The sequence below is a fragment of the Virgifigura deserti genome (assembly GCA_003576685.1).
Lineage (GTDB): Bacteria > Pseudomonadota > Alphaproteobacteria > Dongiales > Dongiaceae > Virgifigura > Virgifigura deserti.
In genome coordinates this window covers 1-54,604 of record QOZR01000002.1, presented here as the reverse complement: position 1 = coordinate 54,604, position 54,604 = coordinate 1, and the positions used below count along the sequence as shown (strand labels likewise).

Sequence of the window (54,604 nt, the reverse complement as noted above, 5' to 3'; positions counted from 1 at the left end):
CCTGCGTTGGCGCGGCCGCCGCGTGGTCGTGCTCGCGACCGGCGATCCGATGTGGTACGGCGTCGGCGTGACGCTCGCCCGCGCCGTGCCGCTGGAGGAAATGCTGATCCTGCCGGCGCCGTCCGCCTTCAGCCTCGCCTGCGCCCGCCTGGGCTGGCCGCTCGCCGAGACCGAGTGCCTGACCCTACATGGCCGACCGCTGGCGCTGCTGAACGGCGCGGTGGCGCCGGGCGCGCGGCTGCTGCTGCTGAGCCATGACGGGACGACGCCGGCAACGGTTGCCAAGGCGCTGGTCGAACTCGGCTATGGGGCGAGTCGCGTCGTCGCGCTCGAACATATGGGCGGCGCGGCAGAGCGCCATGTAGCGGCGACCGCCGAGACTTGGACGGCGGCGCAGGTCGGCGACCTCAACACCGTCGCCGTCGAATGCATGGCGGGGCCCGATGCGGTGATCCGTCCGCACACGCCCGGCCTGTCCGACGAGGCATTCCGCCATGACGGGCAGCTCACCAAGCGTGAGATCCGGGCAATGACGGTCGCGGCGCTGGCGCCGCTACCTGGCCAGCGTCTCTGGGACATCGGCGCTGGTTGCGGCTCCATCGCGATCGAGTGGCTGCGCTGCGGCCGCTCGCTCCGCGCCGTAGCCGTCGAGCGCGATGCAGAGCGGGTGTCCATGATCACCGAGAACGCCGTAACCCTCGGCGTGCCGCAGCTGCAGGTCGTCGTTGGCGCCGCGCCGGCGGCGCTTGCCGACCTGCCGTCGCCCGATGCCGTTTTCATCGGCGGCGGAGTGACCATGCCGGGGCTGGCGGAACGCTGCTGGGCGGCACTGCCGTGCGGCGGGCGACTTGTCGTGAACGTCGTGACGGTCGAAGGGGAGGGACGGCTGATTGCGTTGCGCGACGAGATTGGTGGCACGCTCACCCGGCTCGCCGTCAGCCGCGCCGAGCCGGTCGGCCCTTTCAGCGGCTGGCGACCGCTGATGCCGGTCACGCAGTTCGCGGCGGTGAAGCCATGAGCGGCACCGTTTGGGGCCTCGGCGTCGGGCCGGGCGATCCGGAGCTGTTGACGCTGAAGGCGGTGCGGCTGCTGCGCGCGGCGCCGGTGATCGCCTATCCCGCGCCGGAGGAGGGTGACAGCTTCGCCCGTGCGATCGTCTCGCCGCATCTGCCGGGCGGGCAGGAGGAGATCGCGATCCGCATGCCGATCGGCGACGGCCAGTTCCCGAAGGGGAACATCTACGACCGCGCCGCGGTCCGTATCGCCGATCACGCGGCGGCGGGGCGCGATGTCGCCGTGCTGTGCGAGGGCGATCCGTTCTTCTATGGCTCCTTCATGTATCTCTATGCGCGGCTGATCGCGCGCTGTCCGGTGCGGGTCGTGCCCGGCGTCTCGTCGCTGATGGCCTGTGCCGACGCCTCCGGCGCGCCGCTCGCCGCCCGCAACGACACGCTGACGGTGATTCCGGCACCGCTGCCTGAGGACGAGCTTCGCGCCCGGCTGGTTGCCAGCGAGGCGGCGGCGGTCATCAAGGTGGGCCGCCATCTCGGCAAGCTGCGCCGGATCCTGGACGCGCTCGGCATGGTCGAGCGCGCCCGCTATATCGAGCGGGCGACGCTGGACAGGCAGCGCATCCTGCCGCTCGCCGAGGTGACCGGCGAGGGGGCGCCCTACTTCTCCATGGTGCTGGTGCACAGCCGGGGCGACGCATGGCGATGATTGCGATTGTGGTTCTAGGGCCGAGCGGCCTCGCGACAGGTCGGCGAATTGCCGCCGCGCTGCCAGGGGCGGAGCTGCATGGCTTCGCGCCACGCGTTGCGGAAGCGGATGTCGCCTTCGACGAAACAGCCGAGCATCTGCGCGACCTGTTCCGCACCGGACAGCCGATCATCGGCGTCTGCGCCGCCGGCGTGCTGATCCGCAGCTTGGCGCCGCTGCTCGCCGACAAGCACAGCGAGCCGCCCGTCGTCGCCGTGGCGGAGGATGGCCGCGTCGCGGTGCCGCTGCTCGGCGGCCATCACGGGGCGAACGATCTCGCAGGGCGGATCGCGGAAATCCTCGATGGCGTCGCCGCCGTGACGACCGCCGGCGACCGGCGCTTCGGTCTGGCGCTCGACGCGCCGCCGCCCGGTTGGCGTGTGGCGAACGAGGGGGCGGTGAAGCCGGTGACCGCTGCGCTGCTCGCCGGTGAAGCGGTCGGTCTGTCGGTCGAGGCTGCGGAGGAGGATTGTGGCTGGTTGCGGAAGGCTCCGTTCACCGAGTCGGCCACCCCCACAGCCATCGCCCGTCAAGGAGGAGGGGGCTGTCACGTTCTCGTCACCGACCGATCCGCCGCTCCCGACCCGCAAACCCTAGTCCTCCATCCGGCGACCCTCGCCCTCGGCATCGGCTGCGAGCGCCACGCGCCGCCGGAGGAGGTAATCGGCCTAGCGCGTCGCTGCCTCGATGAGTCCGGTCTTGCGCCGCAGTCGGTGGCCTGCGTCGTCTCCATCGCCTTGAAGGCGGCGGAGCCGGCGATCCATGCCCTGGCGGCCGAACTCGGCGTCCCGGCGCGGTTCTTCGACGCCGCGACCCTGAAGGCGGAGGCGCCGCGCCTCGCCAATCCCTCCGATCTCGTGTTCCGCGAAACCGGGTGCCACGGTGTCGCCGAAGGCGCGGCGCTTGCGGCTGCCGGCGCGGCAGGGCGCCTCGTCCTGCCCAAGATCCGCAGCGCGCGCGCCACCTGCGCGATCGCGCAAAGCCCGCACATCATCGATCCGGAGGCGATCGGCCGCGCCCGTGGCCGCCTCGCCATCGTCGGCATCGGTCCGGGCGATGCCGCGGCCCGCACGCCGGAGGCGACGGCCGCGCTCAAGGCGGCGACCGACCTTGTCGGCTATCGTCTCTATCTCGACCTGCTCGGCGATCTGACGCGCGGCAAGCCCCTGCATGGTTACGATCTCGGCGAGGAGACGGCGCGGGTGCGTGTCGCGCTGGCGCTTGCGGCCGCCGGGCGCGAGGTGGCGCTGGTCTGTTCCGGCGACGCCGGCATCTATGCGATGGGCAGCCTCGTCTACGAGCAGATCGAACGGTCCGGCGATCCGGATTGGGAGCGGGTCGACATCGTCGGCATCCCGGGGATCTCGGCGATGCAAGCGGCGGCCGCACGGATCGGCGCCCCGCTCGGCCATGATTTCTGCGCGATCTCGCTCTCCGACCTGCTGACGCCTTGGGACGTGATCGAGCAGCGGCTGAAGGCGGCGGCGGCCGGCGATTTCGTCGTCGCCTTCTACAACCCGGTGTCGCAGCGCCGCCGCACCCAGCTTGCCACGGCTCGCGAGATCCTGCTCGCGGCGCGCCCGGCGGAGACGCCGGTGGTGCTGGCGCGCAATCTCGGCCGCGAGGGCGAGCGGGTTACGGTCACGACGCTGGACTCGCTCGATCCCGAGATGGTCGACATGCTGACCCTGGTGTTGATCGGCAGCAGCGCGACGCGCGCGGTGCCGCGACCCGACGGCGGTGCCTGGGTCTACACGCCGCGCGGCTATGACCGGAAGAACGGAGACTCGGCATGACTGTCCATTTCATCGGCGCCGGGCCGGGCGATCCGGAGCTGATCACCGTGCGCGGCCGCGACCTGATCGCGCGCTGCCCCGTGGTGCTCTATGCCGGCTCGCTCGTGCCGCAGCGGGTCGTCGCCTACGCACCGGCCGAGGCCAGCGTGATCGACACCGCTCCGCTGACCCTCGACGAGATCATCGGCCATATGGAGGCGGCGCATGCGGCGGGGCGGGACGTCGCCCGGGTCCATTCCGGTGACCCCTCGCTCTATGGCGCGATCGCCGAGCAGATGCGCCGGCTCGATGCGCTCGGCATTCCCTACGACATCACGCCCGGCGTCTCGGCCTATGCTGCGGCGGCGGCGGTGCTGAAGACGGAGCTGACCCTGCCCGAGGTGAGCCAGACCGTGATCCTGACGCGCACCTCCGGCAAAGCCTCGCCGATGCCGGCGGGTGAGGATCTGACGACGCTCGGCGCTTCCGGCGCGACGCTCGCAATCCATCTCTCGGTCCGCAACATTCATCTGGTGGTGAACGAGCTGACGCCGCTCTATGGCGCCGATTGCCCGGTGGTGGTTGTCTATCGCGTCGGCTGGCCGGACCAGGAGGTGATCCGCGGCACGCTTGACACCATCCGCGGCCTCGTGAAGGCGACGAAGATCACCCGCACCGCGCTGATCTTCATCGGCCGCGTCTTCGACAATCAGGATTTCACCGACAGCCGCCTCTATCACGCCGACCATCGGCACATCCTGCGGCCGAAAGCGCGCTGACTCTCAGCGGCGCAGCAAGAAGTCGGACGCGGCCCGACGCCGCTCCCAGTCGGCACGCTCCAGCGCGGGCGTGTCGTCTTCCGCCTGCGGGTAGCCCAGGCACAGATAGCCGATGAAGCGCCATTCGGTCGGAATATCCAGAATCGCGGTGATCCGCGCCGGCTCGAGGATCGAGACCCAGCCCAGGCCGATACCCTCGGCGCGGGCGGCGAGCCAGAGCGTGTGGATCGCGGTCACCGTCGAGTACTCGGCCATTTCCGGCATGGTGCGGCGGCCGAGGCCGTGGCCCTGCCTCGTTCCCCGATCGGCGAAGACGGCCAAGTGCAGCGGCGCCTCGTCGAGCCCGGCCAGCTTCAGCCTGGCGTATAGCTGGGCGCGTTCGCCCGACTGCGCTGACAGCGCCGCCGCGTTGCAGGCCTCGAAATTCTCCCGCACCGCCTTGCGCCGTGCCGGGCCGGCGACCTCGACGAACCGCCAGGGCTGGCTCAAGCCCACCGAGGGCGCGAGACAGGCCAGCTCGATCAGCCGTTCCAGCGCGCCCTCGGGCAGGGAATCGGGACGGAACCGCCGGACGTCGCGGCGCCAGACGAGGAGATCGCGCAGGCGCGCCTGGAACGCGCTGTCGAACATGGTCGAATCCGGCATGAAAGTTCCTCTCTCCCCAGTCGTCCCCAGCGGCGCGAATGGTTGTGCAGGCACCATACAGCGCGCCGTCGCGATTGATAATGCTCTGGCACCGCCAAGCCTTCACCTGCCGGCCCAGTCCGGATTCCGTTCTTGTCTCCGTTTGCGTCCTGTTGGTAAGAAGGCCGCGAACGGGCCGCGGCCTCCGACGACGCCCTGGTGCTCGAACAGCGGTGGCTCGTCCTGGCCGACACCGCCAAGGCGGTCCTCGCCGACCCGCGAATCGGCCATGTCTTCCTGGGCGGACGCCTGAAGAAGCCGGCGTAGCGGGCCTCGCGGCTGCCGGCCGCGCGCAGGTCGCACCCTGGATGTCCCGAATCGACAGATGAGGCTGGCGCGAATATCGTGCGAGCGGCCGGACACGGCACGGAGGTCCGATCCATGCGGCTCAAGACGGCCTACTTCTTCGCAATCCTGTTCAATGCCCTGGCCCTTGTTCCGGCCGGTGCGCATCTCTTCGAGTTGCCGAACAAAATCGGCCTGCCGCAGGAACAGTATTTCATCGTGCAGGGCATTTACCGCGGCTGGGCCCTGTTCGGATTCATCGTGGTTGGGGCCCTGCTCGCCAATCTTGTCCTGGCCGCCATGTTCCGGCGTCGACGCACGCCGTTTCTGTGGGCCCTTGTCGCCCTGCTCGCGATCGCCGGGACCCAGATCATCTTCTGGACCTGGACCTTTCCGGCCAACCAGGCGACGATGAATTGGACGCAGGCGCCGGGCAACTGGCGCGAACTGCGCACCCAGTGGGAATATTCGCACGCGGCGAGCGCGGCCCTGAACCTGACCGCGCTCGCCGCCGCCATTCTTTCCGCCCTGACCGCGGAGCGCTGGACCACGGAGCGGCGGACTAGAGCCTGATCCGATCACATCGGTTCGATGTGATCGGTGAATCAGCCTCTAATTACTTGAGTTAGAGGACGATTCACCGATCAGGTTTGAGTCAACTTGATCGGATCGTGCTCTAACGTATGACACCATGTTGGTTCAAATGAAGCTCGCACCAGTGGGCATAGCTGTCTTCGAGCGTCACCGTCACGGGTTCCGACGAAGCCGACCAGCCGCGCCCGACTTCGTTCTGCGTGTATTCGAAGCCGTTCGGCAACAGGATGCCAACGCGATGCTCGGCGCCGGTCACCGGGTTGCGAATCGGCTCGCCCCGGCCGGCTGCGACGCCGACGGCCTCGCAGTCGGCGGTCCGGGCGCCCATGTCCGCATCGATTCGGATCTTCGTGTAGACCGGATCGTGGATCCTGTCGCACATGGCCGAGTAGACCGCGAAGAAGGTTGCGAACTCGTCGGTTTCCTTTCCCGTCAGGATGCTGAGCAGCGCGTGCCGTTGCGCCTCGTCGGCCCTCTCGTCGATGACGGGCTGCATCGTCCCGTGCCCTTCATGAACGGGGCCGGGCCATGAGACGGCGATCGCCATGTTCAGGCCATCGAGCGGCGTATCGCCGAAATGCCCTTCGTCGATTCGGAAGAATCCGATCGCCCGGCAATGGCCGTGCGTCGGCAAGGCATTGAACTGGCACGGGCACCCATAGCTGCAATTGCAGTTGCCGAACTCCATCCCGTGGATTTCCCAAGCAGTCATGGCTTTCCCTCCCTGTTGGCTTGCGCCGGTGAGCGCAATCTTTGGAAGATCACCGACCATGATGGCAGTCAGCGGTCGCGCGTCTATGAAGGTGTTCACAGGAGCGGTATCAGCGGTGGGCGGCATCAAGTGAGCTGCGCCTCGACCCAGGCCAGTGCCTCGTCGACAGTGCCGACTTCCGTTTCCGGCCGTTCGGCGGGTGGCAGGATCGGGCGGTGGAGCAGGATCACGGGCAGGCCGAGGGCGCGGGCCGCCGCGATCTTGCCGTAGGTTGCCTCGCCGCCGCTGTGCTTCGCCACGACGACGTCGATCCGCTGTTCGTCCAGCAGGCGCAGCTCCTTCGCCGCGGAGAAGGGGCCACGGCCGAGAACGACCTCGTAATCCGCGAGCGGCAGGCGGTTCGGCGGTGCGTCGATCAAGCGGACCAGGAACCAGACCTGCGGCAGGCCGGCGAAGGGCTGCAGCTCGCCCGCGCCGACGGTGAGGAAGGCGCGCGTGCCGAACTTCGGTACCGCCGCCGCGGCATCGACAAGGGTGCTCACCTCGTGCCAGATATCGTCGGGATGGCGCGGCCATAGCGGGCGTTCCAGCCGCAGCAGCGGCACCTCCGCCGACCAGCAGGCGATCGTCGCGTTGCGGGTGATCTGCTGCGCAAAGGGGTGGGTCGCGTCGATCACGAGGTCGATCGATTCGGTGCGGAGATAGCCGAGCAGGCCCGATACGCCGCCGAACCCGCCGACCCGCACGGCGCCCGCCGGTGCGGCCGGTGCAGCCGTACGGCCGGCGAGCGAGGTGATCGGCTCGATATTGTCATGCGCAGACAGCGCGTCGGCAAGCGCCGCGGCCTCGCCGGTGCCGCCGAGGATCAGCAGGCGGCGACGGCCGGCGGCGGGGCGTGAACGAACGCGACTCTGATGGTCTCGTTCCGATAGCAGCGGCATGGATCGATCGGGAGCGGCTGTTTGCGATGGTCCATGAACCACTCGGCGGGACCTCTGGTTCCCTTTCGACGGCGCGCGCGGCATCTCAGCCGAAGCCCGCGCGGCCGACCAGTGCGCCTTGCCGGTCGAAAATCACAACCTCGATCGCGACCTTGCCGTCGACCAGTTCCTGCGCCCGGTCCTGCGCCTGCCGCGCGACATGGTCGCCGAGCGGCAGGCCCGCCGCCACGGCCGTGCCGAGGATCTCGTTCGCGGTGTTGGCGCCGCGGGCGGACTCGACTTGGGCGGACGGCGCGCCCAGTGCCGCGAGCGCGGCGGCCAGCGCCTCGCGGTCGATCTGGCTGCGCCCGGAATGGAGATCCGTGAATCCGGCCGCCAGCTTCGAGATCTTGGCGAAGCCGCCGGCGAGTGTGAGCCGCGGCAGCGGGTGCGTGCGCAGATATTTCAGCGTGCCGCCGGCAAAATCGCCCATGTCGATGAAGGCGAATGGTGGCAGGTGGTAGAGCCGCTGCACCCCGGCCTCGGAGGTCGAGCCGGTGCAGGCGGCGGCATGGGTCAGCCCGTTCGCGCGGCAGACATCGATGCCGCGATGGATCGAGGCGATCCAGGCCGAGCAGGAATAGGGGTGGACGATGCCGGTGGTGCCCAGCACCGACAGGCCGCCCAAGATGCCGAGCCGGCCGTTCCAGGTATGCTTCGCCATCTCAAGGCCGTCCGGGATCGTGATCGTGATCTCGACGTCGCCGGACCCACTGTGGGCAGCGGCCAGCCGCTCCACCGCCTCGGTCATCATTCGCCGCGGCACCGGGTTGATGGCGGGCTCGCCGACCGGCAGCGGCAGGCCCGGCTTGGTCACCGTGCCGACGCCGTCGCCCGCCTTGAATCGGATGCCGCTGCCCGGCGCGGCGCGGCGCACCGTCGCCAGGATCAGCGCGCCATGCGTCACGTCCGGATCATCGCCCGCATCCTTGATCACGCCCGCCGTCGCGCCGTCCTCCGTCAGCGCCTCGCGGGCAAGCGGAAAGCTCGGCCGCTCGCCCTTCGGCAGGGTGATCTCGACCGGATCGGGAAAGGCACCCGTCAACAGCGCCGTATAGGCGGCCGTCGTCGCGGCGGTGGCGCAGGCGCCCGTCGTCCAGCCGCGACGCAACGGTCCTTCAGGTTTTCGGCCCATGCCGCTTATCGTACAGTCCGGCGTCTCAATTTGGCTAGTCGGACGGCGCGCCCGTTCTAGAATGCGGCATGGTTGATTTTCCGCTTTCGCTTCCGTCACTGGATCCCGGCTGGGTCTGGCTGACCGGCGCCGGTCCCGGCGATCCGGGTCTGCTGACGCTGCTGGCGCTGCGTGGCCTGAGCCAGGCGGACGTCGTCGTCTATGACGCGCTGGTCGGGTCCGAGATCCTCGATCTGGCACGGCCCGGCGCGGTTCTCGAATATGCCGGCAAGCGCGGCGGCAAGCCCTCGGCGAAGCAGCCGGATATCTCCCGTCGTCTGGTCCAGCTCTCCCGCGAGGGCAAGCGAGTGCTGCGGCTGAAGGGCGGCGATCCCTTCGTCTTCGGCCGCGGTGGCGAGGAAGCCCTGTCGCTGGTCGAGGCCGGCGTGCCGTTCCGCGTCGTGCCGGGCATCAGCGCCGGCATCGGCGGCCTCGCCTATGCCGGGATTCCCGTGACGCATCGCGACGTGAACTCGGCCGTGACCTTCATCACCGGCCATGACACCAACGGCACCGTTCCCGACTCGGTGGATTGGACTGCGCTCGCCCGCGGCTCGCCGGTGCTGGTCCTCTATATGGCGCTTAAGCATATCGAGGCGATCGCGGAACGGCTGATCGCCGCCGGCCGCCGCCGCGACGAGCCCGTGGCCGTGGTCTGCCGGGCGACGCTGCCCGAGCAGCGGGTCCTGGAGACCACGCTGGGCGCCTGTGCCGCCGATGTCGTCGCGAGTGGGCTCGAGCCGCCGGCGCTCGTCGTCGTCGGCGAGGTGGTGCGTCTGCGCACCGCGCTCGACTGGCTGGGCGCGCTCGACGGCCGCGTCCTCTTTCCCGACCCGCTCGGCTCTCGCAGCCGCGGCGAGACAGGGTGAGGGAGCACGCGCGCATGACTGCATTCACGCCCGGCCTGATCATCGCCGCGCCCGCCTCGGGCAGCGGCAAGACGACGGTGACGCTGGCGCTGCTCCGCGCGCTTTGCCGGGCTGGCGTCGCGGCGGGATCATTCAAGATCGGTCCCGACTATATTGACCCGGCGTTCCATGCCGCCGCGAGCGGTCGGGCCTGTCCGAACCTCGATTCCTGGGCGATGCGGCCAGAAACGATCGCGCGTCTGCTGGGCGCGCTGCAGCAGGGCGCCGATCTCGTCCTCGGCGAGGGGGTGATGGGGCTGTTCGATGGTGCTGTGGACGGCACCGGATCGACCGCCGACGTTGCCGCGCTGACCGGCTGGCCGGTGCTTCTTGTGATCGACGTGCGCGGCCAGGCCGCCTCGGCCGCCGCCCTACTGCGCGGCTTCGCCGGGCACCGCGCCGATGTCCGAATCGCCGGCGTCCTGTTCAATCGTGTCGGCGGTCCGGCGCATGCCGATATCCTCCGCCGCGCCGTCGCGCCGCTCGGCATCCCTGTGCTGGGCTGCCTGCCGCGCATCGCTGATCTCGCTGTGCCGGAGAGGCATCTCGGCCTTGTCCAGGCGAGCGAGCGCGCCGACCTTGCGGCGTTCCTTGACCGCGCCGCCGACTGGATCGTCCGCCATGTCGATCTGGGCGCGCTGCAAGCGCTCGCTGCACCGATGCGGCTTTCATTTAATGGCAGGACGCAGACAGGCGAAGGCGCTGCGGTCCCGCCCTTGGGACAGCGGATCGCGGTCGCCGACGATGCCGCCTTCACCTTCGCCTATGCGGCGCTGCTCGAAGACTGGCGCGCGGCCGGTGCCGAGCTGTCCCTCTTCTCTCCCTTGGCGGACGAGGCGCCGACGGCCGATGCCGATGCAGTTTATCTGCCCGGCGGCTATCCGGAGCTTCATGCCGGGCGGCTGGCCGGCAACGACGCTTTCCTGGCGGGCTTGCGGCAGGCTGCGGTGCGCGGCGCGACGGTCTTCGGCGAGTGCGGCGGCTATATGACGCTGGGCGCCGGCCTCGTCGATGCTGAAGGCCGGCGCCACGCCATGGCCGGACTGCTGCCGCTCGAGGCGTCCTTCGCCGACCGGCGGCTGCATCTCGGTTATCGCCAGGCGCGGCTTGCCGGCGCCTGCGCTCTCGGAGATCCGGGGCAGGCGTTCCGCGGCCATGAATTCCATTATGCCTCGATCGTCGACGAGGGGGACGGGAAGCCGCTGTTCGAGTGCCGCGACGCGACCGGCCGGGCGCTGGGGAGTAGCGGTCGGCGTTGCGGAACCGTCTTCGGCTCTTTCGTCCATCTGATCGACCGGGTATCGGAAGCACCTGCCGGAGAAGGCCGATGACCGGTCGTCCGACGGCGCGATCCGAGGTATCAGGACCGTCTTGCCCCGGCGGTTCAACTGGGGCATTTTCAGGCTGCTGGCCGTGCGTTCAGGCCTTGCGGCGGATATTGGCGACCATGACAGCAAGAGGAGACATCATGCTGCAATCGGACCTGTCCTCGACCACTCGTTCCACTCAGGCTGCGGTCGGCCGTACCGCCGCAGTGCTGCCGGCGTTTCTGGCCGCGTTCTTGGGAGTCATGCTCATCTGGGGCGTCGGTTTCGCCGGCCCGCAGGTGATCCACAATGCCGCCCATGACGGGCGGCATGCGCACGCCTTCCCCTGCCACTGATCGGCACTCGGCCGATGTTCCGGCAGATCGTTTTCGTCGCGGCGCTCGCCGGCCTGCTCGCCGGACTCTTCGTCACGGCCGCGCAGGCCGTGCGGGTCCTGCCGCTCGTCTTCGAGGCCGAAACCTATGAGACGGCCGCACCGGTCGAGCCAGATCATGTCCATGATCATGATGCTGGGGCAGCACATGAGCACAGCCATGCCGGCTGGGCACCGCAGGACGGGCTGGAGCGCACGCTCTACACCCTCCTCGTGAACGTGCTCACCGGAATCGGCTTCGGCCTGCTGCTGGCGGCGGCCTTCGCCCTGCGCGGCGGGGCCGACTGGCAAAGCGGGCTCTATTGGGGCGCGGCGGGCTTCGTCACCTTCACGCTGGCGCCGGCACTCGGGCTGCCGCCGGAGATTCCTGGTGCCGAGGCCGCACCGCTTATGGACCGGCAGGTCTGGTGGCTGGGCGCGGTGCTGGCGACCGGCGCCGGTCTCGCGCTGATGTTTCTGGTGCGGCGGCCGGTCTGGGTAACTGCGGGCGTCGGACTTCTGCTGCTGCCGCATCTGATCGGCGCGCCGCAGCCGGAGACGCATAGCGGCCTTGCACCGGCGAGCCTCGCCCGCGACTTCGTCGTCGCGGCGCTGGTGACGAGCTTCCTCTTCTGGCTCGTTCTAGGCTCGCTGACGGGATTTCTCTACAAGCGGTTTTCTGCGACAGCAGCCTGATACCGCGCGAGGAGCACCGTCGTAAGTGGGCCGATTTCTCCGTTACCGACCACACGATCCTCGATCTGACTGAGTGGCGCGATCTCGATCAAGCTGTTCGTGAGGAAGGCCTCCTCGGCACGATCAAGGTCAGTGGCCTCGAGCGGCTTCTCCTGCACTGGACGACCCAACCCCAAGACGACGCCGCGGGCAATTCCCGGCCGCACGCCCTCGCTCGGCGGCGGCGTGCAGAGTGCGCCGTCGATCACGAGGAACAGGTTCGCATGGCTGCCGCCGGCGACGCGGCCCTGCGTGTTGAGCAGCAGGGCTTCGTCGAAGCCGCGATCCACGACCTCGTGCAGCGCCAGGATATTGTCGAGATAGGCGAGCGACTTGATCTGCGCCGTCGGCGACTGGTCGTTGCGGCGGATCGAGGCGATGCCGGCGCTGCGCGGCCGCGGGGCCGGCGGGGCATAGCGTGCGGCGGTGATCATCAGCGTCGGCGTCGGCCTCTCGGGCGGCAGAAGCCCGCGCGGCCCGGGGCCGCGAGTGAGCGTGATCCGAATCGATGCATCGGATCGGTCGAGCCGGTTGGCATCGAGTACGGCCGCCACCGCGTCACTCAGGGTCGCGTCGGACAGCGGCACGGTAATTCCGAGGCGGGCCGCGTCGGCGCGCAGCTGGGCGAGGTGATCGGGCAGGCGGAACGGCCGGCCGGCATAGGCCCGCAACGTGGCGAGTAGCCCGTCGGCGAGCAGGAACCCGCGATCGGTCGGGTCGATGCGCGCCTCAGCCGGATCCACCAGCGCCCCGTTTAGGAAAATCATGCGGCGTCGCCTTGCTGCTGCTGCGCGGTACCGATCCGCAGGAAGTTCTCGAGCAGGGCATGGCCATGCTCGGTCAGCACCGCCTCGGGATGGAACTGGACGCCGAAGATCGGGGCGCGTCGGTGCCGAAGCGCCATGATCTCGCCCTCCTCGCTGAATGCGGTCGGCGCCAGGCAGTCCGGCAGGTCCTCGGCCGCGACGACCAGCGAATGATAGCGGGTGACGCGGAACGGACTCGGCAGCCCGGCGAACACGCCGCTACCGTCATGGCGCAGTGACGTCGTCTTGCCGTGCATCGGCCGCATCGCCCGGACGACCCGGCCGCCGAAGACATGGCCGATGCACTGATGGCCGAGACAGACGCCCAGCAGCGGCACGCTCGACCCGAACTGCGCGATCACCGCATTCGAGATGCCGGCCTCCTTCGGCGTGCAGGGACCGGGCGAGACGATGATATGCGACGGCGCGAGGCGCGCGATGTCGGCAAGCGTCACCGCATCGTTGCGCGCCACCGCGCAGGGCCGGCCCAGCTCGCGGATATAGCGCGCCAGGTTGTGCGCGAAGGAGTCGTAGTTGTCGATCAGCAGGACCGTCACGATGCCTCTCCTGCGCCAAGCGCCTCCTGCAGCGCTCGCGCCTTCGTCAGGCTCTCATCATACTCGGCGACCGGGTCGGAGTCGGCGACGATTCCGCCGCCGACTTGGAAGGTCACGACACGGTCCTTGATGCTGTAGGTGCGGATCGTGATGCTTGTGTCCATCGAACCGTCGAAGCCGATATACCCGATGCTGCCGCAATAGGGGCCACGGCGCGTCGGTTCCAGCTCGGCGATGATCTCCATCGCCCGGATCTTCGGCGCGCCGGTGATCGAGCCGCCCGGAAAGGTCGCCCGCAGCAGATCGACCGGTCCCATGCCGTCGCGCAGCTCGCCCGTTACCACGGACACGAGATGGTGAACGGTGGCGTAACTTTCGAGGGCGAACAATGCCGGCACCTGTACGCTGTGGTCGCGGCAGACGCGCGACAGGTCGTTGCGCAGCAGATCGACGATCATCAGGTTCTCGGCGCGGTCCTTGGCGCTTTCGGACAGTTCGGCGGCGAGCGCCCGATCCTCGTCCGGAGTCCGCCCGCGCGGTCGGGTGCCCTTGATCGGCCGGGTTTCGACCCGGCCGTCGCGAAGCTGCAGGAAGCGCTCCGGCGAGGCGGAGGCGATGACCACCTCGCCGAAGCCGAGATAGGCGGCGAAGGGCGCCGGATTGCGGCGGCGCAGCGCGCAATAGAGGGCGAAGGGATCGGCGTCCGGCGGCAGCTCGGTCCGGAACCGCTGCGTGAGATTGGCCTGGTAGATGTCGCCGGCATAGATGTAGTCGATTGTTCGGCGGATCATCGTCAGGTAATCCTCGCACGTCATCTCCGCCGCCCCCGGCCCCAGCGTCGCCCGTGGCGGCGCGTGAGGCGGCCCGGCGAGGATCGAGCGGCACCAATCGAGCCGCGTTTCGGCGCGCTGCGCCCGGCCGTCGGCGGTCGTCTCGGGATAGCCGCTGGAGAGAATCCAGGCGCGGCGGCGGTCATGATCCAGCGCGACCGTCACGTCATAGGCGCCGAGCAGAAGGTCGGGAAAGCCCTGGTCATCGTGCCCGTGCGGCGGCACCCGTTCGAGATGCTGCGCCAGGTCATAGCCGAAATAGCCGGCGACGCCGGTCTGGAAGGGCGGCAACTCCGGCCGCGGCTCGACCGGGTACTCGGCCAGAAGGCGCTGAAGGGCGGCGAACGGGTCGCCGTTCGCGGTCGCCGCGCCATCGGTGATTCGGCCGTCCCGGCTGCGCAAGGTCCGGAACGGGTCCGCCGCGATGAAGGAGTAACGGCCGGTCGGCCCGTCGGGAAGCGCGCTGTCCAGGAAGACCGTGCCCGGCAGGCGGGCGAATCGCGCGAACAGGTCAAGCGGATCGCGATAGGGGATCTCGTGCACGAGGAGAGTGGCGGCCATCGGCTCCATGAGGCGACTTGATTGTCAGGAGCCGATACAGAGCCACCGACCGGCGCGTCGATCAATGCTTTATTGTCCGCTGCCGGGACGGCCGTCCGGTTGTCGCAAACGGACAAGAAGCGGGGCAAAATCGGTTGCCGAGGGGATCGCGTTTTCTGCTATAGACCCCGATAGACAGTTTCACCCACAGACAGTCTCAATTGGGGAGCAAAACATGATTCGACGCATCCTGACGGCTGGCGCGGCCGGCGCCGGGGTTCTGGCCGCAGCTTCGCCGGCGCTGGCTCACACCTATGGCATCCATGGGGGCGGGTTCGGCGCAGGCTTCTTCCATCCGCTGGGCGGCCTCGATCATGTTCTCGCCATGGTCGCGGTCGGCATCTGGGCGGCGCAGATCGGCGGGCGGGCGATGTGGCTCGTGCCGGCGGCCTTCGTCGCGGCGATGATCGGCGGCGGGCTGGTCGGCATGGTCGGTATTCCGCTGCCGATGATCGAGCTCGGCATCGTCGCGTCCGTCGTGCTGCTGGGCGGCTTGATCGCCCTCCAGTCCCGATTGCCGCTCTCCCTGAGCATGGCGCTGGTGGCGCTGTTCGCGCTGTTCCACGGCCATGCGCATGGGCTGGAAGCACCGACGGCTGCGGCACCGATGCTCTATGCCTCGGGCTTCGCTCTCGCGACGGCGCTGCTGCACCGCGCTGGAATCGGGCTCGCCGTCGTCGTGAGCCGCCTCTCGGCCCCGCTGCTGCGGCTGGCCGGCGGCGCGATCGCGGCGGGCGGTTTGGCTCTCGCTGCTGGGATCTGACGGGCGGCCTCAACGGCGTTGCCACGCATCCTTCGACAGGGTCAGCATGAGGACCTCACCCTGAGCCTGTCGAAGGGCGAGGTCCGCTACAGCAGCCTGTCCTGCAGCGCGTAATAGCTGTAGGCGGCGCGTTGATAAAGGCGGCGGAAGCGGGGGAACGGGAAGGGCGGCAAGGGCTGGCTGAGAAGTGGGCCGGCATCGACCGCGCCGCCTCCCAGCCGGGTCGCGAGCAGTCGGCCGCACAGCGTCGACAGCGCGACGCCTGTCCCGAGATAGGCCAAGGCGTAATGCACCGTCGGATCGTCGGTGGTGCCGAGATGCGGGTTCTTGTCGTAGGAGGCACAGACCCAGCCGCGCCAGAAGAAATCGGTGTCGACACCGGACAGCGGCGGAAACATGTCGGCGAACCGGCGCTGTAACCAGGCCTTCTGCTTGCGGTTGGCGGTCGGCGTGTCGTGGATGCCGCCGCGCGCGCCGAACAGCACACGGTTGTCCGGCAACAACCGATAGTAGAACAGCAGGCGACGGCTGTCCCAGATCTTCAGATAGGTCTGCCAGTTGACCGATTCGCGCTCCGCCGCGGTCAATGGCCGGGTGACGATGATGTTCGACAGCACCGGCAGCAGCCGACCGTTGGTTCGCGGGTGCAGGCTGTCGTTGGTGTAGCCGTTGGTGGCGATCACCACTTGGCGGGCGCGGACGGTGCCGCGCGGCGTGACCAGCAGGTGCCGCTCGCCGTCGCGGCGCCACTCGGTGACGGGTGACGAGCCGTGCAGCACTGCGCCTCGGCGCTGCGCGGCCTCGGCAAGGCCGCGGACATAGCGCATCGCGTGCAGGGCGAAGCCTTCGCTGTACAGTAACGCGCCGTGCGCCTCGCGACTGACCAGATAATCGCGCTCCAACGCGGCACGGTCGAGCAGCCGCGTCTCGACGCCGAACAGATCGTGGAGCATTTGCGATCGCGTCGCGAAGCCCGGCATGCGATTCGCCTTGTGGGCGAGCTCGAGCCCGCCCTCCGGTGTCATCTCGACATCGAATCCTTCATCGGTCACCAGTCCCCGGACCGTTCGGACCGCCTCTCGGCCCATTTCGAATACGGTGCGCGCTTGGTCGATGCCCCAACGCCGCACCCAGGTTTCGAAATCCTCCTTGCCGATCCCGATCGAGCAGAAGCCGCCATTGCGCCCGCTGCAGCCCCAGCCGATCCGGTTCGCCTCCAGGACGTGGGCCGCGACGCCATGATCGCGGGCGAGGTGGTAGGCGGTGGAAAGCCCCGTATAGCCGCCGCCGATGATCGCGATATCGACGTCCAGATCCTCGGTCACAGGGACAACGCCGGATACCTCGTCGCCCGCCGTGACGGCCCAATAGGACCCGACATGCGGCGCTCCCGCACGGCTGAGATCGATCGGGTTGAGGGGCATGCGGCGACACTCCAGAGTGGTAAAACCGTCGAGAAAGTAGCCCGATAAGGCAACAGGACGCCAGATTGAAAGCGGGATGTAGGGATGCGAGATCGGTCGGCCGCTTATCCGGCGCGGCGGTCGAGATAGGCGTCGACCAGCTCGATCAGGCGGTCACGGCCGAAGCTCGGATCGTGGCCGGCATGGACGGTGCGGACCGGCAGCGTTCGCAAGCGGCGCATCGTCTTGACGTAATCCTCGATATTCGAATGGGGGAGTTCGTCCAGCAAGGGACCGTCATAGATTGCATCGCCGGAGAACAGGGTGCCCGTTGCAGCTTCCCAAAGGCCGATGCTGCCGGGCGAATGCCCCGGCAGATGCAGCACCTCGAAGCGGCGGTCGCCCGTGTCGACGATGCTGCCCTCTTCGACGATCCGGGTCGCCTTGGCCGGGCGCACGCCATACTCCGAGAGGTCGTACCCGGCGTGGGGCAGGGCGGTGATCAGCGCCTCACCGATCTCATATCCGGCAATCCGCAGCTTGCGGATCTTGTCGGGGCCGATCTCCTGGGCGACCAGCGTCCCGCGCTCGGTCGGCCGCTGCAGATTGTCCGCCTCCGCCGCATGGACGAGGCAGTCGTCGAACTCGTGATGGCCGCCGACATGATCGGCGTGCGTATGGGTGGCGACCGCAATCATCGGCTTGTCGAGGAGATCGCGCGCTGCCTCGCGCAGGCTGCAGATGCCCATGCCGGTATCGATCATCAGGTCGCGCTCCCGGCCCCGCACATGCCAGATGTTGCAGCGCATGAGTGGAATCACATGCGGCTCCCACAGCAGCGTGATGTCGTCGCCCATATGGCGGATCTCGAACCAATGATCGGCGATCTCGACGGGCATGCGGCTTTTCTTTCGCTCTTCGGCTTACCGGCCGGTGAAGCGGGCCGGCCGTTTCTCGAGAAATGCCGCCAACCCCTCCCGGAAGTCTGCGGTATCCGCCGCCTTGGCCTGGAGATCGGCCTCGACGTCGAGCTGCTGCTCAAGACTGCGGTCGGCGGCGCCGTTGATCGCCCGCTTGGTCAACCCCAGGGCGCGGGTCGCCTGCGTCGCCAGACGCGCGGCCAGCGCGTCCGCCTCGCCCGACAGCGCCTCGTCGGGGACGCAGCGCCAAATCAGCCCCCAAGCCTCCGCCGTCTCGGCCGGCAGCGGTTCGCCCAGGAGCGCGAGGCCGAGCGCCCGCGCCGGGCCGACCAGGCGCGGCAGCATCGCGCTGCCGCCCGCATCGGGAATCAGGCCGATCCGGCCGAAGGCCTGGACGAAGCTGGCCGAACGCGCGGCCAGAACCAGATCGCAGGCAAGCGCGAGGCTGCTGCCGGCGCCGGCAGCGACGCCGTTCACGACGGCGATCACCGGAATCTCGAGATTGCGGAGATCGCCGATCATCGGATTGTAGAACTTGCTCACGAGTGCGCCGACCGCTTCCGGGCTTTCGAGCGCACCGGGATCCTGCAGGTCCTGGCCGGCGCAGAAGGCGCGGCCGCTGCCGGTGATCAGCAAGGCCCGGATCGACGCGTCTGTTCTGATCCGATCGAAGGCCTCCCGAATCTCGACCAGCATCACGCGGTCGAGGCTGTTCAGCCTGTCGGGCCGGTTGAGCGTCAGGCGGGCAATGCCATCGGCGGAGTCGAACAGAATGGTCTGGAAAGCCATGGGCAGCGGGTCCGGTTGAGGCGACATTGTCGGCGGCTTCCAGCAATGACATATAGGAACCGGACGCCGGGCGAAACCGTCAACTGCCGCGGCCGTTCGATCCGCAGTTGGGCTGTTCGATGGTCTGGAGGGCAGGGGTGATGGCGCTTTGGCTGGTTGCGGCGGCAATCCACGGCCTTGTCGGGGTGGCGATGGGCGCCTACGCGGCGCATGGGATGGCCGGCACCATCGAGCCGCAGCGGCAGGCCTGGATGGAGACCGCCGTCTCCTATCAGATGTGGCATGCGCTGGCGTTGCTCGCCGTGGCGGCGCTGGCGGCAAATCACGGAATGCGGGAGCGTTCCCCGGGAGGTGCCGCGCTGGCCCTCGCCGGGGTCGGTTTCTTCCTCGGTGCGCTGCTGTTCTCGGGCAGCCTCTATCTTCTGGCGCTGGCCGGCTCGCGTGGCCTCGTCTGGGTCACGCCGTTCGGCGGCGTCGCCTTCCTGGTCGGTTGGGTTGCGCTCGGCTGGTATGGAATCGCTCAGTGGCGGAACGGGGCGAATCCCGTGCGTTGACCCCGCAATCGCCGTCGCGCGGCTTGAGGGGCTGACCGGTTTTTCAAGATTCACCGGAACCATCGGTCCTGAGCGCTGTTCTGGTCGCACTGTAAACGCGGCTGGCGAGAGCAACCAAGCTGGTTGTTCGTCGCAAGGAACTGATGGGATGAGCAAATCTACAGATCACGACACCAGTGGCAGCGGTGCCCGGACGGGCAGGGTCGGTGTATACGGTACCGCTGACAACGGCCGGACGACTGACCCGTCATCCGAGACTATCGGCGTCTATGATCGTCCGGCCGGTGCCGACCGATCACGCAGGATGCCGACCGTCATTGCGATCGTCGCTGCCATCATCGTCGCCATTCTGCTCTTGATGTGGGTTCTGTAGGCCGCCTCGGTCCACAGTGCTCGACGGGTCATGACTGGCATGAAGCCCCTTGAAGGCAGGACCGTCACCGATTCCGATGGCTTGGAGGGCAGGATAGTCGCCCTCGAGCCGGGGAATGATGAAACCGGTACCCGGGTGATGATCGAGCTGGCCGGCGGCCGCCACGTTCTGGTGCCGCGGGACATGCTCAATCCCGAGGACGACAACAGCATCCGTCTGCCACTCAGCTTCTCCACGATCACCAGTGATGCCGGTACCGAAGAGCATCGCATTCCGGTCGTCGAGGAACGACTGGCGGTGCGGAAGCGGAAGGTCGTTACCGGAAAAGTTCGCGTGACGAAACGGGTCCGGGAGCGCGAGATGGTCGTCGACGAGCCTCTCCTGCGCGAACGGGTCGAGGTGACGCGCGTCCCGGTCGGCCAATGGGTCGACGCGCCGGTCCCGCCTTGGCGAGAGGGCGACACGATGATCATTCCGCTGCTCGAGGAGGTCATCGTAGTGGAGAAGCGATTGCGGGTCGTCGAGGAGGTTCGGATCACGACCCACCGGAGCGAATTTCACGACCCGAAGACGGTGACCCTCCGCAGCGAGGAGGCGGTCGTCGAGCCGCTCAGTTCTGCCAATTCCGAACCAAGTTCGTCGTCCTGACCCGAGAGGATTCCATCCCATCGCGGACTGCTCGCGGCACAGCCGCTTCATACCGAAACCCAATACAAGGAGATTCGTGATGACCAAAACCGTAGTCGCTCTCTATGACGACTTTCCGTCGGCGCAGCGCACGGTGCAGGATCTCGCCGACGCCGACTTCCGGCGTGACGATATCAGCCTGATGGCCAACAACGCTGATGGCATCTATTCCGATGAAGCCGGAACTGCCGCTGTCGGGACTCCCACCGCCGCGGCCCCCACCGCTGCGACCGACGACACCAGCGGCACGGCCACGGGCGCCGGTATCGGCGCTGCCGTCGGCGGCATCGGCGGACTCCTGGTCGGGCTGGGTGCGCTTGCCATCCCGGGCATCGGTCCCGTCGTGGCCGCCGGTCCGCTCGCCGCCACGCTGGTCGGCGCCGGCACGGGTGCGCTTGCCGGCGGCCTGATCGGCGCGCTGACCGATGCCGGCGTGCCCGAGGAGGAAGCCGGCTATTACGCGGAAGGCGTGCGCCGCGGTGGCACGTTGGTCGCGGTGCGCGCTGACGAGGCCGATGTCGACCGTGCCGCGGCCTTGATGGAGCGGCACGACCCGGTCGATATCGAAACACGGGCCAGCCAGTGGCGCGAGAGCGGCTGGACCGGTTTCGATGCGGAAGCGGCGCCCTATACCGCCGCCGAGATGACGCAGGATCGTGCAGCGACGACAGGTGCCGCGACTGCAGAGCGTACCGGGGACCGCGAGGCCCACATCCCCATTGTCGAGGAGAATGTTCAAGTCGGCAAACGCGAGGTCGAGCGCGGTGGCGTTCGCGTTCGCAGCTATGTCACTGAGCGGCCGGTCGACGAGGCCATCCAGTTGCGCGACGAGACCGTTCACGTGGAACGCCGCCCGGTGGATCGGCCGGCGGATCCGGCCGAGGCCGGCGAGGCCTTCAAGGAACGCTGGGTCGAGGTGAAGGAAACCGACGAAGAGGCGGTCATCTCGAAGGAAGCGCGGGTGGTCGAGGAAGTCGTCGTCGGCAAGGACGCCGAGACCCGCGAGGAGCATATCCGCGATAAGGTCCGGCGGACGGATGTCGAGGTGGAGAACATTGAAGACACGAATGCTCCCCGGGCTCCGGAGACGCCGCGGCGGCCTTGACCGGTCGCCGATCGGTTCGGATTCACTCTGCGACGGCCCGCCGGACTTGCCCGGCGGGCCTTCTCCTGACTTGCCAACCGGAAGCGCTTCGGGATGGCGGTTTCCTATCGTATGATCTTTCCGTTCCACTGAGCTAGGCGGGAGGAAAGTCGATGGCGGTGTCTTCAGCGACCGATGGCCGCGAACATCGCGAGGTAACGACACCCGAGGTGACTGGCTTCTTTCACAAGCCGACCTTTTCGGTGACCTATCTGGTAACCGACCCGATCTCGCGGGCGACGGCCCTGATCGACACGGTGCTGGATTACGACCATAAGGCGGGGCGCACGGGAACGGAATCGGCCGATGCGCTGGCGGCGGCGGCGTTGACGCATGACCTCAAGGTCGAGTGGATTCTCGAAACGCATCTCCATGCCGATCACCTGACCGCGGCGCCCTATCTGCAGAAGAAGCTTGGCGGTCGCACCGGCATCGGCGCGGGCGTCGTCGGGATCCAGGAGACCTTCGCCCGGCTGTTCAATGTGACGGACGGCTTCACGCCGGACGGTTCGCAATTCGATCATCTGTTCGTCGATGGCGAGCGGTTCCGCATCGGCGCGCTGGAAGGGACCGTGCTCCATACGCCGGGACACACACCCGGCTGCGTCAGCTATCATATCGGCGATGCAGTCTTTGTTGGCGATGCGCTGTTCATGCCGGATTACGGGACCGCGCGCTGCGACTTTCCCGGCGGCGACGCCCGGACGCTCTATCGCTCGATCCAGCGCCTTCTTCGCCTGCCCGACCACACCCGCGTCTTTACCGGCCACGACTATGGACCCGACGGCCGATCCTTCGCTTGGGAGAGCAGCGTGGCGGCCCAGAGGACCCAAAACAAGCATATCGTCGGCGTCGGCGAGGTCGAGTTTGTGAAGCGCCGTGAAGCGCGGGACGTGGAACTGGAAGCGCCGAACCTGATTCTGCCGGCCCTTCAGGTCAACATGCGCGGCGGCCACCTGCCACCGCCCGAGGCCAATGGCGTCACCTATCTGAAGATTCCAGTGAACCGCCTGTGACTGTCTTCGGATAGCATCCAGCCCGCAGGATCATCACGACCGCAAGGCCGACGGCCAGCAACAGAAGCGAGCCCGGCTCCGGAGTAACAACGGCCACGCGCGCGCTCGTGGGGAGCCGAATGGCGTCGCCCGGCTCGAGCCGGAAGGCCAGATGACCGAACAGGCGGGTGACCGGATTGGCAAGCGCCCTCGTGACGTCGGCCGGCGCAAACCCGACCGGCGATGCCGCGTTCCGGGCCGGTGGGGGATCAACGATGCCGATCTGGACGGCATTCGCGAAACCGAGGAACTCGACATCGGCATTCAGGATCCTCTGACCTCCTTCAGCCCGGAACACGCGATATTGGCCATCGAGATGGACCGTGCCGGTCGATGGCGGCGGGATCGGCGCGAAGATGCCGGTCTCGAACACGATGATGTCGCTGACCCGCCCAGTGCCGGTCGCTCGCACGTCGAACTCCGTCAGTGTCAGCACCGCTGATTTGCCGGGATCGATGTTCTCGGTGACCGTGCCGCTCGTAATGAATCGTACATTGCGGTCGCCCGGGTCGATGATCTCCTGCTCGAAGCGAATCGTGCCGGCCGTCGCCGGCGCAAGATCGTCGGCGGCGTTGTCGGCGATCCGAACGCCGCCGGCACCGGGGAAGCCAACTTGTACGAGGACCGCATGGCCCGAGGCGGGGGCCAGCCAGAGAGCGAGCACGATGAAGCCGACCGGCCGGCGAAACAACGATCTCACCGCCGATCTCAGAAGGTGTGGAACGTTCATGAGCGCCTCCACAGCTTGTAGGACTGCGTGACAGGCCCTTGAGCGAAGAGAGCCGCCGCGTCGCAAACATGATGCTTAAGGAGCGCCGCTGCCGGTGGTCGGGGTCTCGTGTCCGTTGGGCGCGCCGGACCGGCCATCACCAAATCCCGGGAGTCGTGATGCTCACCGCTCGGAGGAAATGACCACCGCCTCACGATCAGCCTGAACCGATCGCTTTCATTCTGCAAGAGCGCTGTGTCATCCTGTACGGAACAGCCCGTCCCTAGCGGGCGAGTCGTTTTTCGCGTGCGCTCGCGAGGGAATGCGTTACATAACCGTGGAAATGCCTTATCGACATGCCGCGTGTGCTTTCGGTTGCGCCGGCGGAAGAGAAGGAAAGCATCATGACGACCCTGCTCTACACCCATCCCGCCTGCATCGATCACAATCCGGGACCGATGCATCCGGAGCGCCCGGAGCGGCTGAAAGCCGTTCTGGCGGCTCTGGAGGATCCCGCGTTCGCGAGTCTCGAACGGCGCGAGGCGCCGGCGGCGGACCCGGAGCAGGTGGCCCGCGTCCATCCGCGGTCCTTCGTCGACCAGCTGCTGCAGTCGGTGCCGGAAAGCGGCACGGTCAGCCTCGATCCCGACACCTATATGTCGCCCGCCTCGGGCGAGGCGGCGTTGCGCGCGGTGGGGGCCGTCTGTGCCGCGATCGATGCCGTTATGGCGGGCGAGGCACGGAACGCCTTCTGCGCGATCCGGCCGCCGGGGCATCATGCCGAGGCCGCGCAGGCGATGGGCTTCTGCCTGTTCAATCAGGTGGCGGCCGGGGCCGCGCATGCGCGCGCCGTGCACGGGCTGAACCGTGTCGCCGTGATCGATTTCGACGTGCATCACGGCAACGGCACGCAGCATATGTTCGAGCGTGATCCGGGCCTTTTCTATGGCTCGACGCACCAATGGCCGTTCTATCCGGGAACCGGTGCCGAGAGCGAGACCGGCGCCGGCAATATCTGCAACGCGCCGCTGTCGGCGATGGCGGGATCGCAGGAGTTTCGAGAGGCGATGACCGGTACCGTGCTGCCGGCGCTCCGGGTGTTCCGGCCCGAGCTGCTGCTGATCTCCGCCGGGTTCGACGCCCATCGGGACGACCCGCTGGCGTCGCTCAATCTGGATGAGGAGGACTACGCCTGGGTCACGGAGCAGCTGCTGCAAGTGGCCGACGAGTGCTGTGGCGGGCGCGTCGTCTCGGCGCTGGAGGGCGGCTATGACCTCGGAGCGCTGGCGTCCTGCGCGGCCGTCCATGTGCGGAGCCTGATGGCCTGTGTCGAGCCGGGACGCGGAGATCGGTCCGCGGCCGCCCTTGCTGGCTCGCCGAGAGGCGACTAGAGTCGCCGCCAACCTCCAAATTTATCGAACGAACTGAGGAGAAGGAATGGCCGACCGTAATCCGTCGCCGGACATCGCGCGGATGAGCTTCGAGGATGCGCTCAACGAGCTGCAGATGCTGGTGAAATCCCTGGAAAAGGGCGAAAGCAAGCTCGATGAAGCCGTCCAGTCCTACGAGCGCGGCGTGGCGCTCAAGCGTCACTGCGAGGCGAAGCTGACCGAGGCCCAGGCCAAGGTCGACAAGATCGTTCTCGGCGCCGATGGCGCCGTTTCCACCGAGCCTGCGCGGCTGGACTGAGGTCCAGGTTGGCTCCCAAGGACCTGCCTCTGAAGGACTCGGAGGCGATCGACAGCGCCTTGAGCGAGGCCGCCGCGGCGGTCAACACGATGCTGGACCGGCTGCTGCCGGCGGCGATCGGGCCCGAACATCGGCTGGCCGAGGCGATGCGCTATGCGACGATGGGCGGCGGCAAGCGGATTCGGCCGTTCCTGGTGCTGAGCAGCGCGAGCCTGTTCGAGGTAGCTCAGGAGAGCGCACTGCGCGTCGCTGCCGCGGTTGAGATGCTGCATTGCTATAGTCTGGTGCATGATGATCTGCCGGCGATGGACGACAGCGATCTTCGACGCGGCCGTCCCACGCTGCACCGGGAGTTCGACGAGGCGACGGCAATTCTCGCCGGCGACGGGCTGCTGACGCTCGCCTTCGAGGTGCTGGCGGACCCCGATACCCATGGCGACGCGCAGGTTCGCGCGCAGCTCGCCTTGTCGCTGGCCCGGGCGGCCGGCGCCAATGGCATGGTCGGCGGTCAGATGCTCGATCTCGAGGCGGAGGATCTCGAGCTGGATATCGGCGCCATCACCCGGTTGCAGCGTCTGAAGACCGGCGAGATCATCGCCTTTTCCTGCGAGGCGGGCGCGATTCTGGGCCGTGCTTCGGAGACGGCGCGCCAGGCGCTTCACGCCTATGCGCACGACCTCGGCCTTGCCTTCCAGATCACTGACGACCTGCTCGACGTCGAGGGCAGCGAGGCGACCGTCGGCAAATCGATAGGCCGCGACCAAGCCGCCGGAAAGGCGACGTTCGTGTCGATTCTGGGGGTCGAGCGGGCCCGCGCCCAGGCGGAGCTGCTGGCCCAGCAGGCAGTCCGGCATCTTGATTTCTTTGATGAAAAGGCAGACCTTCTGCGGGGCATGGCGGGGTTCGTCGTCGCCCGGCGCCGCTGACCAGGCAGGTTTTCCGAACCCGGCTGCCATGGCCGGGTTCGGAAAACCTGCCGGATTCAAGAGTCTGCGGGTTTGTCTTGGCCGGGCCATCCGTGGCCCGGCCAAGACAAACCCGCTTGGCCGCGCGACCTTCGTTAACGGAGAGGGACTCCGCATTGACCACGACCAACAAGACGCCACTGCTCGACAATATCCGTAATCCGGCCGATCTGCGCCTGCTCGAGCCACAGCAGTTGCGCCAGTTGGCGGACGAGTTGCGGACCGAGACCGTGGAGGCGGTGTCTCTCACCGGCGGCCATTTGGGCGCAGGCCTTGGCGTCATCGAGCTGACGGTGGCGCTGCACTACCTCTTCGACACACCGAACGATCGCGTGATCTGGGATGTCGGGCATCAGAGCTATCCTCACAAGATTCTGACCGGCCGGCGCGACCGCATCCGCACGCTCCGTCAGGGGGGCGGCCTGAGTGGCTTCACGCGGCGCTCGGAAAGCGTCTACGATCCGTTCGGCGCCGCACACAGCTCGACCTCGATCTCGGCCGGGCTCGGCATGGCGGTGGCGCGCGATCTCGACGGCGGCAAGAACCAGGTGATCGCCGTGATCGGCGACGGGGCGATGAGCGCCGGCATGGCCTATGAGGCGATGAACAATGCCGGGTCGATGGACAGTCGCCTGATCGTGATCCTCAACGACAACGACATGTCGATCGCGCCGCCGGTCGGGGCTATGAGCGCGTACCTGTCGCGCCTGCTGTCGTCGAAGTCCTATCGGTCGTTCCGCCACCTCGGCAAGGAGATGGCCAAGAGATTTCCGAACAGCTTCAAGGAAACGGCGCGGCGCGCCGAGGAGTATGCCCGAGGCCTGATGACCGGCGGCACGCTGTTCGAGGAGATGGGCTTCTACTATATCGGGCCGATCGACGGGCACAATCTCGACCACCTGCTGCCAGTGCTGAAGAATGTGCGCGATGCCCCCAATGAAGGGCCGGTGCTGATCCATGTCGTGACCCAGAAGGGCCACGGCTATGCCCCGGCCGAAGCCGCGGCCGACAAGTATCACGGTGTCGGCAAGTTCGACGTGGTGACTGGGACGCTGGCGAAGGCGCCATCCAATGCGCCGACCTATACGCGCGTGTTCGCGGAGTCCCTGATCCGCCAGGCCGAAGCCGACCCGCGAATCGTCGCCATCACCGCGGCGATGCCGGATGGCACGGGGCTGAACTTGTTCGGCGACCGCTTCCCTGATCGCTGCTTCGATGTCGGCATCGCCGAGCAGCACGGCGTCACCTTCGCCGCCGGCCTCGCGACCGAAGGCTTCAAGCCTTTCGTCGCGATCTACTCGACCTTCCTACAGCGTGCCTATGACCAAGTTGTGCATGACGTGGCGATCCAGCGACTGCCGGTGCGGTTCGCGATCGACCGGGCCGGCCTTGTCGGCGCCGACGGGGCGACGCATGCCGGCGCCTATGATATCGCCTATCTCGGCTGTCTGCCCGGCTTCGTCCTGATGGCCGCGGCCGACGAGGCGGAGCTGGTGCATATGGTTGCCACGGCGGCGGCCATCGACAACCGCCCCTCCGCCTTCCGCTATCCGCGCGGCGAGGGGGGCGGCGTCGATCTGCCGACGGAAGGAGTCCCGCTCGAGATCGGGAAGGGCCGTATCCTGCAGGAAGGGACGACGGTCGCGCTGCTGTCGTACGGCACGCGGCTGCAGGAGTGCCTGAAGGCGGCGGAGGATCTGGCGACGCGCGGCCTGTCGACGACCGTGGCCGATGCCCGATTCTGCAAGCCGCTCGACGAGGATCTCGTCCGGCGCCTCGCGATCGAGCATGACGTGCTGATCACCGTCGAGGAAGGTTCAATCGGCGGTTTCGGTTCGCATGTGCTACAGTTCCTGGCGACCGCCGGGCTGCTGGATCTCGGGCTGAAGATCCGGCCTCTATGCCTGCCCGATCGGTTCATCGATCAGGATAAGCCGGAGCGTCAGTATGACGAGGCCGGTCTCAACGCACGTCATATCGTCGCCACGGCGCTGCAGGCGCTCGGGCGCGACAGCGATCAGGCCCCCGTGCGTGCCTGATTGAGACAAGTCCCACCGTCTCCCGGCCGACGGTGCGGCCGGAGGAGGTGGTGAGGGCTCGATGCAGGCGACGGATCTCTCGAACGGTCCGACCCGGGCTTCGGCCGGCATGCCGACGCCGCAGGCGGAGCTGCGTGCGACTCTGCGAATCACCGGGCCGCTGGCCGCCGCCTATCTCGCCGAAATGGCGATGAGCTTCACGGACACAGTCATCGTCGGTCGCCTCGGCAGCGTCGAACTGGCGGCGGTCGGGCTCGCCGCGAACCTGCTGATCAGCCTTCTGCTGATCTGTATGGGCGTCGTCTCGATCGTCGGTGTGTTCGTCGCCCAGGCGCACGGCGCGGGCGACGGCGCGGCGGTCGGCCGCAGTGTGCGGCAGGGCCTGTGGGTCGCGACCGCCCTCTCGATCCCGGCGACTTGGCTTGGCTGGAATCTGGCGCCGGTGCTCCGGCTGCTCGGCCAGGACGAGCAGGTGGTGCTGCTGGCCGAGCAGTATCTGCAGGCGGCCGTCTGGTGCTTCCTGCCCTATATGTGGTTCACAGTGCTGCGCAACTTCGTCTCGGCCCTGTCGCTAGCCGGATCGGTCATGGTGATCAGCGTCGCCTCGGTGGGACTCAATTTGTTGGCGAACTACAGTCTGGTGTTCGGAAAGTTCGGCCTGCCGGCGCTGGGTGTCGCGGGGGCGGGTTATGGCACCAGCTTCGTCTGCTGGGTGATGTTCGGCGCGCTTGCGGCTCATGTCGCGCTCTCGCCCGTCTTCCGCGGCTATCACCTGTTCAGCGGGCTTGGCCGCATCGACGGGGCGCAGTGCCGCGAGATCCTGCGGCTCGGCCTGCCGGTCGCCGGGGTGACGGCGGCGGAGGTCGGGATGTTCTCGGCCGTGACGGTGCTGATGGGCGTTCTCGGCGCGACGGTTCTGGCGGCCAGCCAGATCGCCATCGTCTCGGCCTCGGTCGCCTTCATGATTCCGGCGGCGATCAGCCAGGCGGCGACCTATCGCGTGGCGCACGGCATCGGCATCGGCAGCGCGGCGGCGGCGCGCCAGGCGGGCTATCTCAGCATCTTGCTCACCGTCGCCTTCATGGCCGTCGTCAGCATCGTGATGTGGGTGTTCCCGGATGCGATCGCCGGGATCTATCTCGATACCGAAGATCCGGCGAATGCCGAGGTGCTGGCGCTTGCCGCCATTCTGCTCGGCATCACCGCGATTTTCCAGATCGCCGACGGCGTTCAGGTCTCGGTGACGGGCGCGCTGCGCGGCTTGAAGGACACGACCGTGCCGTTCCTGGCGGGGCTCACGGGCTATTGGATCGTCGGCCTGGGGAGCGGCTATGTCCTCGCCTTTCCGCTCGGCCTGGGCGGCCCTGGCCTGTTCTGGGGGCTCGCGCTCGGCCTCGTCACGGTGGCGGCCTTGCTCACTTGGCGATTCCGCAGCCGAACCGCCTTTCTGATGCGGAGCGTGGCGGGAGCCACGCCGACGCCCGCTTGAGTGTCTCGATGATGGATTATGCCAGAAAAAGCTAAAAAATCCCGCCTCGACACCGCCTTGGTCGACCGCGGCCTCGTCGAGAGCCGGGCCAAGGCGCAGGCGCTGATCATGGCGGGTCTGGTCTTCTCGGGCGAGCGTCGGCTCGACAAGCCGGGCTTGACGATCGCGGCCGACGCGCCCCTGGAGTTGCGCGGGCAGGACCATCCGTGGGCCTCGCGCGGCGGGATCAAGCTCGCCCATGCCCTCGCGCATTTCGCGATTGATGCGACCGGGCGGGTCTGCCTGGATGTCGGCGCCTCGACCGGCGGGTTCACAGACGTGCTGCTTCAGCACGGCGCGGCGCGGGTCTATGCGGTCGATGTCGGCCAGGGACAGCTCGCCTGGAAGCTGCGTCAGGATGCCCGCGTCGTCGTCCTCGAACGGACGAACGCCCGCCACCTGACCATCGAGAAGATCCCCGAGCCGATCGATCTCATCACCTGCGACGCCAGCTTCATCGGGCTCGAAACCGTGCTCCCGGCATCCTTGCGCCTGGCTGGCCCTGGCGCCTGGCTCGTGGCGCTGATCAAGCCGCAGTTCGAGGTCGGACGGGAGCGGGTGGGGAAGGGCGGCGTGGTGCGCGATCCAGCGCTCCATAACGAAGTTTGCCGGCGGGTCGTCGATTGGCTCGGCCGCCAGCCTAGCTGGAGCGTTGTCGGCCTGACGGAGAGCCCGATCACCGGGCCGGAGGGCAACCGCGAGTTCCTTATCGCCGGCCGATCGAGCGGCGCGACAGGCGCTTAGCGCGGAAGCGTCTCACTGCGCCGCGCGAAACTCCGGCGCCCGGACTGCCCGCTGCGCCGAAGGCTGGGTGAGTGGTGCGAGCGTCCGGGCAATCGGCGCCGCTGCATCCATCAGCCGCAGAAACGGTGCCAGCATCTCGACGGCACCGCTCTGGGCGAGCTCCTCTCCCAGGATCCGGCGAAGCAGCGCGCCATATCCTTCGGCCCGCGGTGGGTAGGGCCCGACCTGGACCGCCGCCTCGGGCGCGATGCCGGCCGCCTCGCGCGCCAGGTCGACCGCGGTGGCGATCCCTCCGAGCGCGTCGACCAGACCGCGAGCCTGGGCGTCGGCGCCGCTCCAGACCTTGCCCTGGGCAACCTCCTGCACCGTCTCGATCGGTATGTCGCGGCCCGCCGCCACCTTCTCCACGAAATCCTGATAGATGAAGTCGAGACTGGCCTGCAGCTTGGCCCAGCCGGCTTCCGAATAGTCGACATTCGCGCTCGTCATGTCGGCGTTGGCGCCCGCCTGCACACCCTCCCATGTCACGCCCAGCTTGTCCCACAGGCCGGACAGGACGAACTTGCCGCCATAAACACCGATGGAGCCGGTGACGGTGCCGGGCTGGGCAACGATCCGATGCGCCGGCACCGCCACGAAGTAGCCGCCCGACGCGGCGATGTTGGCCATCGACACGATCAGCGGCTTGCCCATCTCACGAGCCCGGTCGACCTCGCGCCAGATCGTGTCCGAGGCGACATAGGAGCCGCCGGGGCTGTCGATGCGCAGAATGATGGCCGCGACGTCCTCGTCCTCGATCGCCTCACGGATCGCCTTCGAAACGGTGTCGGAGCCCATGGTGACGCTGCCGAAGAAGGGATCGTCGTCGCTTGCGGCAAGCTGGACCGGTCCCAGGCCATAGATGACGGCGATCTGCGGCGCATCCTCGGGCGGCGGCGGCAGGCCGCCGACATAGTCGCTCACGGCAATCCGTTCCGCGTGCAGCCCGGCGCGGGCGAAGACGGTGTTCACAACCTCGTCCCAATAGCCGAGGCGGTCGACAAGGCCCTCGGTCTTCGCCTCGCCGGCGAGGAACGGTCCACGGTCGATCAGCGACCGTGCCGCGGCCTGATCCATCTTCCGGGTCGCAGCGATACCCGAGGCGATCTGGCCGACCCAGGACTCGACCAGACGCTGCAGGTTCTCGCGCACCGGCTCGGGCATCTGGTCGCTGGTGAACATATCCATGCCGCCCTTGTATTCCAGACGCTGGTCGAGGCGCGGCTGGATACCAATATCGGTCAGCACCTCGGCCAGGAACGGCGTTTCGAGACGTGCGCCGACCAGCCCGACCTCGCCCGAGGGCTGCAGCCAGATTTCCTCGAAGGCGGTCGCCAGGTAGTAGTGCGTATTGCCGGTCCCGGCCTCGCCGAACGTCTCGGCGAAGGCGACGGTGAACTTGCCCTGTTCGCGAAAGGCCCGGATCGCGTCGCGGAGCTCCTGCGCCTGTGCCATTTCCAGCGTGCCGCTGCCGAGCCGGGCCACCAGACCCTTGATCCGATCGTCGCGGCCGGCAGCCTCCAGACCCTGGATCACCTCGCGCATCACCAGCGCGTCGTCCAGCGCCGCCCAGGCCAGGGGACTTCGTGGCCGCGTCTCGATCAGACCGTTGGCGAGGTCCAGGGTCAGCACCGCCTGCTGCGGCACCTCCCGCTCGCCGTCCGGTAGAAAGAGCTGCCAGAAGAAGGCGCCCGCGACGATTGCCAGAACGGCCAGCGCGCCGACGAAGGCGAGCAGGAGAACCAGCAATCGGCCAAGATAGCGGAAAAGGATCATCGATGCGCAGCCAAAAAGCCTTAGAGGGACGGCAGCATAGCCCGAAACGGTTTAAAAAATGACGCCGTCAACCGTTCTCTGTCACCCGCACTGCGCCCGATGGCGCAGAAGATGGTCGGCCAGGACGATCGCCAGCATCGCCTCGCCGACAGGTACCGCGCGGATGCCGACGCAGGGATCGTGCCGGCCCTTCGTCGTAACCTCGACTTCGGCGCCCGTGCTGGTCACGCCCCTGCGCGGCGTGAGGATCGAGCTGGTCGGCTTCACCGCGAAACGCACCACGACCTCCTGTCCGGTCGAGATGCCGCCGAGAACGCCGCCGGCATTGTTCGACAGGAACGCGACCTTGCCGCCGTCCATGCGCATCTCGTCGGCGTTCGCTTCGCCGGAGAGGGATGCGGCGGCGAAGCCGGCGCCGATCTCCACGCCCTTGACGGCGTTGATGCTCATCATCGCCGCGGCGAGATCGGCATCGAGCTTGCCATAGACCGGCGCACCGAGCCCGGCCGGTACGCCGCCAGCCGTGACCTCGATGATGGCCCCAGCCGACGATCCGGCCTTGCGCACGCCGTCGAGATAGGATTCCCAGGCCGATGCAGTGACCGGGTCTGGACACCAGAAGGGGTTCTGCTCCACCGCCGCCCAGTCCCAGCGCCCGCGGTCGATCGCATGCGGACCCACCTGGATCAGCGCGCCGCGGACGGCGACCGGCGCGTCGAGGAGATGGTCGAGGACCTTGCGCGCGATCGCCCCGGCGGCGACGCGGCTCGCCGTCTCCCGGGCCGAGGACCGCCCGCCGCCGCGATAGTCGCGAATGCCGTACTTGGCCCAGTAGGTGTAGTCCGCATGGCCGGGCCGAAACCGGTCCTTGATCTCGCCATAGTCTTTCGAGCGCTGGTCCTGGTTCTCGATCAGCAGGCTGATCGGCGTGCCGGTGGTCTGGCCCTCGAAGACGCCGGACAGGATCTTCACCCGATCGGGCTCGCGGCGCTGGGTCGTGAAGCGGGATTGCCCCGGTCGCCGCCGGTCGAGCCAATGCTGGATGTCCGCCTCGGCCAGCGGAATGCGCGGCGGTGTCCCGTCGACGACGCAGCCGATCGCCGGCCCATGGCTCTCGCCCCAGGTGGTGAAGCGGAATAGTTGGCCGAAGCTGTTGGCGGACATGGGCCAGTGGAATCAGGATTGCGGATTGAAGTTCTGCAGCATATCAGCGACGGCCGAGGCGGCATCGGTTCGAAGCATGCCGACGACGTGATAACCGCTGTCGACGTGATGGACCTCCCCGGTCACGCCTTGCGACAGGTCACTCAGCAGATAGAGCGCGGACCCGCCGACCTGATCGGTCGTGACGTTGCGCTTCAGCGGCGCGTTCAGCTCGTTCCATTTCAGGATGTACCGGAAGTCGCCGATACCCGAGGCCGCCAGCGTCTTGATCGGGCCGGCGGAGATCGCGTTCACGCGGATTCCCTGGTCCCCCAGATCGGCGGCGAGATAGCGGACGCTGGCTTCCAGGGCTGCCTTGGCGACGCCCATGACGTTGTAGTGCGGCATCACGCGCTCGGCGCCGTAATAGGAGAGGGTGAGCAGGCTGCCGCCGTTCGGCATCAGCGCGACGGCCCGCTGGCAGACGGCGGTGAAGGAGAAGCAGGAAATGTCGAGCGTCATCGCGAAATTGTTTCGCGTCGTCTCGACATATTTGCCCTTCAGCTCCTCCTTGTCCGAGAAGGCGATGGCGTGGACGAGGAAATCGAGTGTTCCCCACCGCTCTGCGATCTCGGCGAAGGTCGCGTCGATGCTGGCATCGTCGCCGACGTCGCAGGGCAGCAAGAAGTCGGAACCGAGAGAGCCGGCCAAGGGCGCGACGCGCTTGCCGAGCGCTTCGCCCTGATAGGTGAATGCCAGGCTCGCCCCCTGCGCGGCCAAGGCGCGGGCAATGCCCCAGGCGATCGATCGGTCATTGGCCACGCCCATGACCAAGCCGCGCTTGCCGGCCAACAGCCCGCTGCTTTCAGTCATTAATTCCTCACTTTAATGGAAAGATAAAGATTTAGAGCATCTTACACAAAAGAGCAGACGGATCAAAAAAAACTCGGATCGCGCTCTAGCGCTTGCGGTCCCCGCCCAGGCGGTCGGCGATTTGCGCCCGGGCATCTTCCGAGAGATCGTTGATCGCATCGCTGAGTTCGCTGAGCGTGCGCCGCAGCGCGTAAACCTGATCGAGCAGCGACAGCACGACGGGAATGGCCTCCTCGTTGACCTGCAGATCGCGGCGCAACTCGCAAATAAGGTGGACGCGCGCGACGTCGGCGTCGTCGAAAATATAGTCCCCGTTCTCCTGCGTCGGCAGAATCCAGCGCTGCTCGATCCAGGCGGTCAGCTCGCCATCGCTCAGCTGCGCCTCGACCAGAACCTGCTGCAGCGTCCGGATCACGACGTTTCCATCCTGCCGCGTACGTCGTAAGCGTGCTCCTTGCTCCAGCTCTCGACGAACTGGCGCAAGTCGCTGTCGATGCGCTCAGGGAGCACCACCTTCAGGGTTACGTACTGATCGCCGCGCTCGCGGCCGCGCGCCTCGGGAATCCCTTTGCCCTTCAGACGCAGGACCGATCCGGTGTTCGAGCCGGGCGGCACCTTCACGGAGACCTTGCCGTCGATCGTCGGGACGGTGATCCGCGCGCCCAGCACCGCCTCCTGCAGCGTCACCGGCAGTTCGACCCGAATGTCGTTGCCGCTGCGCGTGAAGAAGGGGTGAGGTTGGACGTGAACCTCGACGAACGCGTCTCCCGACGGCCCGCCGCCGATCCCGGGCAGGCCCTGACCCTTGAGCCGCAGCGTCTGGCCATCCTCCGTTCCCGGCGGAATCGTGACCTCGAGCGATTTGCCGTCGGCCAGCGTCATGCGCTTCTTGGCTCCCACCGCCGCTTCGATGAAATCCACCGCCGCGGTGTAGGAGATGTCGGCACCGCGCATGCGGACCGTGCGACCCGCTCGCCGGCCCCGGAACAGGTCGGCGAACAGGTCGTCGGCCGAAACGCCTTCGCCGAAATTGAAGTCCTGATACTTCGCGCCCTGGCCACCTTCCGCATAGTTCCGATAGTAGGAACGATTCGGCCGTTCGGCACCGCTTGCGTCGATTTCGCCGCGATCGAAGCGGGCCCGCTTCTCCGGATCGGACAGCAGGTCGTAGGCGGCCGACGCTTCCTTGAACTGCTGCTCGATCTTGCTGTTTCCCGGATTCAGGTCCGGGTGCAGCTTCTTCGCCAGCTTGCGATAGGCCTGCTTGATCTCGTCCGGCTTCGCGCTTCGGGAAACGCCCAGCACGTCATAGGGGTCTTTCATCGGAGGATGCGCCGCCGCGTCATGGCCCCGTTCAGCTGGCAATCCTCCAGGTTCCGTCCGACTGCCGGCAGGCGGTGCCGGTCGCCGTCTCCGAACGGCCGTCGATGATCACGGTCGTCTGGTATTCACGACATGGCGTGCCGCCGGCTGTTTCATAGGTCCGGACGGGCTCGGTATAGCCGCTGGCGCCGGTGTTTGGGTTCTGCCAAGTCGACCGCTGGCCGTCTGGATTCCGCTCCAGCGCCCTCACCGCGGTCTGCTCCGCCTCGAGCTGATCGGCGCGGTCGAGCGAGCGGCCCACCTCGTTGCCGATCCAGGCGCCGAGCAGCGTTCCCGCGGCCGTGGCGGCGATCTTGCCTGATCCGCCGCCGATCTGCGAGCCAAGCAAGGCCCCGCCGATGCCGCCGAGAATGGTGCCGCCGGTTTCCTTGGTGCCACGGTCGTAATTCTCGCAGCCGCCGACCAGAAGCACGAGTGCGACGATTGCCAGGACTCTCTTCATTTGCATGGTACTTCACCCTTCATCGACTATTCTCAGCAAGACGGTCGCGCACCCGATCTTGACCCATTCGCCGAAAATACCCGATTCGACCGAGGGTGCACATAAGGAACCGACGAGGCTAAGTTAGGCTGGACATAAACGCCGCATCGGGCGGCGTCAATCCGCGGAAGAGAACGAGACCGACACCACCATGAGCGAACAGGACCCGAAAGACCCTTATCTGTTGTTCGACGTCTGGTTCAAGGAGGCGGCGGACAAGGAGCCGGCCGACCCGAACGCGATGGCGCTCGCCACGGTCGACAGCCAGGGTCAGCCGTCGGTCCGGATGGTGCTGCTGAAAGGCGTCGACGACCAGGGCTTCACCTTCTATACGAACCGCGAGAGCCGCAAGGGCCAGCAACTCCTCGAAGTTCCGCGGGCAGCGCTCTGCTTCCACTGGAAATCGCTGAAGCGGCAGGTCCGTGTCGAAGGCGCGGCCGAGCCGGTCAGCGACGACGAGGCCGACGCCTATTTCGCGACCCGGCCGCGCGGCAGCCAGATCGGAGCCTGGGCGTCGCAGCAATCGCGACCGCTGGCACAGCGGTTCGAGCTCGAGAAGCGGATCGCCCAATATACGGCGAAGTTCGGCCTGGGCGCGGTTCCGCGCCCGGCTTACTGGTCCGGCTTTCGCGTCATCCCGTCGCGGATCGAATTCTGGGAGGACCGGCCGTTTCGTCTGCACGACCGTCTCGTCTATCATCGTCGGGGTGATCGCTGGGAGACCGAGCGCCTATATCCTTAGGCGAGAGGCGATCAGAGCCGGGGAGAGCCGGGGCAATGCAGCAAGGACAGACCGAAGCAGGGCCGGACAGGGCGGAATCGGCCGATCGAACGGCGACCTTGATGCGCCGGGCGACCTATGCCTCGGTGGCTACGGCCGGCGTGCTGATCATCGCCAAGGTCTTCGCCTATTTGATGACCGATTCGGTGAGCCTGCTGTCGACGCTGCTCGATTCGCTTCTCGATACCGTTGCCTCGGTGGTCAATCTGTTCGCGGTGCGAACCGCGCTGACGCCCGCCGACCGCGAGCACCGCTTCGGTCACGGCAAGGCCGAGCCTTTGGCGGCGCTCGGCCAAGCTGCCTTCATCACCGGGTCGGCGATCTTCCTTCTGTTCGAGACCGGAAGTCGCCTGGTGAACCCGCAGCCATTGCACAACACCGCCATCGGCATTGCGGTGATGCTGTTCGCGATTGTGGCGACGCTGCTCCTGGTGAGCTATCAGCGCTATGTGATCCGGCGCACCAACTCGCTCGCCATCAAGGCGGATTCGCTGCACTATTTCGGCGACCTGCTGGTCAATGGCAGCGTTATCGTCGCACTTCTCCTGGTTGCGCAGTTTGGCTGGACCTTTATCGACCCGCTCTTCGGCGCCGGCATCGCCCTCTACATTCTCTATACGGCCTGGCAGATCGCCCGCGGCGCACTCGACATGCTGATGGATCGCGAGTTGCCGGACGAGGACCGAAAGCGCATCCGGGCCATCGCAATGGCGCATCCGGAAGTGCAGAGCCTGCACGACCTGAGAACCCGTGGCGCCGGTCCGACCTCCTTCATCCAGGTTCATCTCGAAATGGACGGCAAGATGACCTTGTACGAGGCCCATGCGGTGGCCGATGCGGTCGAGACGGAGATCCGCACGGCCTTTCCGGGAGCCGAGGTCATGATCCATCAGGATCCGGTCGGGCTGAGCGAGGAGCAGGCCCGCTTCGGGTGATGCGAGGAACCTCTCCCGGAACGAGAGAGGGCGGCAAAATGGGAGGCTGGAATGACGATCAAATCGATTCTGGTGCTGGCCGACGGTGGGCCGGGCAACGATGCAGCGCTGCAGATGGCGGTTACGGCGGCACGCCAATTTTCCGCGCATCTCGACGTCCTGCATGTGCGGGCGGACCCTGAGACCATGATCCCGATCGTCGGCGAGGGCATGTCCGGCGCGATGGTCGAGCAGATGATGGATGCCATGACGAAGGCGGCTGAGGAGCGTGTCCGCAGGGCCCGGGCGGGCTTCGATGCCTTTTGCGCCGGTTCGGGCCTGTCGGTCGCCTGGCGCGATACGGAGGGGCGGGAGCCGGAGGAGGTCGCCTTCGCGGGCCGCTGCTCCGATCTTATCGTGATCGCCGGCGCGGAAGCGGAGGGGGAGGGAAACCTGGCGGCAACCCTGGATGCGGCGCTGTTCGATTCGGCGCGGCCGGTGCTCGTCGCGTCGCAGCCGCTCTCGTCCAGTATGGCTCCCAGCATGGGCGCGCACGCCGCAATCTGCTGGAATGGAAGTATCCAGTCGGCTCGCGCCGTCGGCGCCGCTCTGCCGTTTCTGCGCCACGCCGAGCGGGTGACGGTGCTGACCGCCGACGAGGCCGACCGCCGCGTTCCCGCGGCGATGCTGCGATCCTACCTGGCCCGTCACGACATCCGGGCCATGGACGAACCCTTCAAGCTCGGCTCGCGGTCGATCGGCAAGGGCCTGCTGGAGCAGGCGAAGGCCGTACAGGCGGATCTGATCGTGATGGGCGCCTACGGCCACAGCCGGCTGCGCGAGATGATCCTCGGCGGCGCCACGCGCGAGCTGCTCTCGAGCAGCAGCCTGCCGGTGCTGATGGCGCACTGACTGGCGACAGCGCGGGCGGTAAAACAAAAAGGCGGTATGTGCGTTGGATCGCCTCCCTCTTTGTCATTGCCGGGTTCGACCCGGCGATCCATGGGGCCGCGGCATGATGGATACCCGGATCAAGTCCGGACATGACAGAAATGTACAGAGCGCGTGCTCTGAACCCGCCCGCAAACTGCGTTGAACATCGTAGTTTTTCTAACCGATGCGGTGAGAATTTATCGATTTTCGCCGTTGGTTAGCGGACCTAGTCTTGGCCGGTCACTGCGAGAGAGGCGGGGATGTTCATCGAACCGGCGGCGCTTCTGGTCTTTCTGATGGCGACCACCGCCATCTGCATCACGCCCGGACCCGATATGCTCTATATTCTGGCGAACGGCTTGACGAAGGGACCCGCCGCCGGGTTCACGGCCGCCTGCGGGATGGCCCTGGGAATGGTGTGCCACACGGCGGCGGTGGCCCTTGGCCTGTCGGCGCTCCTGGCGACCGTGCCGCTCGCCTTCGAGATCGTCCGCTATGTCGGGGCCGCCTATCTGCTCTGGCTCGCCGTCAAAAGCTTTCGCGAACCCGCCATCCAGGTCGGCGCCGTCGAGACGGCGGCCGCTCCGCTCCGGCGGATCTTCTGGCAAGCTCTGGCGACGAACCTCCTCAATCCGAAGATCGCGCTGTTCTATCTCGCCTTTCTGCCCCAGTTCGCGAGCCCCGCGAATGGCTCGGTCGCCGGCCAGCTCCTGATGCTGGGAGTCCTGTTCGTCATCGTCGGCCTGCTTGTCGACAGCGTCATCGGTGTGCTGAGCGGCCGCGTGGGCCTGACGCTGCTGCGAAACCGCCAAGTCGCGGCTGCCCTGAAATGGCTTCCGGGCGTGGTGTTCATCGGCTTGGCTGCACGGCTCGTCCTGGCGGAGCGGCGATAGCTATGCTCTAAATCCGCTCTGGCGCCCGCCGTCGGTTCGACTAAACTCGCGGCCATGACGAGTGTGCGCAAGACCGTGATCCTGACCGGGGCGAGCCGTGGCATCGGCCACGCCACCGTGAAGCGCTTCAGCCTGGAGGGTTGGCGCATCATCACCTGCAGCCGCGAGACGGTCCCCGAGGAGTGCAAGCGGGATCCCAACTGGACCCATCACATCTCGGCCGATCTCGGCGATTCGGAAGATCTCGATCAGTTCATTGCCGAGGCGAACGTCTTGCTCGACGGAGGGCCGCTGCACGCCCTTGTCAACAACGCCGCGGTCTCGCCCAAGACGCCGTTCAAAGAGCGGCTGGGCTGCCTGAACGGCGATGTCGCGGCCTGGCGCGACGTGTTCGAGCTGAACCTCTTCGCGCCGCTCGGCTTGGCGCGCGGCTTCGCCACGGCCCTGCATCGCGGGAAGGGCGTCATCGTCAACATCACCTCGATCGCCGGCCACGCGATCCACCCCTTCGCGGGGTCGGCCTACAGTACCTCCAAGGCGGCCTTATCAGCGCTGACGCGGGAGTTGGCGGTGGAGTTCGCCAGCCTCGGCGTGCGGGTCAATGCGGTCGCGCCCGGCGAGATCGAGACCGGTATGATCGGGCCGGAATATGAAGCGCTGATCCCGCGCATTCCGATGCACCGCATGGGCAAGCCGGAGGAGGTGGCGGCCGCCGTCTTCCAGCTCTGCGGCGCCGACTTCGGCTATGTCACCGGGACGGAGATCTTCGTCACCGGTGGCCAGCACCTGTATTAGCGTCTCTCGAGAACTGGCGAACGGAACCGGAGCAAGACGCATGCTCGATGATTTCGAAGACCGTCGTGTGACGCTGGATGAGGCGGAGATTTATCTGCGCATCGGCGGCGAAGGGCCGCCGCTCCTGCTGCTTCACGGCTATCCGCAGACGCATCTCGTCTGGCACGCCGTCGCGCTGGTGCTGGCGCGGGAGTTCACGCTAGTCATGCCCGATCTTCGCGGCTATGGGCAGAGCAGGGGACCCGCGCCGGATCCGGAGCATCGGAACTACGCGAAGCGTGCGATGGCGCGCGACATGGTAGCGCTGATGGACTCGCTCGGCCATGAGCGGTTCCTGTTGGCCGGCCACGACCGCGGGGGGCGGGTCGGCTATCGCCTCTGCCTCGACCACCCAGGGCGCGTCGCGCGCTTCGCCGCACTAGACATCATCCCGACCCTCGATACCTGGGAAGAGATGGACGCGGACAAGGCGCTGGGGACCTATCACTGGCCTTTCCTCGCCGTGCCGGCGCCGGTGCCGGAGCGGCTCATCGGCGCCGATCCCGACTTCTACATCAGGCATCTTCTGGACCGTTGGGCGGGGCGAAGCGATGCGCTTGACCCCCGCGCGGTGGCTGCCTATGTCGAGCAGTTCCACCGGCCGTCGGTTCTCTCCGCGACCTGCGAAGATTATCGGGCGGGCGCCACGCTGGACCGCGCGCACGACCGCGAAGACCGCGATGCGGGGCGCAGGCTCGACTGCCCCGTTCTGGTGATCTGGGGGCGCGGCTATGCCGCGAGCAAAGCGGCGTCGCCCGCCGAGGCTTGGCGCCGGTGGGCGGACGAGGTGCAGGAGGTCGCGCTCGATTGCGGCCACTTCGTCGCCGAGGAGGAGCCGCAGGCCTGCGCCGCCGCGCTTGGCGGCTTCCTCAGGGGATCTCTTTAGCGCTGAGAGTGCCGCCTGCCCGGCACCGGGACGGAGGCGAGCAGGAGTTTGGTGTAGTCGTGGGCCGGCCGGCGGAAGATGTCGGCCTTGGAGCCCTCTTCGACCACCTTGCCGAAATACATGACCGCGATCCGGTCGCAGATGTTCTCGACCACGGCCAAATCGTGGGAGATGAACACATAGGTGAGGCCGAGCCGTTGCTGCAAGTCCTTCAGCAGCCGCAGCACTTGGGCCTGGATCGAGACATCGAGGGCGGAGACCGGCTCGTCGAGCACGATCAGCGCCGGCTCGGCGGCGAGCGCCCGGGCGATGCCGATGCGCTGGCACTGCCCGCCGGAGAACTCGTGCGGATAGCGGTCGACGAACTCCGGGCGGAGGCTGACGAGGCGCATCAGCTCCGTGACCCGCGCGGCGCGTTCGGCGCGGCTCATGCCGAGCAGGACCTGAAGCGGCGCCTCCAGGATCTGGCGCACCGTCTTGCGCGGGTTGAGCGAGCTGAGTGGGTCCTGGAACACGAGCTGCACCTTCCGGTGGAAGTCGAGCCGGTTCTCTCGCTTGCGCTCATCGACCGGCTTGCCGTCGAGGATGATGGTCCCGGCGGACGGTTCGAGCAGCCCCACCAGCATGCGGGCGAGAGTCGACTTGCCGCAACCGGACTCGCCGACGATGCCGAGCGTGCGGCCGCGCTCGACCCGGAGCGAGACGCCGTCCACCGCCCGGACCAGGGGCTTGAGGCCGCCCAGCAGGCGCCGGCCGCCGCCGAAGCTGCGGCAGAGGTCGCGTGTCTCGACGACGACGTCAGGCATCGGAACTCTCTTGGTCGCTTTCCTGGGCTCGGATGCAGCGGGCGGCGCGACCGTCGCCGAGCCGGTCCAACGGGATTTCGCCGTGACGGCAGGCGTCGAGCACCAAGGGGCAGCGCGGTGCGAAGGCGCAACCCGGCGGCAGGCGGTTGACCGCGGGCGGGAGGCCCGGGATCGCGTCGATCGACCGCTCGGGCTCGCCCAGAATCGGAACGCAGGCCATCAGCCGTCGCGTGTAGGGGTGGCGCGGATCGGCGAACACCGCCTCGACCGGTCCTTCCTCGACGACGCGGCCGGCATACATCACCAGGATGCGGTCGCAGAGCTCCGAGACCACGCCGAAATCGTGGGTGATGAAGATCAGCGCCGCCCCCCGCTCGCGGCGCAGCTCGTCGAGCAGTTTCAGCACCTGGGCCTGGGTGGTCACGTCGAGCGCTGTGGTCGGCTCGTCGGCGATGATCAGGTCCGGGTCGTTGGCCAGCGCCATGGCAATGCCGACCCGCTGCCGCTGGCCGCCCGACAGCTCGTGCGGATAGGAGGCGAGCCGCTCCTTCGCCCGCGGGATCTGGACGCGCTCGAAAAGTTCCAGCGTCCATTGCCGGGCGCGGCCGCTGTCGAGGTTCTGGTGGCGTCGGACGGCCTCCGTCACCTGCTCGCCGACGGTCAGCAGCGGATTGAGCGTGGTCAGCGGGTCCTGGAAGATGTAGGCGATCCGGTTGCCGCGGATGTCCTGCAGGCGGCTCAAGGGGGCGCCGATCAGGCTCTCGCCCCGGAACCGGATGTCGCCACCGACGATCCGCCCCGGCGGGGTCGGGACGAGACCGAGGAGCGAGAGCGCCGTCACCGACTTACCGGAGCCGGACTCGCCGACAATCCCGACCGCCTCGCCCGCGGCCACATCGAAGCTGACGCCGTTCACGGCGCGGAAGACCGCGCGGCCCATCACGAAGTGGGTCTCGAGCCCCTGTACGGACAGAAGCGGTGCTTCGGCCGCGTTCGGCGCCCCGGCTGCGGGTCGGCCGGCCGACGCATCGACGGCCGTTACCGCCATCGGGCGTGCGAGGGCACCCGACTTCAGCCGCGGGTCGAGCACATCGCGCAGGCCGTCACCGAGCAGATTGGTCCCGATCACCAGCAGGAGGATCACGAGGCCCGGAATGGTGGCGACGTGGGGCGCGGTGACGATGAGCTTGCGCCCGTCGCCCAGCATGCTGCCCAGATCCGCCTGAGGCGGCTGGGCACCGAGGCCGAGGAAGGACAGGCCGGCGGTCTCCAGGATCATCCAGCCCAGCGTGGTCGACATGGTGATGACGATCACCGGCAGGACGTTGGGGAAGATTTCGCGCGCGATGATCCGCGGATTGGACATGCCGCAGAGCCGCGCCGCGTCGACATATTCGCGGGTCACCAGGCTCACCGTCGCACCGCGCACCGCGCGGGCGAAGAACGGGATGTTGACCAAGGCGATCGCGACCATCGCGTTCAGCAGGCCCGGCCCGAGCACGGCGACTATGGCGAGCGCCAGCAGCAGATAGGGGAAGGCCATGAGCATGTCGATCCCGCGCATCAGCAGCGTGTCGGTCCAGCGACCGTAATAGGCGGCGACCAAACCGATCAGCGCGCCGATGGCGGTCGCGACCAGCGTCGCGGCGATACCGACGGCCAAGCTCACGCGGGTGCCCCAGATCAGGCGGGAGAGGATATCCCGGCCGAGCTGATCGGTGCCGAGCCAGTGCCCGTCGCTGAAAACCGGTTGCAGCCGGTTCGCGACGTCGGTGGCGTTCGGGTCGGCCAGCGGCAGCAGCGGGGCCGCCGCGGCGATCGCCGCGATCGCGACGACCAGAACCAGGCCGAAGGTCGCCAGGGCGTTCCGGCTCAGCCGGTTCCAGGCGCTCGGGCGGCTTCGGGGCGGCGCGTCGCCGGTCTCGTCGAGGGCAAGGCTGGTCATCAGACCTTCACCCGCGGATCGAGCGCCGCCTGGAGCACGTCCGCCAGCAGATTGATCAGGACATAGCAGGCCGCGACCACCAGAACGCCGCCCTGCACCAGGAGGATGTCGCGGGTCGAGATCGCCGTGACCAGCATGCGGCCGATCCCCGGCCACTGGAACACGCTCTCGATATAGACGGCGCCGCTCAGGACGAAGCCCGTCTGAATCCCGATGATCGGAATGATGTTCACCAGCGCGTTCTTCAGGGCGTGCTTGTAGATCACGCGGCCTTCGCGCAGCCCCTTGGCGCGCGCGGTGCGGACGTAGTCCTGGCGCAGCACCTCCAGCATGTTGGCCCGGGTGAGGCGCGCGACCACCCCCGTCGCCACCACGGCCAAGGTCAGGGCCGGCAGGGCCAGATGGTGCAGCAGGTCCAAAAGGCCGCCGTCGCCGAACAGGGCGTACATGCCGCCGGTCGGGAACCACTCCAGCCGCACCGAGAACCAGAGGATGAGGACGATCCCGAGAAAGAAGGATGGCGTCGAAATGCCGATCAGCACCAGCAGCGTGACGAGCTTGTCCTGCCAGCCATATTGCTTCACCGCGGCGACCACGCCGCCGAGCACGCCGAACAGCGTGCACAGCGTCAAGGCGGCGCCGGCGAGGATCAGCGTCGGCACGAGGCGGTCGATCACCTCGGCGGCCACCGGACGGTTGAGCGAGTAGGAGCGGCCGAGATCGCCTTCGAGAACGCCGCCGAGCCAGGTCAGGAACTGGACCGGCAACGGCTTGTCGAGCCCGAGCTCTGCGTTGATCCGGGCGACGTTCTCCGGCGTTGCATAAGCACCGAGGATGGCCGTGGCGGGATCGCCCGGGATCAGCGAGATCACCAGAAAGACGATCACCGAGATGCCGAGCAAGACGGGGACCGTGAGCAGCAGCCGCCGAACGATATAGCCCATCATGGCAAGGCCCTCTCCGTGCGCGAAGGGCCCCCACCCTAACCCTCCCCCACCTGCGGCGGGGAGGGAAATTCCTGATACTCCCTCTCCCGCCCTCCGGCTTCGCCGGCAACGAAAGGAATCGCGGGCTGCGCCCGCAGGCGGGGGAGGGTCGGGGGTGGGGGCGGGACGCTACTCCTTCGCCGTCTTATGCAGCAGCAGAAGGAACGACGGCTGAAGCTTGAAGTTCTTCACCCGGCTGCTGGTCACCGCATTCTGCTTCCAGTTGGCGATGAAGGCCCAGGGCGCGTCCTCATAGACGATCGCCTGCATCTCCTTGTAGAGCTTCGCCCTTTCCGCCTGGTCCGTGGAGGTCCGGGCCTTCTCCAGCAATTCGTCGACCTTCGGGTTCGAGTAGTAGCCGGAATTGAACCCGCCATTCTCCGGCCAGGCATCGGTGCGCAGCGCAAGATAGGGCAGCGTGTCCGGAGAGTTGGTCATCCAGGCCATCTCCGCCATGTCGGCCTTGCCTTCAAGGCCGGGATTGACCTTGCCGAGGAAGGTATTCCACTCATAGGTTTCGATCTCGACATTGAGGCCGACCTCGGCCAGATCGGCCTGGATGGCCGTGCCCATGGCAATCGGGGCGAGCATACCGGAGCCGCCCTCGGTCACGTAGAAAGTCAGGTCTGCGCCCTCCGCGCCGGCCTCGGCGATCAAGGCGCGCGCCTTCTCCGGATCGTAAGGGTAGGGCTCCAGGGACTCGTTATAGGCCCAGGCAAAGGCTGCCGGGATCGGGCCGGTGGCGACGGTTGCGGTGCCCTGCAGGACGTTCTCGACCAGTGCCCTCTTGTCGATCGCGTAGTTGACGGCCTGGCGCACGCGCTTGTCGTCAAACGGCGCCTCCTTCATGTTCAGGATCAGGAACCAGAGATGCGGACCGGCCTGCTCGTGGATGACGAACTCGTCGGACTGCGCGAAGGTCGCGATGTTATCCGGCGGCACCTCGACCATCAGGTCGATGCCGCCCGACAGCATCTCGCTGACCCGGGCGTTGGCATCGGTGATCGGGCGGAAGACGACGCCCCGCAGCGGCGGCGCGCCGTCCCAATAATCCTCGTTGCGCTCGAGGGCGACCTGGCGGTTGCTCTCCCAGAGCGCGAACTTGAAGGGGCCGGTGCCGACCGGGTTGCGCCCGAAATCCTTCCCATACTCCTCGACCGCGGCAGGCGAGACCATCAGGCCGGTCGGATAGGCGAGGTTCGACAGAAGCGGCGCATAGGGCTCCCCCAGATGGAGCGCGACCGTGTACTCGTCGACGACCTCGGTCTCCTCGATGGCGCTGAAGAAGAAGGCCAGCGGGAAGGGGCCGGTGTCGTGATGCGGATGGTCTTCCTTCAGCATGCGGTCGAAGTTGAACTTGACCGCCTCTGCGTTGAACGGGGTGCCGTCGTGAAAGGTCACATCCTCGCGGAGCTTGAAGGTATAGACCGTCCCGTCGTCGCTGATCTCCCAGGATTCTGCGAGGCCGGGCACGACCTTCAGGGTCCCGTCGGCATAACGGGTCAGGCCGTCATAAACGTTCACCAGAATGCGGAAGTCGTTGACGGCCGTCACCGTGGCGGGGTCCAGCGACTTGGGCTCGGCGATCTGACCGACCACCAGCACATCCTCGGGAATCTGCGCCTCTGCCGTGACAGCGGAAAGCGCGAGGCCGATGAGCCCGGCAGCTGCGGCCAGATATTTCGCGACTCTCGTCCTTTGTGTCATGCCCAGTTGCTCCTCCTCCGTTCGAGCCATCATTGCCCCGCGCGTTCCTCCACGCGGTTCTCATTTCAGGAAATCCTTGTCCCGGAGAACAGCCTGTGTCAACATTTATCATTATAAATAGCATTATTATGATTTAGGTATGGAGCGCATGAGCAAGCCGCAGCGCAGCCCCCTGCCGAAGCGTTCGGACTGGGTGGCCGAGCAGATCAAGACATGGATCGCGGTCGAAGGGCTATCGCCGGGCGACCGCCTGCCGCAGGAGAAAGCGCTGATCGACCGCTTCGGCGTCAGCAAGGGTACCATCCGCGAGGCGCTGAAGTCTCTGGAGGTTCAGGGGCTGGTGCGAATCTCGACGGGTCCCAAGGGCGGCGCGTCGGTGGCGAGCGTCTCGGCCAACCGGTCAACCCAGCTCCTCGCCAACTACTTCTATTTCCAGGGCCTCACGCTCGAACAGGTCTATGCGGTCCGCAAGCTGCTCGAGCCAGAGCTGGCTGCCTCGGTGGTCGATCGCCTGACCGAGGCCGATTTTCAGGCGCTGGAAGCCTCCATCGGGCTATGCAGCTGCGGGCCGGCCGACAAGCGGACGACCTATCGTCAGCGTCAGGCCGAGCTGGATTTCCACGATGTGCTCGTCAATGCTTGCGACAATCCGCTGCTGGCCTTCAACTGCCAATTCATGAATTCGCTGCTGCGGGACTGCACGGTCTTTCGCAAGCTTTACGCCGATCCGGATCATGGTGACGTGCCGAGCCGCGTTCACCAATTGGCCGAGGACGGGCTGTCCGCGCACCGGAAGCTGCTCGAGGCGTTCCGCAGGCGCGATGCCGAGGAGGCGCGTCGCCTGATGCATGACCATATCGCCAAAGCCGAGCGGCACATGATCGCGCTGGAGGCGGTGATCGAACGGCGCTTCATTGACGAGTCCCGAACCGTCGATTTTTCCGATCGATCCCGCGGTGCGAAGGCGAGCGAATCACCGAAGGAGAGTTAAGCCGATGGAAGAAACAGAACCGAAAATCGCTGCCGCCGGGGCCGTCGACGAAGGGCGGCTGTGGGGGCGGCTGATGGCGTTGGGCCAGATCGGGGCCACGCCCAAAGGCGGGGTCAACCGCCAGGCGCTCTCCAAGGAGGACGCCGAGGCGCGCCGTCGCATGGTCGCCTGGGCGCAGGATCTCGGCCTCGCCGCCAGCGGCGATGATGCGGGCAACCTGTTTCTCCGTCTCGAGGGTACGGATCCGGCGGCCGCGCCGGTGCTGACCGGCAGCCACCTGGACAGCCAGCCGACCGGCGGCAAGTTCGACGGTGCCTATGGCGTGCTCGCCGGTCTCGAGGCGCTCGAGGCGATCCAGGCCGCCGGCCTGCGGCCGCAACGCTCCATCGAAGTGGTCGCCTGGACCAACGAGGAGGGCAGCCGTTTCCAGCCCGGCGCCATGGGATCGGCCGTGTTCGCCGGCCAGATGAACCTTGCCGAGCAGCTTGCCGTGACCGACAGCGACGGCATCACGGCGGGCGAGGCGCTGCGGGATTTCCTCGCCGCTACCCCCGATCTGTCGCGTCGGCCGATCGGCTTTCCCCTGGCCGCCTATGTCGAGGCGCATATCGAGCAGGGGCCGCGGCTCGAGGCCACGGGCAGGCCGATCGGTGTCGTTGGCGGAATCCAGGGGCTACGCTGGTTCGCGGTCGAGGTTCTGGGCGAGGCGGCGCATGCCGGGACAACACCGGTGAGCATGCGCAAGGATGCGCTCATGGCCGCCGCGGCTATGGTCACCGCGCTGAACGAGGCCATGGCCGATGCCGCCGACACGGTTCGCTTCACCGTCGGCCGCTTCGAGGTCTCGCCCGGCTCCCCCAACACGGTGCCGGCCCGGGTCTTCTTCACGATCGACTTCCGCCACCCCGACGCGGCGGTGATCGAGCGGCTGACGAGCCGGATCGAGCCGATCTGCGCGGACCACGCCGGCGGGTGCGCGGTCAAGGTCACGCGGACGAGCGATGTCCGGCCGACCCGCTTCGACCCGGCCGTGATCGATACGGTACGCCGCTCCGCCGATGCCTTGGACCTCCCTGCCATGGAGATGATCTCAGGGGCGGGCCACGACGCGATGCATCTGGCCGAGGTTTGCCCGGCCGGCATGATCTTCGTGCCATGCGAAGGCGGCGTCAGCCACAACGAGGCGGAGAACGCGAGACCGCGCGATCTGGCCGACGGCGCCCGCGTCCTGGCGGCCACGTTGATCGATCTCGCGGGGGCCGATCTCGCGGGATGAGCTATTCGATCGTGGCCCTGGACCGGGCGACCGGTCATTTCGGGGTGGCGGCCGCGACATTCCATATGGCGATCGGCTCGCTGGTGCCGCATGCCCGCGCCGGCGTCGGGGCCGTTGCCACCCAGGCGACGACGAACCCGTTCTATGGTCCGCGCGGGCTGGATCTCCTGGCGGATGGCCGGCCGGCCGAGGTCGTGGTTCCGACGCTGGTCGAAGCGGATGAGGGACGCGACCATCGCCAGGTCCATGTCATCGACCGGCAGGGGCGCACGGCCGGCTGGACGGGACGGGAAACGGAGGCCGTCACCGGCCACCGCGCCGAGGACGGTTTCTCCGTCGCCGGCAACAAGCTCGCCAATGAGAGAGTGCTCGGCGCCATGGCCCAGGCCTACCGCGGCAATGCCGGCCTGACATTCGCCGACCGGTTGCTGGCGGTGCTGGTCGCCGGGGAGGCGGCGGGCGGCGACAAGCGCGGCCGACAGTCCGCCTCCCTTCTCGTGGTGGGAACCGAGGACTATCCGCTCGTCGACTTCCGCGTTGACAACCACGCGGCCCCGCTCGTCGAGTTGCGAAAGATGCTCGACCTGTCGGCAGGCGATCACTACCGGAGCTTCCGTGCCCAGCTTCCCACCCGGGACAACCCGTTCAATTTTTGACTTGCCGAGGGGCGGGCGTTACAGCCGGTCCTGAAGCGCGCGGAACCAGTCGAGGCGGCCCTCGACCTCGCCGATGTCGTGATCCAGCCAGGGCACCAGATGCCCCGGGTCGCCGGCATGGTGCTGGCGCAGATCGGTCAGGCGGGCCAGCTCCCTTTCGCAGATGTCCGCCAGGATTTCGGCCTGAAGCTGCTGGTCTGCGGGGTCCAGCAAGTGGAGGAAGCGCATCTTCAGCGCGATGATCAGCTTGTTCACCTCCCCGATGGGTCCGCGCAGATTGGCGGTCAGGAGGCGGCGCAGCTCGTCCCGACCGGCTTCGGTAATGGACAGAACGGCCGTCTCGTGGTCGGCGGCCTCGTCCTCAGCCTTGACCAAACCTTCCACCCGCAGCAGCTCGAGGGACGGCCCCATCAGCTCCAGCGACGGGCCGACGATCCGGCTGCTGAAGTGGCGCACCTCGCTGGCCAATTCCGCATAGGATTTCGGCGCCTGCGCTAGGATTCCCAGCGCCGCCAGGCGGACCGACTCGCTCGGAATCAGGCTGTTGTCCTTGTACATCTCCGCAGTCCTTGGCTCCGCGACGGGATGATGGAAGCGGAATCGTTCGCTATTCGAAGGCCGGCGTCAAGAGGTCCAAATTGCCTCAGCCGCCTTGGCGCAGCTGCGCATCAGGCGGCTGCTGAAAGCCCGAGCCGCTGCCAGACCTGGGCCATGGCCTCCACCAGCTCCGCCATCATCGCGTCGGTGTGGAACGGCGTCGGCGTCAGGCGGAGCCGCTCGGTCCCGCGCGGCACGGTCGGGTAGTTGATCGGCTGGACGTAGATCCGATGCGACGCCAGAAGCTCGTCGCTTGCCTGCTTGCAGGCTCGCGCGTCGCCGACTAGGACAGGAACGATATGGCTTTCCGAAGGCATCACCGGCAGGCCGGCCTCGGCCAGCAGGCGCTTGCAGGTTGCGGCGCGCTCCTGATGCAGGGCGCGCCTAGTGTCGTCGGTCTTCAGATGGCGAATGCTGGCCAGCGCCCCGGCGGCGATCACCGGCGGCAGCGCCGTGGTGAAGATGAAGCCGGAGGCGAAGCTGCGGATCACGTCGACGAGCGCCGTCGAGCCGGCGATATAGCCGCCCATCACGCCGAAGGCCTTGCCGAGGGTGCCTTCGATCACGGTCAGCCGCTGCATCTGCCGCTCGCGCTCGGCGACGCCGCCGCCACGCGGGCCATACATGCCGACCGCATGAACCTCGTCGAGATAGGTCATCGCGCCATGCCGCTCGGCCACGTCGCAGATCTCGGCGATCGGCGCGATGTCGCCGTCCATCGAATAGACCGATTCGAAGGCGACCAGCTTCGGCCGGCCCGGCGCCACCGAGGCCAGCAGCTCGTCGAGATGTGCGACGTCGTTATGGCGGAAGATGTGCTTCTCGGCGCGGCTCGCACGGATGCCCTGGATCATCGAGGCGTGATTCTGTTCGTCCGAGAAAACGACGCAGTCCGGCAGCAGGGAGGCCAAGGTGCCCAGCGTCGTCTCGTTCGAGATATAGCCGGAGGTGAAGAGCAGCGCCGCTTCCTTGGCGTGCAGATCGGCGAGTTCCCGCTCGAGAAGGACATGATAGTGGTTGGTGCCGGAGATGTTCCGCGTGCCGCCGGCCCCGGCGCCGCAGCGCTGAAGCGCCTCGGTCATGGCCGCGATCACCGCCGGATGCTGGCCCATACCGAGATAGTCGTTGCTGCACCAGACCATAACCTCTTCAGCCCCGCGTCCGGATTTTTCAGGCGGGTGGTGCAGAGCCTTCGGGAAAGCACCGGCGCAGCGTTCGAGATCCGCGAAAACGCGGTAACGCCCCTCGGCCTTGAGGCCCGCGATCGTATCGCGGAAGAACTGCTCGAAATCCATATTGATCCCACTATAGCGCGGGCAGCGCCTTACACGCTAGGCCACAACCGTAAAATGACCGTGAACCGGCCGGGAGGGAATGCGTCACGCTGCCGCGCCCGGCTGCGACGGTACAGCCATTTGCTGCCCTAGAACCACAGAGGCACAGAGAAAAGTTAATCTCTATGTCTCTGTGGTTTTCACCTTTTCGACAGTTTCTGGGCGATTGTCACGCCACCGAGCGCAGCCCCTGGTCCTGTACCCAGGTGGCGGTGTCGTCGAGGGCGCGGCCGAACCGGTCGAACATGTCGGTGATCTCGGCTTCGGTGGCGATCAGCGGCGGGCAGAAGGCCACGCTGTCGACAATCGCCCGCAGGATCACGCCATGTTCCTGGGCGCGGCCGACGGCGTAGGAGCCGACGGCCTGCTTCGGGTCGAAGCTCTCCTTGGTCGCCTTGTCCTTGACCAGCTCGATCGCGCCGACCAGGCCAACGCCGCGCACCTCGCCGACCAGCGGGTGATCGGCGAACCGCTGCAACCCCTCCTGGAAGACGGGGGCAAGGCGGCGGACCTGCGCGACGATGTCGCGCTCTTCATAGATCTTCAGCGTCTCGAGCGCGACCGCGACGCTCGCCGGATGGCCGGAATAGGTGAAGCCGTGACCGAAGGTGCCGAGCTTGCCGCTGTTGTCGCGGATCGCCTGATAGACCTTCTCGTTGATCATTACCGCGGCGATCGGCAGATAGGCGGAGGAGAGCTGCTTGGCGACGGAGATGATGTCCGGCTTCAGGCCATAGGTCTCGATGCCGAACATGCTGCCGGTGCGCCCGAAGCCGGTAATCACCTCGTCCGCGATGAACAGGATGTCGTATTTCTTCAGAACGGCCTGGATTTTCTCGAAATAGGTCCGCGGCGGGATGATCACGCCGCCGGCGCCCTGCACCGGCTCGGCGATGAAGGCGGCCACCGTGTCCGGCCCCTCGTCGAGGATCAGTTTTTCCAGGTTGGCGGCCATCCGGCTGGCGAAGTCTTCCTCCGACTCGCCCGGCAGGCCGAAGCGGTAATGATGCGGACAGTCGGTATGCAGGATGTTCGCGATCGGCAGGTCGAAGTCGATATGATTGTAGGGCAGTCCGGTCAGGCTGGCCGCCGCGACGGTGACGCCGTGATAGCCCTTGAGTCGGGCGATGATCTTCTTCTTCTCCGGCCGGCCGATGGCGTTGTTGTAGTACCAGACCAGCTTGACCACAGTGTCGTTGGCTTCGGACCCGGAATTGGTGAAGAAGACCTTCGACATCGGCACCGGCGCGAGGCCGATCAGCTTCTCGGCGAGGTCGATGGCCGTATCGTGCGACTTAAAAGTGAAGGTGTGATAATAGGGCAGCTTGCGAAGCTGTCGCGTTGCCGCTTCGACCAGCCGCTCCTCGCCGAATCCAAGAGAGGTGCACCACAGGCCGGCCATGCCCTCGATATAGGGCTTGCCGTTCTCGTCATAGACATAGACGCCCTTGCCCTCGGTCAGCACCAGCGGGCCCTCGGCCTCGAGCTTTACCGCATTGGTATAGGGGTGCAGGTGGTAGGCGATATCGCGCGCGCTGGCGGAATTGCTCAGCTGGGTCATTCTTTCCTCGCTTGGGTCGTGATGGGGCGATCGTCGACGCCCGCGCCTGTTTGGAAGCCGCGCCTAATATCCGCCTTGCCCGAAGCGGTGTCAAAGGGGCGCCGAAGCGACCGTCGAGCGTCCGGAATGCCCGCCGAAGGAAAGATTGAACGGGAGCCCGGTTCGGGTAGTGTTCGGTGAAAGAGGGAGAACGCGACATGACCATCAGAATTTGCATTGCCGGGGCGACTGGCTGGGTCGGGCAGAGCCTGGTCGAGGCGGTGGCCGCCGCCGAGGATCTGGCGCTCGCCGGCGCTGTGGCGCGCAAGGGAGCGGGGGAGGATGTCGGGACGGCCCTGGGGCGCGAACCCGTCGGGGTCGCCTTGTCGGCGAGTGTCGCGGACGCGCTTGCCGTGCCGACCGACGTGCTGATCGATTATACCCATCCCACGGCGGTGAAGGCGCATGTCCTGGCCGCGGTGGAGCGAGGCGTCGCCGCGATCGTCGGCACGTCGGGCCTCACCGCCGCCGACTATGACGAGATCGACCGGGCGGCGCGGGATCGGGGCGTCGGCGTGGTCGCCGCCGGCAATTTTTCGCTGACGGCGACGCTGCTGCAGCATTTCGCCCTAATCGCGGCGGCACATGTGCCGGAGTGGGAGATCCTTGATTACGGCAAGTCGACCAAGCCGGATGTGCCGAGCGGCACGGCCCGGGAACTGGCCGAGCGCCTCGGTCAGGTCGGCCAACCGCCGCTCGGCGTGCCGCTCGACAAGCTGGTCGGCCCGAAAGAGGCGCGCGGCGCCGATATCGGCGGAAGCCGCGTCCATTCGATTCGGCTGCCAAGCTATGTGCTGTCCTGCGAGGTGGTGTTCGGGATGGCGGGCGAGCGCCTCAGCCTGCGCCATGACGCCGGCAGCAGCGCCGAGCCCTATGTCGCTGGCACGCTGCTCGCCGCCCGGCGCGCCGGTGCCATTACGGGTCTGGTGCGCGGGCTGGACAGGTTGCTCTTCGGATAGAACGCGGCGTATCCCATCTCTATCCCGCCCGCCACCTAAGGGCGCCAACTGCAGCGGTCGCGAACCTATATGTTGAATGATAGCCGCTTTGCGCAATCTGTGCGGTCCACGGTTGACCGTGGCCGGCCGGACCGAGGCTTTCGGACAACTCACGGGGACAGTGACCATGCAAGTCAGGGTTTTTGACCAGCCGGAGACCGACACCACCGTCGCGATGACGAATCAGGAGATGGGCCAGAGACGGGAGGCAGGCCCGATGCTCCGCGACGCCGCCGTCGCCGCGAACGCCGCGTGGCTCATCGTCGCCGTTTTCTATCTCATGGCGGAGGGCGCGTCCGGGAGTGGAAGCCTTTTCACATTCCTGCTCGCGGGTATCGGTTTTCCGCTCCTCAACCTGCTGACGGTGCTCCGGAGCGAGTCTGCGGAATGGTGGGAAGATTGACGCGGACCGGTCGACCGGATGAGGCTCAACTCCGCCCGTAGGTATCCTCGAGTCGGACGATGTCGTCCTCGCCGAGATAGGCGCCGGACTGGACCTCGATGAGGTGGAGCGGCTCGTCGGTCAGGTTCTCCAGGCGGTGGACGGTGCCGA

The 54,604-nt window shown here is 67.3% G+C and carries 56 protein-coding genes and 1 pseudogene (1 of these 57 cut by a window edge); 32 read left to right on the top strand and 25 right to left on the bottom strand.

Going from position 1 to position 54,604, the window contains the following annotated elements:
* The 4 genes in view from cbiE to cobM are tightly spaced (each overlapping or abutting the next) and all read left to right on the top strand, a layout consistent with a single transcriptional unit that may run on beyond the window.
* A protein-coding gene (cbiE, locus tag DT069_RS03725; protein WP_119458944.1) for a precorrin-6y C5,15-methyltransferase (decarboxylating) subunit CbiE crosses the window boundary here: on the top strand, positions 1 to 1,018 show its 3' portion. 188 nt of this gene lie to the left of the window's left edge; only the last 1,018 of its 1,206 coding nucleotides appear in the window; its start codon lies beyond the left edge, outside the window; its stop codon occupies positions 1,016 to 1,018.
* Positions 1,015 to 1,719, top strand: a complete 705-nt coding sequence (gene cobI, locus DT069_RS03720) for a precorrin-2 C(20)-methyltransferase (RefSeq protein ID WP_119458943.1) — start codon at positions 1,015 to 1,017, stop codon at positions 1,717 to 1,719. Before cbiE ends, cobI begins: the two co-directional genes overlap by 4 nt.
* Positions 1,710 to 3,554, top strand: a complete 1,845-nt coding sequence (cobJ, locus tag DT069_RS03715) for a precorrin-3B C(17)-methyltransferase (protein ID WP_119458942.1) — start codon at positions 1,710 to 1,712, stop codon at positions 3,552 to 3,554. Before cobI ends, cobJ begins: the two co-directional genes overlap by 10 nt.
* Positions 3,551 to 4,312, top strand: coding sequence for a precorrin-4 C(11)-methyltransferase (gene cobM, locus DT069_RS03710; RefSeq protein ID WP_119458941.1), 762 nt, complete (start codon positions 3,551 to 3,553; stop codon positions 4,310 to 4,312). Before cobJ ends, cobM begins: the two co-directional genes overlap by 4 nt.
* A 3-nt stretch (positions 4,313 to 4,315) precedes the next feature.
* Here the strand turns inward: cobM and bluB are convergent, their stop codons facing one another.
* A complete protein-coding gene (gene bluB / locus DT069_RS03705) occupies positions 4,316 to 4,957 on the bottom strand; it encodes a 5,6-dimethylbenzimidazole synthase (RefSeq protein WP_119458940.1) in 642 nt (213 codons plus the stop codon).
* Between the two features lie 420 nt (positions 4,958 to 5,377).
* On the opposite strand from bluB, the gene DT069_RS03700 reads away from it, so the two are divergent.
* Positions 5,378 to 5,854, top strand: coding sequence for a DUF1772 domain-containing protein (locus tag DT069_RS03700; RefSeq protein ID WP_119458939.1), 477 nt, complete (start codon positions 5,378 to 5,380; stop codon positions 5,852 to 5,854).
* 103 nt (positions 5,855 to 5,957) lie between these two features.
* Here the strand turns inward: DT069_RS03700 and DT069_RS03695 are convergent, their stop codons facing one another.
* From DT069_RS03695 to DT069_RS03685, 3 genes are all read right to left on the bottom strand, one after another.
* On the bottom strand, positions 5,958 to 6,587 hold the full coding sequence (locus DT069_RS03695; protein WP_119458938.1) for a DUF1326 domain-containing protein: 630 nt from the start codon (positions 6,585 to 6,587) through the stop codon (positions 5,958 to 5,960).
* A 125-nt stretch (positions 6,588 to 6,712) separates the two neighbouring features.
* The gene (locus DT069_RS03690) at positions 6,713 to 7,528 is read right to left on the bottom strand and encodes a cobalt-precorrin-6A reductase (RefSeq protein ID WP_119458937.1); all 816 of its coding nucleotides are present in this window, start codon (positions 7,526 to 7,528) and stop codon (positions 6,713 to 6,715) included.
* Positions 7,529 to 7,613: 85 nt separating this feature from the next.
* On the bottom strand, positions 7,614 to 8,702 hold the full coding sequence (locus DT069_RS03685; RefSeq protein WP_119458936.1) for a cobalt-precorrin-5B (C(1))-methyltransferase: 1,089 nt from the start codon (positions 8,700 to 8,702) through the stop codon (positions 7,614 to 7,616).
* Between the two features lie 68 nt (positions 8,703 to 8,770).
* Between DT069_RS03685 and cobA the strand changes: the two genes are divergently transcribed.
* The 4 genes from cobA (at position 8,771) to DT069_RS03665 (ending at position 12,025) form a co-directional block, all read left to right on the top strand.
* Complete coding sequence (gene cobA, locus DT069_RS03680) at positions 8,771 to 9,610, top strand: uroporphyrinogen-III C-methyltransferase (protein ID WP_119458935.1); 840 nt, start codon at positions 8,771 to 8,773, stop codon at positions 9,608 to 9,610.
* A gap of 14 nt (positions 9,611 to 9,624) precedes the next feature.
* Entirely contained in the window at positions 9,625 to 10,980 is a 1,356-nt protein-coding gene (locus DT069_RS03675; protein WP_119458934.1) for a cobyrinic acid a,c-diamide synthase CobB, read from the top strand.
* A gap of 116 nt (positions 10,981 to 11,096) precedes the next feature.
* Positions 11,097 to 11,312, top strand: coding sequence for a CbtB domain-containing protein (locus DT069_RS03670; RefSeq protein ID WP_425449981.1), 216 nt, complete (start codon positions 11,097 to 11,099; stop codon positions 11,310 to 11,312).
* A gap of 14 nt (positions 11,313 to 11,326) precedes the next feature.
* Complete coding sequence (locus DT069_RS03665) at positions 11,327 to 12,025, top strand: CbtA family protein (RefSeq protein WP_119458932.1); 699 nt, start codon at positions 11,327 to 11,329, stop codon at positions 12,023 to 12,025.
* Here DT069_RS03665 and DT069_RS03660 read toward each other — a convergent pair.
* The 3 genes from DT069_RS03660 to pabB are packed head-to-tail and all read right to left on the bottom strand — an operon-like array spanning position 11,995 to position 14,818.
* Positions 11,995 to 12,831, bottom strand: a complete 837-nt coding sequence (locus DT069_RS03660) for an aminotransferase class IV (RefSeq protein WP_119458931.1) — start codon at positions 12,829 to 12,831, stop codon at positions 11,995 to 11,997. The two genes, DT069_RS03665 and DT069_RS03660, sit on opposite strands and share 31 nt — an antisense overlap.
* Entirely contained in the window at positions 12,828 to 13,427 is a 600-nt protein-coding gene (locus tag DT069_RS03655; protein ID WP_119458930.1) for an anthranilate synthase component II, read from the bottom strand. The genes DT069_RS03660 and DT069_RS03655 overlap by 4 nt, the downstream gene beginning before the upstream one ends.
* Positions 13,424 to 14,818 carry an aminodeoxychorismate synthase, component I gene (pabB, locus tag DT069_RS03650; protein WP_119459280.1) on the bottom strand — a complete coding sequence of 465 codons (1,395 nt, stop codon included), beginning with the start codon at positions 14,816 to 14,818 and terminating at the stop codon, positions 13,424 to 13,426. The genes DT069_RS03655 and pabB overlap by 4 nt, the downstream gene beginning before the upstream one ends.
* 214 nt (positions 14,819 to 15,032) lie before the next feature.
* Between pabB and DT069_RS03645 the strand changes: the two genes are divergently transcribed.
* Complete coding sequence (locus tag DT069_RS03645) at positions 15,033 to 15,620, top strand: HupE/UreJ family protein (RefSeq protein ID WP_119458929.1); 588 nt, start codon at positions 15,033 to 15,035, stop codon at positions 15,618 to 15,620.
* Between the two features lie 86 nt (positions 15,621 to 15,706).
* On the opposite strand, the gene DT069_RS03640 is transcribed toward DT069_RS03645, so the two are convergent.
* The 3 genes from DT069_RS03640 to DT069_RS03630 all read right to left on the bottom strand — a co-directional run bounded on the left by DT069_RS03640 (position 15,707) and on the right by DT069_RS03630 (position 18,732).
* Positions 15,707 to 17,044, bottom strand: a complete 1,338-nt coding sequence (locus tag DT069_RS03640; protein ID WP_119458928.1) for an NAD(P)/FAD-dependent oxidoreductase — start codon at positions 17,042 to 17,044, stop codon at positions 15,707 to 15,709.
* 104 nt (positions 17,045 to 17,148) lie between these two features.
* Positions 17,149 to 17,922 (bottom strand): MBL fold metallo-hydrolase, encoded by a 774-nt coding sequence (locus tag DT069_RS03635; RefSeq protein ID WP_119458927.1) that lies wholly within the window; start codon positions 17,920 to 17,922, stop codon positions 17,149 to 17,151.
* Positions 17,923 to 17,946: 24 nt separating this feature from the next.
* The gene (locus DT069_RS03630; RefSeq protein WP_119458926.1) at positions 17,947 to 18,732 is read right to left on the bottom strand and encodes an enoyl-CoA hydratase-related protein; all 786 of its coding nucleotides are present in this window, start codon (positions 18,730 to 18,732) and stop codon (positions 17,947 to 17,949) included.
* Positions 18,733 to 18,872: 140 nt separating this feature from the next.
* Between DT069_RS03630 and DT069_RS03625 the strand changes: the two genes are divergently transcribed.
* From DT069_RS03625 to DT069_RS03605, 5 genes are all read left to right on the top strand, one after another.
* On the top strand, positions 18,873 to 19,286 hold the full coding sequence (locus DT069_RS03625) for a DUF423 domain-containing protein (protein ID WP_425449980.1): 414 nt from the start codon (positions 18,873 to 18,875) through the stop codon (positions 19,284 to 19,286).
* Between the two features lie 148 nt (positions 19,287 to 19,434).
* Positions 19,435 to 19,659, top strand: coding sequence for a hypothetical protein (locus tag DT069_RS24530; protein ID WP_162912965.1), 225 nt, complete (start codon positions 19,435 to 19,437; stop codon positions 19,657 to 19,659).
* Positions 19,660 to 19,698: 39 nt separating this feature from the next.
* Positions 19,699 to 20,307: a YsnF/AvaK domain-containing protein gene (locus DT069_RS03615; RefSeq protein ID WP_425449979.1), complete on the top strand. Its 609-nt coding sequence runs from the start codon at positions 19,699 to 19,701 to the stop codon at positions 20,305 to 20,307.
* Between the two features lie 79 nt (positions 20,308 to 20,386).
* A complete protein-coding gene (locus DT069_RS03610; protein WP_119458923.1) occupies positions 20,387 to 21,451 on the top strand; it encodes a YsnF/AvaK domain-containing protein in 1,065 nt (354 codons plus the stop codon).
* A gap of 152 nt (positions 21,452 to 21,603) precedes the next feature.
* The gene (locus tag DT069_RS03605; protein WP_119458922.1) at positions 21,604 to 22,506 is read left to right on the top strand and encodes an MBL fold metallo-hydrolase; all 903 of its coding nucleotides are present in this window, start codon (positions 21,604 to 21,606) and stop codon (positions 22,504 to 22,506) included.
* Here DT069_RS03605 and DT069_RS03600 read toward each other — a convergent pair.
* Positions 22,472 to 23,245, bottom strand: a complete 774-nt coding sequence (locus tag DT069_RS03600) for a PEP-CTERM sorting domain-containing protein (RefSeq protein WP_162912964.1) — start codon at positions 23,243 to 23,245, stop codon at positions 22,472 to 22,474. The two genes, DT069_RS03605 and DT069_RS03600, sit on opposite strands and share 35 nt — an antisense overlap.
* Positions 23,246 to 23,658: 413 nt before the next feature.
* Between DT069_RS03600 and DT069_RS03595 the strand changes: the two genes are divergently transcribed.
* The 6 genes from DT069_RS03595 (at position 23,659) to DT069_RS03570 (ending at position 30,219) form a co-directional block, all read left to right on the top strand.
* Positions 23,659 to 24,645 (top strand): histone deacetylase family protein, encoded by a 987-nt coding sequence (locus DT069_RS03595; protein WP_119459278.1) that lies wholly within the window; start codon positions 23,659 to 23,661, stop codon positions 24,643 to 24,645.
* Positions 24,646 to 24,691: 46 nt separating this feature from the next.
* Positions 24,692 to 24,943: an exodeoxyribonuclease VII small subunit gene (locus DT069_RS03590; RefSeq protein WP_119458920.1), complete on the top strand. Its 252-nt coding sequence runs from the start codon at positions 24,692 to 24,694 to the stop codon at positions 24,941 to 24,943.
* A 59-nt stretch (positions 24,944 to 25,002) separates the two neighbouring features.
* Positions 25,003 to 25,869, top strand: a complete 867-nt coding sequence (locus DT069_RS03585; RefSeq protein ID WP_425450030.1) for a polyprenyl synthetase family protein — start codon at positions 25,003 to 25,005, stop codon at positions 25,867 to 25,869.
* A gap of 155 nt (positions 25,870 to 26,024) precedes the next feature.
* A complete protein-coding gene (dxs, locus tag DT069_RS03580; protein WP_119458919.1) occupies positions 26,025 to 27,947 on the top strand; it encodes a 1-deoxy-D-xylulose-5-phosphate synthase in 1,923 nt (640 codons plus the stop codon).
* A 61-nt stretch (positions 27,948 to 28,008) separates the two neighbouring features.
* Complete coding sequence (locus DT069_RS03575; protein ID WP_119458918.1) at positions 28,009 to 29,436, top strand: MATE family efflux transporter; 1,428 nt, start codon at positions 28,009 to 28,011, stop codon at positions 29,434 to 29,436.
* A gap of 18 nt (positions 29,437 to 29,454) precedes the next feature.
* Positions 29,455 to 30,219, top strand: a complete 765-nt coding sequence (locus tag DT069_RS03570; protein ID WP_119458917.1) for a TlyA family RNA methyltransferase — start codon at positions 29,455 to 29,457, stop codon at positions 30,217 to 30,219.
* A 12-nt stretch (positions 30,220 to 30,231) separates the two neighbouring features.
* On the opposite strand, the gene sppA is transcribed toward DT069_RS03570, so the two are convergent.
* From sppA to DT069_RS03540, 6 genes are all read right to left on the bottom strand, one after another.
* Positions 30,232 to 32,034 (bottom strand): signal peptide peptidase SppA, encoded by a 1,803-nt coding sequence (gene sppA / locus DT069_RS03565; protein WP_119458916.1) that lies wholly within the window; start codon positions 32,032 to 32,034, stop codon positions 30,232 to 30,234.
* 81 nt (positions 32,035 to 32,115) lie between these two features.
* Positions 32,116 to 33,198 (bottom strand): chorismate synthase, encoded by a 1,083-nt coding sequence (aroC, locus tag DT069_RS03560; protein WP_119458915.1) that lies wholly within the window; start codon positions 33,196 to 33,198, stop codon positions 32,116 to 32,118.
* 12 nt (positions 33,199 to 33,210) lie between these two features.
* The gene (fabI, locus tag DT069_RS03555; RefSeq protein WP_119458914.1) at positions 33,211 to 34,050 is read right to left on the bottom strand and encodes an enoyl-ACP reductase FabI; all 840 of its coding nucleotides are present in this window, start codon (positions 34,048 to 34,050) and stop codon (positions 33,211 to 33,213) included.
* An 85-nt stretch (positions 34,051 to 34,135) separates the two neighbouring features.
* On the bottom strand, positions 34,136 to 34,465 hold the full coding sequence (locus tag DT069_RS03550; protein WP_162912963.1) for a chaperone modulator CbpM: 330 nt from the start codon (positions 34,463 to 34,465) through the stop codon (positions 34,136 to 34,138).
* The gene (locus tag DT069_RS03545) at positions 34,462 to 35,373 is read right to left on the bottom strand and encodes a DnaJ C-terminal domain-containing protein (RefSeq protein ID WP_119458912.1); all 912 of its coding nucleotides are present in this window, start codon (positions 35,371 to 35,373) and stop codon (positions 34,462 to 34,464) included. The genes DT069_RS03550 and DT069_RS03545 overlap by 4 nt, the downstream gene beginning before the upstream one ends.
* A 31-nt stretch (positions 35,374 to 35,404) precedes the next feature.
* A complete protein-coding gene (locus DT069_RS03540) occupies positions 35,405 to 35,881 on the bottom strand; it encodes an RT0821/Lpp0805 family surface protein (RefSeq protein WP_425449978.1) in 477 nt (158 codons plus the stop codon).
* Positions 35,882 to 36,020: 139 nt separating this feature from the next.
* Between DT069_RS03540 and pdxH the strand changes: the two genes are divergently transcribed.
* The 6 genes from pdxH (at position 36,021) to DT069_RS03510 (ending at position 41,155) form a co-directional block, all read left to right on the top strand.
* On the top strand, positions 36,021 to 36,656 hold the full coding sequence (pdxH, locus tag DT069_RS03535; RefSeq protein WP_425450029.1) for a pyridoxamine 5'-phosphate oxidase: 636 nt from the start codon (positions 36,021 to 36,023) through the stop codon (positions 36,654 to 36,656).
* 35 nt (positions 36,657 to 36,691) lie between these two features.
* The gene (locus DT069_RS03530) at positions 36,692 to 37,630 is read left to right on the top strand and encodes a cation diffusion facilitator family transporter (RefSeq protein WP_162912962.1); all 939 of its coding nucleotides are present in this window, start codon (positions 36,692 to 36,694) and stop codon (positions 37,628 to 37,630) included.
* 51 nt (positions 37,631 to 37,681) lie between these two features.
* On the top strand, positions 37,682 to 38,521 hold the full coding sequence (locus tag DT069_RS03525) for a universal stress protein (protein ID WP_119458909.1): 840 nt from the start codon (positions 37,682 to 37,684) through the stop codon (positions 38,519 to 38,521).
* A gap of 281 nt (positions 38,522 to 38,802) precedes the next feature.
* Positions 38,803 to 39,435, top strand: a complete 633-nt coding sequence (locus DT069_RS03520) for a LysE family translocator (protein ID WP_119458908.1) — start codon at positions 38,803 to 38,805, stop codon at positions 39,433 to 39,435.
* 54 nt (positions 39,436 to 39,489) lie between these two features.
* Positions 39,490 to 40,230 carry an SDR family NAD(P)-dependent oxidoreductase gene (locus tag DT069_RS03515; protein WP_119458907.1) on the top strand — a complete coding sequence of 247 codons (741 nt, stop codon included), beginning with the start codon at positions 39,490 to 39,492 and terminating at the stop codon, positions 40,228 to 40,230.
* Positions 40,231 to 40,270: 40 nt separating this feature from the next.
* On the top strand, positions 40,271 to 41,155 hold the full coding sequence (locus DT069_RS03510) for an alpha/beta fold hydrolase (RefSeq protein ID WP_119458906.1): 885 nt from the start codon (positions 40,271 to 40,273) through the stop codon (positions 41,153 to 41,155).
* Here the strand turns inward: DT069_RS03510 and DT069_RS03505 are convergent.
* The 4 genes from DT069_RS03505 to DT069_RS03490 form a co-directional block, all read right to left on the bottom strand.
* Complete coding sequence (locus tag DT069_RS03505; RefSeq protein ID WP_119458905.1) at positions 41,152 to 41,961, bottom strand: ATP-binding cassette domain-containing protein; 810 nt, start codon at positions 41,959 to 41,961, stop codon at positions 41,152 to 41,154. The genes DT069_RS03510 and DT069_RS03505 overlap by 4 nt on opposite strands.
* A complete protein-coding gene (locus tag DT069_RS03500; RefSeq protein WP_119458904.1) occupies positions 41,954 to 43,906 on the bottom strand; it encodes a dipeptide/oligopeptide/nickel ABC transporter permease/ATP-binding protein in 1,953 nt (650 codons plus the stop codon). The genes DT069_RS03505 and DT069_RS03500 overlap by 8 nt, the downstream gene beginning before the upstream one ends.
* Entirely contained in the window at positions 43,906 to 44,853 is a 948-nt protein-coding gene (locus DT069_RS03495; protein ID WP_119458903.1) for an ABC transporter permease, read from the bottom strand. The genes DT069_RS03500 and DT069_RS03495 overlap by 1 nt, the downstream gene beginning before the upstream one ends.
* 168 nt (positions 44,854 to 45,021) lie before the next feature.
* The gene (locus DT069_RS03490; protein WP_425449977.1) at positions 45,022 to 46,599 is read right to left on the bottom strand and encodes an ABC transporter substrate-binding protein; all 1,578 of its coding nucleotides are present in this window, start codon (positions 46,597 to 46,599) and stop codon (positions 45,022 to 45,024) included.
* A 148-nt stretch (positions 46,600 to 46,747) separates the two neighbouring features.
* Between DT069_RS03490 and DT069_RS03485 the strand changes: the two genes are divergently transcribed.
* The 3 genes from DT069_RS03485 to DT069_RS03475 are packed head-to-tail and all read left to right on the top strand — an operon-like array spanning position 46,748 to position 49,522.
* On the top strand, positions 46,748 to 47,590 hold the full coding sequence (locus DT069_RS03485) for a FadR/GntR family transcriptional regulator (RefSeq protein ID WP_162912961.1): 843 nt from the start codon (positions 46,748 to 46,750) through the stop codon (positions 47,588 to 47,590).
* Between the two features lie 4 nt (positions 47,591 to 47,594).
* On the top strand, positions 47,595 to 48,866 hold the full coding sequence (locus DT069_RS03480) for a M20 family metallo-hydrolase (protein WP_119458901.1): 1,272 nt from the start codon (positions 47,595 to 47,597) through the stop codon (positions 48,864 to 48,866).
* Positions 48,863 to 49,522, top strand: coding sequence for a DUF1028 domain-containing protein (locus DT069_RS03475; RefSeq protein WP_119458900.1), 660 nt, complete (start codon positions 48,863 to 48,865; stop codon positions 49,520 to 49,522). The genes DT069_RS03480 and DT069_RS03475 overlap by 4 nt, the downstream gene beginning before the upstream one ends.
* Positions 49,523 to 49,540: 18 nt before the next feature.
* On the opposite strand, the gene DT069_RS03470 is transcribed toward DT069_RS03475, so the two are convergent.
* The 3 genes from DT069_RS03470 to DT069_RS03460 form a co-directional block, all read right to left on the bottom strand.
* The gene (locus DT069_RS03470) at positions 49,541 to 50,080 is read right to left on the bottom strand and encodes a hypothetical protein (protein ID WP_119458899.1); all 540 of its coding nucleotides are present in this window, start codon (positions 50,078 to 50,080) and stop codon (positions 49,541 to 49,543) included.
* Positions 50,081 to 50,190: 110 nt separating this feature from the next.
* Positions 50,191 to 51,414: a 5-aminolevulinate synthase gene (gene hemA / locus DT069_RS03465; RefSeq protein WP_119458898.1), complete on the bottom strand. Its 1,224-nt coding sequence runs from the start codon at positions 51,412 to 51,414 to the stop codon at positions 50,191 to 50,193.
* A gap of 208 nt (positions 51,415 to 51,622) precedes the next feature.
* Positions 51,623 to 53,014, bottom strand: coding sequence for an aspartate aminotransferase family protein (locus tag DT069_RS03460; RefSeq protein WP_119458897.1), 1,392 nt, complete (start codon positions 53,012 to 53,014; stop codon positions 51,623 to 51,625).
* Positions 53,015 to 53,211: 197 nt separating this feature from the next.
* Between DT069_RS03460 and dapB the strand changes: the two genes are divergently transcribed.
* Both dapB and DT069_RS03450 read left to right on the top strand, forming a co-directional pair.
* Positions 53,212 to 54,012: a 4-hydroxy-tetrahydrodipicolinate reductase gene (dapB, locus tag DT069_RS03455; protein ID WP_119458896.1), complete on the top strand. Its 801-nt coding sequence runs from the start codon at positions 53,212 to 53,214 to the stop codon at positions 54,010 to 54,012.
* Between the two features lie 166 nt (positions 54,013 to 54,178).
* The gene (locus tag DT069_RS03450; protein WP_162912960.1) at positions 54,179 to 54,454 is read left to right on the top strand and encodes a hypothetical protein; all 276 of its coding nucleotides are present in this window, start codon (positions 54,179 to 54,181) and stop codon (positions 54,452 to 54,454) included.
* Positions 54,455 to 54,479: 25 nt separating this feature from the next.
* Here the strand turns inward: DT069_RS03450 and DT069_RS03445 are convergent.
* A pseudogene (locus DT069_RS03445) lies at positions 54,480 to 54,604 on the bottom strand (mannose-1-phosphate guanyltransferase); the annotation flags it as partial.

Coding starts and splice junctions, on each gene's coding strand:
- pabB (WP_119459280.1), bottom strand. CDS start 14,818: ATGGCCGCCACTCTCCTCGTGCACGAGATCCCCTATCGCGATCCGCTT.
- DT069_RS03665 (WP_119458932.1), top strand. CDS start 11,327: ATGTTCCGGCAGATCGTTTTCGTCGCGGCGCTCGCCGGCCTGCTCGCC.
- DT069_RS03450 (WP_162912960.1), top strand. CDS start 54,179: ATGCAAGTCAGGGTTTTTGACCAGCCGGAGACCGACACCACCGTCGCG.
- cobA (WP_119458935.1), top strand. CDS start 8,771: ATGGTTGATTTTCCGCTTTCGCTTCCGTCACTGGATCCCGGCTGGGTC.
- DT069_RS03505 (WP_119458905.1), bottom strand. CDS start 41,961: ATGCCTGACGTCGTCGTCGAGACACGCGACCTCTGCCGCAGCTTCGGC.
- DT069_RS03635 (WP_119458927.1), bottom strand. CDS start 17,922: ATGCCCGTCGAGATCGCCGATCATTGGTTCGAGATCCGCCATATGGGC.
- sppA (WP_119458916.1), bottom strand. CDS start 32,034: ATGATCCTTTTCCGCTATCTTGGCCGATTGCTGGTTCTCCTGCTCGCC.
- DT069_RS03685 (WP_119458936.1), bottom strand. CDS start 8,702: ATGGGCCGAAAACCTGAAGGACCGTTGCGTCGCGGCTGGACGACGGGC.
- DT069_RS03675 (WP_119458934.1), top strand. CDS start 9,625: ATGACTGCATTCACGCCCGGCCTGATCATCGCCGCGCCCGCCTCGGGC.
- DT069_RS03625 (WP_425449980.1), top strand. CDS start 18,873: ATGGCGCTTTGGCTGGTTGCGGCGGCAATCCACGGCCTTGTCGGGGTG.
- DT069_RS03690 (WP_119458937.1), bottom strand. CDS start 7,528: ATGCCGCTGCTATCGGAACGAGACCATCAGAGTCGCGTTCGTTCACGC.
- DT069_RS03510 (WP_119458906.1), top strand. CDS start 40,271: ATGCTCGATGATTTCGAAGACCGTCGTGTGACGCTGGATGAGGCGGAG.
- DT069_RS03700 (WP_119458939.1), top strand. CDS start 5,378: ATGCGGCTCAAGACGGCCTACTTCTTCGCAATCCTGTTCAATGCCCTG.
- DT069_RS03475 (WP_119458900.1), top strand. CDS start 48,863: ATGAGCTATTCGATCGTGGCCCTGGACCGGGCGACCGGTCATTTCGGG.
- DT069_RS03470 (WP_119458899.1), bottom strand. CDS start 50,080: ATGTACAAGGACAACAGCCTGATTCCGAGCGAGTCGGTCCGCCTGGCG.
- DT069_RS03480 (WP_119458901.1), top strand. CDS start 47,595: ATGGAAGAAACAGAACCGAAAATCGCTGCCGCCGGGGCCGTCGACGAA.
- DT069_RS03515 (WP_119458907.1), top strand. CDS start 39,490: ATGACGAGTGTGCGCAAGACCGTGATCCTGACCGGGGCGAGCCGTGGC.
- DT069_RS03570 (WP_119458917.1), top strand. CDS start 29,455: ATGCCAGAAAAAGCTAAAAAATCCCGCCTCGACACCGCCTTGGTCGAC.
- DT069_RS03640 (WP_119458928.1), bottom strand. CDS start 17,044: ATGCCCCTCAACCCGATCGATCTCAGCCGTGCGGGAGCGCCGCATGTC.
- hemA (WP_119458898.1), bottom strand. CDS start 51,414: ATGGATTTCGAGCAGTTCTTCCGCGATACGATCGCGGGCCTCAAGGCC.
- DT069_RS03630 (WP_119458926.1), bottom strand. CDS start 18,732: ATGGCTTTCCAGACCATTCTGTTCGACTCCGCCGATGGCATTGCCCGC.
- bluB (WP_119458940.1), bottom strand. CDS start 4,957: ATGCCGGATTCGACCATGTTCGACAGCGCGTTCCAGGCGCGCCTGCGC.
- DT069_RS03660 (WP_119458931.1), bottom strand. CDS start 12,831: ATGATTTTCCTAAACGGGGCGCTGGTGGATCCGGCTGAGGCGCGCATC.
- DT069_RS03540 (WP_425449978.1), bottom strand. CDS start 35,881: ATGCAAATGAAGAGAGTCCTGGCAATCGTCGCACTCGTGCTTCTGGTC.
- DT069_RS03545 (WP_119458912.1), bottom strand. CDS start 35,373: ATGAAAGACCCCTATGACGTGCTGGGCGTTTCCCGAAGCGCGAAGCCG.
- DT069_RS03485 (WP_162912961.1), top strand. CDS start 46,748: ATGAGCAAGCCGCAGCGCAGCCCCCTGCCGAAGCGTTCGGACTGGGTG.
- DT069_RS03610 (WP_119458923.1), top strand. CDS start 20,387: ATGACCAAAACCGTAGTCGCTCTCTATGACGACTTTCCGTCGGCGCAG.
- DT069_RS03615 (WP_425449979.1), top strand. CDS start 19,699: ATGAAGCCCCTTGAAGGCAGGACCGTCACCGATTCCGATGGCTTGGAG.
- fabI (WP_119458914.1), bottom strand. CDS start 34,050: ATGACTGAAAGCAGCGGGCTGTTGGCCGGCAAGCGCGGCTTGGTCATG.
- aroC (WP_119458915.1), bottom strand. CDS start 33,198: ATGTCCGCCAACAGCTTCGGCCAACTATTCCGCTTCACCACCTGGGGC.
- DT069_RS03460 (WP_119458897.1), bottom strand. CDS start 53,014: ATGACCCAGCTGAGCAATTCCGCCAGCGCGCGCGATATCGCCTACCAC.
- DT069_RS03490 (WP_425449977.1), bottom strand. CDS start 46,599: ATGACACAAAGGACGAGAGTCGCGAAATATCTGGCCGCAGCTGCCGGG.
- DT069_RS03670 (WP_425449981.1), top strand. CDS start 11,097: ATGACAGCAAGAGGAGACATCATGCTGCAATCGGACCTGTCCTCGACC.
- cobJ (WP_119458942.1), top strand. CDS start 1,710: ATGGCGATGATTGCGATTGTGGTTCTAGGGCCGAGCGGCCTCGCGACA.
- DT069_RS03595 (WP_119459278.1), top strand. CDS start 23,659: ATGACGACCCTGCTCTACACCCATCCCGCCTGCATCGATCACAATCCG.
- DT069_RS03525 (WP_119458909.1), top strand. CDS start 37,682: ATGACGATCAAATCGATTCTGGTGCTGGCCGACGGTGGGCCGGGCAAC.
- DT069_RS03590 (WP_119458920.1), top strand. CDS start 24,692: ATGGCCGACCGTAATCCGTCGCCGGACATCGCGCGGATGAGCTTCGAG.
- DT069_RS03575 (WP_119458918.1), top strand. CDS start 28,009: ATGCAGGCGACGGATCTCTCGAACGGTCCGACCCGGGCTTCGGCCGGC.
- DT069_RS03500 (WP_119458904.1), bottom strand. CDS start 43,906: ATGACCAGCCTTGCCCTCGACGAGACCGGCGACGCGCCGCCCCGAAGC.
- DT069_RS03695 (WP_119458938.1), bottom strand. CDS start 6,587: ATGACTGCTTGGGAAATCCACGGGATGGAGTTCGGCAACTGCAATTGC.
- DT069_RS03605 (WP_119458922.1), top strand. CDS start 21,604: ATGGCGGTGTCTTCAGCGACCGATGGCCGCGAACATCGCGAGGTAACG.
- DT069_RS24530 (WP_162912965.1), top strand. CDS start 19,435: ATGAGCAAATCTACAGATCACGACACCAGTGGCAGCGGTGCCCGGACG.
- DT069_RS03645 (WP_119458929.1), top strand. CDS start 15,033: ATGATTCGACGCATCCTGACGGCTGGCGCGGCCGGCGCCGGGGTTCTG.
- DT069_RS03530 (WP_162912962.1), top strand. CDS start 36,692: ATGCAGCAAGGACAGACCGAAGCAGGGCCGGACAGGGCGGAATCGGCC.
- dapB (WP_119458896.1), top strand. CDS start 53,212: ATGACCATCAGAATTTGCATTGCCGGGGCGACTGGCTGGGTCGGGCAG.
- DT069_RS03495 (WP_119458903.1), bottom strand. CDS start 44,853: ATGATGGGCTATATCGTTCGGCGGCTGCTGCTCACGGTCCCCGTCTTG.
- DT069_RS03520 (WP_119458908.1), top strand. CDS start 38,803: ATGTTCATCGAACCGGCGGCGCTTCTGGTCTTTCTGATGGCGACCACC.
- cobI (WP_119458943.1), top strand. CDS start 1,015: ATGAGCGGCACCGTTTGGGGCCTCGGCGTCGGGCCGGGCGATCCGGAG.
- cobM (WP_119458941.1), top strand. CDS start 3,551: ATGACTGTCCATTTCATCGGCGCCGGGCCGGGCGATCCGGAGCTGATC.